The sequence below is a fragment of the Desulfotomaculum sp. genome (assembly GCF_982386235.1).
Genome location: NZ_CEVWQM010000004.1, coordinates 57,672 through 115,342 on the forward strand (window position 1 = coordinate 57,672; position 57,671 = coordinate 115,342).

Below are 57,671 nucleotides of genomic sequence, written 5' to 3' on the forward strand. Positions count from 1 at the left end.
ATCCGAATGTCCCTGAAATCTACCCCCGGCGTTCCACTCTGTCTCCCCGTGACGTACTAGGTAAAGTTTTGTTGCCTCCACAACCCCACCCCTTTCTTTATTGAATCACCCGAGTAATTTAATAAAACCTTACAAACTCCGCATTTTACATTGCTTTATTCTACATAAAACATTATATTTACTAATGATATAACTACTTTCTTTTACTAAGTACTAAAATCCTGCAAATAATAGTATGGTGATGACATGATTAACCGGGTAAAACAATTTTGGTTTGCACTTTTTAGTCGTATGAGACCGGATGATATTAAATTTGTTCAGGAATATCTGGATGAAAAGGAAAGGATATTGTTCTTGCGGATGGATAGACCCACTCAAACCCATTGTGTTAGGGTGGCAAAAACTTGCCTTTTTTTATTGCCTGCTAATGATCATTCTATCAATCAGAGACTCCTTGTTAAGGCTGCCTTGCTCCATGATATCGGCAAACCCGCCAATATGATTCGCACAATTGATCGAGTGCTTATTGTCCTGCTGGGAACTTTAACAGCAAAAAAGCCCGCTGACTTACTTAAACAAATAAATCAGCGGGGACGCTTTGCCCAGGCTCTCTCAGCTCATTTAGAACACGCCCAAAGGGGAGCAAGGCTGGCCCAGGAATTCAATCTCGATCCTGCTATTATTTACCTCATTAAAAATCACCATGGCGAGACAAATGGAATAGCTCCACTAGAATTATCAATTCTAAAAAAAGCCGACGAGCTTAATTAGCGGAACCTGGATTAACGCTGGCCATTGATCACGTCATATCTCCCCTGACCATCTGGCAATGACCTCTTAGGATCGTGGTTATAACTCCCAACCACTTGATTCAGCCTGGATCGTCCATAACTTTTTATAAAGGCCGTTTTTGCTGCTGAGCTGGTCATGGCTGCCCCGCTCAACAACCCTGCCATCTTCCAGCACAACGATCTGGTCCGCACCCTGAATGGTTTTCAGGCGATGGGCAATTACAATAACTGTTCTTCCTGCAATTAACTCACTGATAGCCCTTTGCACCTCAACCTCATTTTCAGGATCAAGGGAGGCGGTGGCCTTACAGTAATATACACAACCACGGGAATCCGCATAAACACTGGGTTCCGTGAAAATAAAAAAGTTCCACCATCACACAAATCGCCACAAACAAGTAGTTTTACATCGTAAAAACGGTTCATGAGGTCTAAGGATAGCTCAACTGTCCCCCAAAATGAACCATTATTGAAGGAGGCGTTTTTGTGAATGATTGCAGAATTATAGCTATGGCCAATCAGAAAGATGGCACTGGAAAAACAACAACATATAACCTTGGAATTTCCCTCGCAGAAAAGGGCAAAAAAGTTTTATTAGTGGATAATGATCCTCAAACCAATCTAACTACAGCTTTCGGAGTTGAAAATCCCGACGAGCTCAAATGGTCGCTGCATGATATCTTGACTATGATTATGGATGAAAAGCCCTTACCCGACCAAAGCGAGTATGTTCTGCATGGTGAAGCCGCTAAGACAGAAATACGACTACATCATTATCGACACGAAGCCATCCCTGGGACTGTTGACTATCAACGCCCTCGCTGCGTGCGACAGCGTTATTATACCGGTAAATCCGCAACCCTGGTCAGCAAACGGACTTGCTGCACTGTTGAATATTATTCTAAAAATACAGAAGAAGTTTAATCCTTCCATTCGCGTTTCAGGAATCCTCATAACTATGACAGATGAAAGAACGAATCTTTATAAAAAGGCTATGGGACTGATTGATGAATATTTCAGAAATAAAATTCGGATATCAGTTCTTTTGATATAGATTCAAAAAAGCTTTTTTAACCCCATTGGCATAGGTAATACCCACGGGAAGCTCTTTTCCGTTTTGCAAAACAACGTGGTGCGAACAAAAGGTGGTAATATGCAATAAGTTCACGATATAGGAGCGGTGTATCCTTAAAAAACTATGGTCCTGTAATTGATTTGCCAACTTTTCCAGATTACCGTTAAATCGGGTTTCTGTGTCTTTGTAATGTACGGTAATAAGGCGCTTTGAAACTTTAATATAGGCAATATCTATTTTAGGTACGGCTATATTGCTATCGCAAACGTTGCAAAGGAGTAACTCCTTTCTTTTTTGCATGGAAAGCTCCACTGCTCTTACAAATACCCTTTCAAACTCCTCCTGAGTTGTTTTCCCTTTGATCAAATACTTGACGGGCCTGACCTCAAATGCTTCATATACATGTTTTTTGCTATTGGTCAGGAATATAAGGGAGGTTTGATAACCGTATAACTGAAGTTGCCGGGCAGTTTCGATTCCGTTCATTCCTTCCAAATGAACATCCATATAAATAATATCTGCCATAAACTTTTTTACGGCATCTAAAAGTGCTTCTCCACTTTGAAAGCACTGAATATCGATTTGAATATTATGTTTTCGCGAAACATTTATCAGTAGCTCTCTGTATTTTCGGGAAGTCATTTTATTGTTTTCACAAATACAAACATAAATCATATCCATCCTCATATTCGCTTTATTTCTTGAAGTTATGTATGTATCAACTTCCATTATTTAAGAAATTGATATCCCGTAATATAACAAATGCAGATTTATTTGCTCGCTGCTTTGTATCTAATTATCATTTTTTTCCCAATAAGCTTGAGAACCCAGAGCAGACGGGACGATAAAAAAAGATGCCGTCGCTGCCATAGCGTGTGTCACGCACGATGTCTTTCGCAGATTCCAACGCCTATTGTTAGTAATTTCGCCCCTTAAGAATCTTTGGTAACTTACGTCAAGCACTCCGACCATACTTTCTAGAGCAGACTTGATTCTATTGTCGTAGCCCTGTTCCGTGGCTTTGACGGACCGTTCATAAGCCTTGGTCAGATTGACATATGAGATTGCCTATAATAACAGGATTGTCACAATCAACAACATGCCTGTGAACAGGGCCAGCTTTCCTCTCATTTGCAGCTTGATATTCTTTGGTTTCACCATTTCGATTTTCCTCCTATGCTTAGTGGAAGTTTTATGCCACTCGATTTCATGAATATACGACAGATTTTACCTATATTTTTGCTTTTATAGATATCGCTTGTATTGAATTAGCATTTTATTGTTCCCAATAAGAGGCTGGAATCGGTTTTCGTCGTCGGATATTGTCAGGTTCTCACAAAAATCAGTATACATCTCCCATAACTTCTTATCTTTTTTGATTGCCTCGTAGTCTATTTCAATCCCATCGAAACCGTCGCGCTCGGCCAGCATCAGAATGGAATCGATGTGTCTACTCATTACTTCTTCCTGTGAGAACAAATCGTACAACACTTTTGTATCCTTTAGAGAGGGGCTTCCGTCCACATTGATTTTATCATTCACTATGGACAGGTAGTGTTTCATACCCGGATTTTCAGCTTTTAATTCACGATAGATACGGGTTATTTCCTCTGGGATCATCAGCTCATTCTGGGCATCAAAATATGTTGCAAAGTGAACCACTCCTTGTAAAACATCCTGAAGTAGATAGGTTTCTTCAAGGGCTGTTTCATTGCTCCAGTAGGTTTCCCATGCAGTCAGGATTGCCGGTCTTTCTCGTCCAGTAGTATTCTTTGGCTTTAAGGTCTCTGATCTTCAGTCTTCCGGTGAGCTCCCCGAATGCCTGCCACAGCGGCCGCACAGCAATAACAGTCCTACGACAAAGAGTAAACAGAATAAAGGGAAACGTCGCTTCATGGATAACTCACCATCAGGTAAGGGGAAAGAAGCTGGAATTTATATGTGTCCAACTGATCTAAAAAATTGTCATAGCGGTCAAAAACATTGATATAGGAAAGGCGGTATCCGTTGCTGCCCAATCCCCAGAAAAAAGAGTCTACCAATGTCTTTAAATCCTTGGGGCTTAAAAATTTTGCATCTTTAAGTTCCAGATTATTGGCGTAGGTGTTCTGGACAAAGTTGTATGTATAGAGATAGCCGTTATGGTAGGTAAAAAATCCTTTTATTTTGGAGTCGGTAACCTTAACTGGAGTACTGTTCCCATTTAAAAGGGTGCTGTAAATATTTCCATCCGAACGCTCGTAGTAGAAGATGGTATTATCTACTATGATGTAACGACTATAAACATTCCCCTGACGCACATCAGAGCCATCCGGGTTGAAGCTGTGTATGCAGCTGAGGAAGTATCACCATAATCAGCCGGAGCAGAGTAAAAGTACAAACATCCCTCGGAAGATACCTGCAAATAATAGTTGCCAGCTCTCATACGAGCATTTTTCAAAACAAAAGTATTTATAGCGTTTTCCTCAATGTCATAGCAACTAACAGAAAGTGCATCTTGAGTCAATAGGAAGATTTGTCCGTCGTAGATTGTCATCGCAGCGTCCAAGCTGGAAAGTGACTCATATGTAACTTGAGGACTACCGCCGTCAAGGTTCATGGATATTAGTTTGTTCCCTGGCCTTACGGTTGAATCGCTATATAGCACATAGAGCTTATCGTCCACTGTCAGGATGTCCCAGATGGTGACTGAATAGTCGCTGCTGGTAGCGGTTCTTGCTGTGTAGAGGTAGCTAAGGTTTGTACCGTCGGTACGAATCCGATACACATCAGCCTGTTTGCTGAAATAAATCCAACCATCCATAAGATTAAGATTTTGGATTTGATAGTCACCAGAAGTATGTATTACCATAAACACCATTCTCGCACTACCACTTTCGCCTGTTTCACAAGACTATATGGTGTTTTTTCAGTGGAAAACATCATGTAATAAAAGTAGTCGCCATCCGTCACAAACATTTTTGATTCAGCGTTGGGATATCGACCATATTTTACTGATTCCGCCGCCTGTACAGGTGCAACGAAAATTGTGAACAGCAGACATGCTAACAATATAGCAATCAGACTTTTTTTCATTTTCAGTTCCTCCAAAAGTAAATAATTATTAGTAGTATCTGTATTCTTGAAAAACACCTCTTGATTCAAACAATAGATAATATATCAGCCTATAAGAATGCCGCTGCAATCTTGTTCCAATGAGGCTTTTTATGTACCCAATTTCTCCTGGTCCACGCCGCTTTATACGGTAATAACAACAGTGAACCGTCCTGAATCAGGTTTCCGGCGTCATCACACCGGAACATGGTCACTTCATTGTTCCGTATGGTAGCAATCAGGCTGTTTCGGTAATATCAGTAGTGCCACTTCACTAATTCGGAACAAAAAAAGGCAAATTAAGCGCATAACAGAACACAGCATCCTTTAGCCACTTTATACTTGTACACGCGAGGGCAAGAATATGCGCTCAATTTATTTCAATAGCTAAAGGAGGGCAACATAATGCAATATACAAACAAACCATCCAAGTTCACGTGGGAGGGGCTCGGAGATATTGGCGCTGGTAGGGAGACTATGGGCCCGGACATGCCGATGCTGGTTTACCGCCTGTTTCAATATTCGTTAAGGGATATCCTGACTCGTGAATATGACGAGGAAACTGCCAGCAACCTGCTTCGGGCAGTCGGATACTTAGCCGGTAAAGAGTTCGCAAAAAATGTACTGGATCTTTCCGGTGACTTTGATTTCTTTATTGCCAACCTGACCAATAAGCTCAAGGAGCTAAAAATCGGCTATCTTCGAGTTGAAAAAGCCGATTTGGATTCGCTATTCTTTACCTTGACGGTTGCGGAGGATCTGGATTGTTCGGGCCTGCCCATTACCGGTCAAACTGTGTGTGATTATGATGAGGGATTTATTGCGGGAATTCTGGAAGTATACAGCGGGCATCCTTTTACGGTCAGAGAGATCGACTGCTGGGCAACTGGTGACAGAATATGCCGATTCTACGCAACGTCTAAGTAGGTTTGATGTTATAGATGTTTTATAAAAATAATTTTGGAGAGGAGGTGGGCAAGGATGGACGATGAAAGTAAAAGAGCACTGGAAGAAATGCAAAATGTATTGGAGAAACTACTATCCGGACAGCAAAAAAACGCCACGGAAGTGCATACTCTCATACCCGAATTGCAGACTCTTGCCGCGCAAATTAATCAATTGATACAGAACCTGAATGAAATGAACCGTCTGGCACTGGACCTCTCGCAGGGTAAGTTGGATGGTCCCATCCCTCCCCGGCATAACTATATGGCCAGCCCACTAAAACAGCTCCACTCTCAACTGTCTACATTTATATGGAGCTTACGTCAACTGCGGTCAGGATATGTTGTCGGCAAACTGGAAGGGCCCGGCGAACTATTTGATATGTTTAACGAGTTGGTCGATCAGGTGGTGGCGGCCTCCACGCGGGAGGCAGGCAGCATCGGCAATTCGAATATACCCATACCCTTTAACAGTTGGCGTTATCATCAGATTTTAAAGACACTTGATTTACTCCATGTCTTAGTATTGGAGGTAGATGGCAGCGGACATGTAGTTTACGCTAACCATTCGGCAAAGGAACTATTTGGTGATATAGACTATATCTCAGAGCAAACGGAAAGCAATACACTGGGGCTTATCGCAAAGAACATTACGATAAGCAAAGAAGAAAATACATTTCCGGTTTCCCGAGAGGTTTATGAGGAACGCAACAACACATGGTACTGGGTCACATCCAACTGCTTTTTACTCCCTACTGGGCAATCATTTTACTTCAATACGATTGAAGACATTAGCGAATGGAAAACCAACGAACATCAATTAAAGATGTCGGCCACGGTGGATGAGATGACTGGTACCTATAACCGTAAATCCGGACTGCGAGAGCTTGAAAAGATACTGGCCCGTTCAGACCCTTCGAAAACTTACTGTATTGCTTTTATTGATATTGATGGCTTGAAAACCATAAACGACAATTACGGTCACAGTGAGGGGGACTATACGATCAAGAGTATTGCAAAGGTGCTTCTCTCTTCCATCCGCGGTTCGGATATGGTCTGCAGGTATGGTGGTGATGAATTCTTGATTATTTTTAGGGACTGTACGGAAGAGGTCGCAAAAACAATTATTACAAGGATGTACGAGAAACTGAACAATCTAGATCGTAAAAATCCCAAGCCCTACACGTTGTCCTTCAGTCATGGAGTAACTCCTTTTTCTAATAATCCAAGACCTGCCTATAGGGTTGCCGACCTGCTGGACTTGGCTGACAAAAAGATGTATCAATGCAAAAACCAAAAAAAGCAGAAAAAAGCAAAAGGTAAACCTCATGATGGTTAATGTACAGCATCATAGTTTACTGAAAGACAGAAAAGTGACTTATCACGATACTAGAAAACCGGCGGAAACACCGGGACGCAAAGCAAGAGGGCCTAATCCTCCAACCAGAGGAATGGCAGCCTGGCCGCCGAATTTGATAAAGCATCAAGGCTTTTTGCCCCAAATAAAGAGAGTGCCGCTTGACTGCAACATGCTCTTTTTATTCTTAGGAAAAACCAAAACTGAACATTCGCTTACCTGGATACCGTTCCTTTGGTTCCTTTGTACCCAACTGGTATTTTTTTGTTCCCAATTAAGGTTGGGATTGAACGACTTTTACATATAAAAGAAGAAAATTATGCCAATAATTATATAAAAGGAAATCTCCATTGAAAGGATATGACCTCGATTGTTTTTGGATTTTTTAAGCGAAAAATGCGATACTTAAGCAATTCCGTACACTCAAAGGGTGATGAGCCATCGAAAAACAGCGATGAACAGGAAAGCAAAATAAAAGAAAAGCTCCAGGATAACCTGGATAGATTGAAAATCATGTTGGGCGACAGCAACGATTTAAAGATGCACCCATTCCGGTTCGGGACAAACAACTCCTTTTCGGGAGCGCTGGTGTTTATAGATGACCTGGTTGACAACCCGACTTTAACCAATGCTATTCTGCGCCCGGTGATGAGCTGACAGCCGGAGAATAAACAGCCTCTGGCTAGACAGGAATTGCTGGAGGCACTCCAACGGAGGTCCTATGCTCCGGTGATATCCGAACTGTCCAGTCGCTGACTACTCTCACCGCGAGCTACCTGTCTGGTGACACAGCGATCCTTATTGACGGATGTACCTCTGCGCTTGTAGTCAGCACCAAGGGCTGGAAAAACGCACTGTTTCCGCACCCCAGTCTGAAACTGTGGTGCGGGGCCAGCGCGAGGGATTTACCGAAAACCTGCGCACAAACACATCACTCATCTGGCGAAAAATCCGCAGTGAGCAGCTACGTGTAGACCACATGACTGTTGACCGCAAGACCCAGACCGATGTGTGCCTGATGTACTTAAGCGGTGTGACCGACCTCAAGGTAATAAAGACAGTTAAGGATCGCGTGAGTCAGCTGGACGTGGACTCTATTTTGGAGTCGGGCTATATTGAGGAATATATCGAGGATGCGCCTTTTTCGCCATTTGCTACCGTAGGCTACAGTGAGAAACCCGATGTGGTCGCGGGTCGCCATCGTGGTCGATGGAACCCCCTTTGTGCTAACTGCGCTGATGCTGTTTATCGAAAGCTTCCAGACTGCCGAAGATTACTATGCCCGCCCACTGTACGCCAGCGTGACATGGATATTGCGTTTCATTGCATCTTTTATAACGGTGTTCGCTCCATCCACATATATTTCGTTGACCGCATTCCATTAAGAACGGATCCCTACTACGCTACTGTTTACGATTGCAAACGCGCGCAAGGGAACGCCATTTCCGGCTTTAATAGAGGCACTGATCATGGTATTTGCATTTGAATTTTTGCGCGAGGCCGGAATCCGGCTACCTCACCCAGTCGGTCAGCCATCAGCATCGTAGGCGCGCTTATTATGGGTGATGCGGCCGTAGCAGCCAGTCTGGTCAGCGCTTCCATGGTGATCACCTCGCTATGACAGCGGTGGCCGACTTTCTGGTACCAAGTTAAAATGACTCCAGCTCTATTCTGAGATTTGTAATGATGGTTCTGACTGGATTTGTAGGCTTTTACGGTGTTGCGATGGGATTCCTGGCGTTGCTGGTCCATCTTTCCACGTTGACATCCTTTGGAGTATCCTATTTCGACGGTTTCGCCGTTAAGAGCAATATGTAAGATTCTTTAGCGCGTATGCCACTCTTGTTCACCACATCCTTACTAGGTCATGGAAACATCCTGGAAGGAACGGCGTTTTTTCTCCATGTCCAATTGGTCTGCAATTTCTTATTTCGTGTCCTGAACATGGTGACGCTACGATGAAGCTTTAGGGATACAGAGCCTTATCCGGAAGATTTTCTTTACCTGGTCTGGCTCAATGAATACCAGGCCACCGAGACCTTCAATCGTCTCAGTTACGATCCGTAAACCAAGGCCATGAAAATCCTTGTCTTCCTTGGTAGTTTCCGGCATGTCGTTCACCATGTTAAGATCACCGTTAAACGAATTGGAAACCTCAATGGTTATCCAATCCTCGTTTGCATCGCTGGTAATCTCAATGTACCGATCCGGGCCGGATAGCTTATTACAGGCGTCGATGGCATTGTCAATTATGTTTGAGAAAACACGGACAATATCCAACTCTTTCATGATGTTTTCAGGGAGATGTGTGACCGCCGAAAAGCGGATGCCTTTTTCTTCACAACTGTTGGCTTCATCCTGCAATATAGCGTCCAAAATAATATTGTCGGAATAAGTTTTATGAACCAGTACATCACGCTGCATGGTATCATGAATTTCGTCCAGCATTCTTGCGGCCTTTTCAAAATCCTGATTGCGCATCAGGATTTTGACTGAAGTCATCAGCTTCACATAATCGTGCCGGAATACTCGAAAGCTCTCCGTATACTTTTGATAAGACTGATAGTGCCGCATTTGACGGGACAGCTGCTCCTGTAATTTACGGGTATGCAGCTCATACTCAAGCGATTCAGTTGCCTTGGATGTATGATTGAAAACAAACATCAGCCACAATTTACCGATGACGCAAGCTCCCAAATATAAGGAAGAAAGCCAGGACTGGCTGATCTCATCGTGATATCGCCCATCGTTTATCAACATCAAGAATACCAATTCGAAAATCAGGTAAATAACAACAAACCTAAGCTGTCCTCTGTTATGAAGCAAGTGCCTGGCTTTTTCGTCCGGAAGGACCACCTTACGGATAAACAGGCTAGTCAGGATGGAAAGGAGCACAGCAAGCGCGAATATCGTTTCATAATAGAGTTCATGTTGGAGAACATCTTTGATACTACTGTGCAGAACCATCGAATAAATCGAAAATATGATTCCTCTACTACTGTATAGTGAAAATATATAGATACTGCCCGCATAAAGGACTTGTATCCTATTCCCGTGAAATAGCAGTTGAAAGGTCAGCATCATAGAGCCCATCATGAGAAATACTGCGAATCGGTGATCCAGGAATAAATAGGATGGTATGGTAACACCCATATTGATGACAACTGCGCCTGCATAATAAAACCAATGGCTTCTTTTTTCCGGAAACATCATTCTGAAATAGTAAAGGATAAAAACATTATAGATAATCAGTGAAACAAACCCTAACAGTTGCATGCTTTTTCTCCCCCTTTATCTTCAATGGCCATGGATATTGGCACGCTTGATATAATCGGAGAATGCTTGCCGAACTTCTTTCATGTAAGTCACACCAATGGGAATGTTCTCGCCCGTCTTCAGAAAAAGGTTATTCTTCTGAAACTTTGAAATATAGGACAAGGATACGATATACGAGCGGTGAATACGGACAAACCCTTTGTCCAGCAACCGGCTCTCTAGTTCTTCCATTGTTGAATAGAAATCGACTGTCTCCGTTTCATTGTAATGGATCGTGACGACACGTTTCCAAATTTCTAAATATGAAATATCCTTGGTCGGGATTACTTTTTGAATATTGCCCGATTCAATGATAAACATGTCCGTCGCTTTTTTTTGAACCAACGCCACAGCCCGGAGAAATACTTGTTCAAATTTTTCTGTAGAGGTTGCTGTTTTTAAAAGATATTGAACAGGCGCGGTGTCAAATGCATCGTAAACGTAGTCCTCGCTGGTAGTAAGAAAAATAATTTCAGACTTGCATTCGATTTCCCTGAGCTTCTTTGCGGTGTCCATCCCATTAAGCTTGCCCATCAGAACGTCGAGATAAATGATATCTGCCTGATCCGGGGAATCGGAAAGATGAAACAGCAATCCTTCTCCGCTGTTGAAAGATGAAATTGAGACCGCTATCTTATTTTTCTTCGATATTATGTTAATCAACCGGGCGTATCTATCAAGTGCTTCCTGATCGTCATCACATATAAATACTGTCACCATAATGATTCACTATCCTTTCTTTCTAATAGCACGCTAATTTAGTAGTGCTAGTAGGTAGCACATTTATCCTCATTTGGGATACCTACAGGGTATCTACCTAAAATGGAAAGGGAGCCAGTAATTTCTACTACTGCTCCCTTTCAAGAACTTCGGTCAGTCCGTCAATTTAAAGGCATTATGTGGGTCAGTAGAGTAAATAAAAAAACCGCAGCAGCGGTTTTACATATCAATTTAAAAATCTTCTAATCTGTTTTGCAGCTCGACAATTCTTCTATTTTGTTGAATCAGGTTTTGAGCATAACGATAATTATTTTTATGAAGCTTTCGATTTTCTTTTTCTAATTTAGATACGAATAAGGACTTATCCTTCTCAATTTTTTCTATCAGATTCATTAAGACCCTTCTGCTTAATCTTAGTTGCTCAACCTTTTCCTCAAGCTCTTTGATGCGATTTTGCAGATACTGAATATCCGCACTACTATTCAAAACACACCACCCCTTAATTACACTTACAGTAGTATATGCATAGGGGTGATTCCATAGACATTTAACTAGTTAGGCTAGAGAAAGAAACTCCTAGCTCTTTCTATGGCCTCCAGTAACACCTCTTCCTTTTGTACCAGGGCTATCCTCACATAACCTTCGCCCAGCTTCCCAAAGGCATTTCCCGGCACCATTAAGATCCCCGTTTTATCTAATAAGTCCAAGCAAAATTCCATAGAGGATGTATGTCCTGGGGGTATCGGGGCCCAAATAAACATGGAAGCCTGTGGTTTTGGCATCTGCCAACCCAATTTGGCAAACCCATCCACCAAGATATCACGACGTTTTTGGTAGGTTGCGGCAGTCTCTGCTACGCAAGCTTGATCGCCCGTTAAAGCCGCAATACCGGCTTCCTGCACAGCAGAAAATACGCCATAGTCGATATTGGATTTAATCTTGCCCAGTGCGGCTAAAATGTCTGCATTACCTAGGGCAAAACCGATCCGACAGCCTGCCATGTTATAGGTTTTGGATAATGAATAAAACTCAATTCCGATATCCTTGGCACCGGCAACCTCCAGAAAACTCATAGGCCTAAAGCCATCAAAGGCTAACTCCGCATAGGCAACATCATGACAAACTACGATATCATATTTCTTGGCAAATTCAACAACCTGTTCAAAAAATTCTTTATTTGCTGAGGCAGCCACTGGATTATTCGGGTAATTTAATGTCATCATCTTAGCCTTTTGGGCTATTTCATCCGGAATACTTTGCAAATCCGGAAGATATTGATTCTCCTCTAATAGGGGCATCGGATATAACTGACCTTCGGCCAATAGAATAGCTGCTGAATAAATGGGGTAACCCGGGTCTGGCACCAAAGCTATATCGCCAGGGTTGATAAAAGCCTGGGCCACGTGTGCTAATCCGTCCTGGGAACCCATTAGGGTTAATATCTCTTTGCTTGGGTCCAGTTCAACATTAAAACGCTGTTTATACCAGTCCGCTAGGGCTTTATGCAGCGCAAGCTTACCACTAATCGGATAAGTATAATTATCCAGTTTCGTTACAGCCTGGGCCAGTGAATGAATAATATGGGGGGCCGGGGGTAAATCTGGGCTGCCAATACTTAAATCGATTACAGAAGTTCCCGTTTTTTCCTTCTCTGCCCTTGCCCGGGCCAATTCTGTAAATATCCCAGGAACTAAGGCATCCATTCTTTTCGCTAGCTTCATCACATCACAACTCCGTTCGGTATGAAAATCTGGTTAATTTTATGCCAATGATTTTTTGAGTAGCCTTATTGATTCATAAGGTGCCACTGCACCGCCAAGAACATTACAGGTATCGTGTCTGGCACCATGATAATCGGAGCCGCCGGTAGGTATTAGATCATACGCTGCAGCTAATTTGGTATAATGATTAACCATTAATGATGTATGATTTCTGTGCCAGACCTCTAATCCCTTTAATCCAGCAGCAATAAATTTTTCTATATAAGAGTCTATTTTAGACAGCCCGGGATGGGCCAAAACAGGAACTCCTCTGGCCTTAATGATTAAACGAATGGCCTCTTCCGGGGTGAGTTTTTCCCTGGGTATAAAGGCTGGTTTGCCAACACCGATATATTTTGTGAAAGCCTCCTGCAAACTAGCTACATAACTACTTTCCATTAAAGCCTGAGCAACGTGGGGCCGTCCGATGGAACCACCTGCAGACAATTCTAAAACCCTGTCTAAATCTATCTGTATATCAAGATCCCTTAGCTTTGCAACCATTTTTTTAATCCTGGTTAATCGATCCTCCTGCAGTTCCATGAGTTTGCTAACAAATTCATCATTATCTGGATCAATCAGATACCCAAGAATATGAATTTCTTTACCATCAACAAAGGTATTTACTTCGACCCCGGAAATAACCTCCAGATTAAACTTCTCTGCTGCCCTCTTGGCCTCATTAACCCCCTCCAGCGTATCATGATCGGAAATAGCAATGGCACAGAGTCCTATTCTCAATGCTTTACCGACAACCTCTGTTGGGGTATCTGTACCATCCGATGCCGTTGTATGAATATGTAAATCTGCATACACTATTTTATCACCGCTTTTTTCTTCAGTATACCCTGCTTTTTTATATACAATAATTGGCCACGGGGGACACAGGGGGACGGTTCTTTTGTGTTCGTCCCCCAAGGGTACAGAGAGGACGAACACAAAAGAACTGTCCCCCTGTGTCCAATGCCTCAAGCGGCATCCGATAGGGGGTTTACCCACACACCTCTTTAAACACCCTTAACCAATTCTCACCTGCTATTTTTTCTATTTGACCCGTGGTAAATCCTCTTTTCATTAAGGCTCTTTGTAAATTAGGAACTGCCTCGCCAGCATGATGCATACCTTCTATGGTAGCATCAATACCATCAAAATCCGAGCCCAGCCCGATGCAGGAAATACCGCCCACTTGGTAAATGTGAGCGATATGGTCAATCACTCTGTCAATGGTTGGTTCCTGTGTATCTACAAACTGTGGAACATAGGTAATACCAATGACACCACCACTCTCTGCGATGGCTTTAATTTGCTTATCCGTAAGGTTTCGGGAATGGTCACAGATAAATTTACTATTTGAATGGGATGCTGTAATCGGGGTCTGTACTTCTGAAATGAGATCCCAAAATGCTGGCTCAGATAAATGAGATACGTCTATCATCATACCTAATTCTACCATTCTTTGCACCACCTGTCTGCCAAAAGTGGTCAAACCAGCAGACTCGGGACCTAAGCCTACTCCATCAGCCAATTCATTCCTGCCGTTCCAGGTTAAAGTCAGCCCCCTAATTCCTTGTTTATAATAATCCTCAAGTTGTTCAATTTTTCCATTCAATGCTTCACCACCCTCAATGGTCAAAACAGCAGAAATTTTTCCTTCATGATGAGCGTTAACAATATCGTGATAGCTGCATGCATGTACCAAAGATGATTGGTTATTTTTAATTTCCTGTTTAAAAAGTTTTATTATTTCATTTGTATATGGCACCGATCGATCATGCTGTTCTGGACCGACAAAAATAGCAAAGAATTGAACATGAATACCACCTTGACGAAGTCTGGGTATATCCAAATGTCCCCTTTGTGAAAATACCCCTAGATTTCTCTTCTGCATTAACAAAACAGTCAAGGTATCACAGTGTGCATCGATTACAGGCAATCTTTGTCCCCCCTTTATGAATTAGTCGATATTAAGCAAGAAACCTGCTTGCTTTTGGCAAACAGGTTGTACCGAACTAACTAAATTATATGTTTATTTAGCGAGGCTCTACAATAAGTTTAATAGCCGTTCTTTCATCTCCATCTATGATAACATCCGTAAAAGCAGGGATACAAATCAAATCGACTCCACTAGGGGCAACAAACCCTCTAGCAATTGCTATGGCTTTCACTGCCTGGTTTAATGCACCTGCACCAATGGCTTGCATCTCGGCACAACCGCGTTCCCTGAGCACACCAGCCAGTGCTCCGGCTACAGAATTTGGATTGGACTTTGCTGAAACTTTTAAAACTTCCATGCTGTAATACCTCCTTAGTTAGTTTGGATGATTGTTCTAATCCCTGTATAGATTTTATTCTTCAGACGCCTAAAAATTCCTTCTATTGCATGAAATTAAAAAACTTTTTAGTACCTTTTTTAACAAATTATTCAAGGTTAAAAACTCTTTGAATGTTCTTTGCAACACCATTTTCAGGGTTTAGATCAATAACCACCGCATTTAACTGATAATCACCATCCGCTACTTCGAAGCGGCGAGGCATTTGACTAATAAATTTTTCTATGACGGCATTTGTACATACCCCGATGACAGAATCCCTTGGCCCGGTCATACCAATATCTGTAATATAGGCGCTGCCCTCCGGCAATATTCTCTCGTCTGCAGTTTGCACATGGGTATGGGTGCCGCATATGGCAGTAACCCGACCATCCAAATACCAACCCATAGCAACCTTTTCAGAGGTTGCTTCAGCATGAAAATCAACAAAAATAATGTTTACCTTGTCTTGTATTTCTAACAAGATTTCATCAATTTTTCGAAAGGGACAGTCCAGCTCCTGCATAAAAATTCTACCGGAGATATTAATCACAGCAAGTTTATAGCCTAATTGTGTTTCAAAAATACTGTAACCAACACCAGGGGTACCTGGTGGGTAATTGGCTGGACGAATAATCCTTTTTTCTTTCTCTATATAAGGTATAATTTCCTTTTTGTTCCAAACATGGTTGCCCATCGTAAATACATCCACACCCGTTGCGAAAAGTTGTTTGGCAATTTCCTTGGTTATCCCGTGTCCCGCGGCAGCATTTTCCCCGTTGGCAATTACAAAATCGAGTTTTAATTCTTTACGAAGTGCCTGAAGATTGTCTAAAAGAGCTTTTCTGCCGGGACGACCCACTATGTCCCCTATCATTAATACGCGCAATTTTTTAGGAAGCCTCCCTATTTGTTGAAAACAAGAACACGTCCTTCATCTCTGAAAGCATATAATCGTTTATCTTCAGATTTTGCCTTAACACTCTCGAGCATATGCTCGATTAATTCTTCTTGAACGACTAAATCCTCATCCACTAGGCTCTCATTGTCATCCGTAACAAGATTATTTTTTATGTAGTGACGAAACAGTTCTACCATTAGAGAAATTTCCTCTTGAACCAGTGTTTCGACATCCCTTTGAATTCCAATCATGGTGATACTATCACTGATATCATAATCAAGTTTTACCATCTTTGGGGTTTTACATTCAAGAGTATTGTACATTTCAATACTACTAAGTATATTACTTTTTAAACCAGCGAATTCCTGATCAGATAAGATACCTAAGTGAATAAAGGTAAAGTTTAAAACTTTTCTTTCCGGGTCATAATTTATCTTTGCCACTTCTGGGTATCGAATAAGAATCGAAATCAACAAACTAACACTATTGGTAAGGTCTTCCTTACCATGATAGCGAAGATCCAACTAAAGTCACCACCTGTTTAACAATCCAAATAAGTAATAATTCTTTTATTAAATATACTTTCCTGCTGGAAATTATTTTTTAGCCAAATTATTTTGTACCATAAATGTAAAAAAATGCGGCATAAACAAAACGACCCGAAGGTCGTTTTATTTTGCGTATTCAACATACCTGGTTTCCCGAATAATAATAACTTTTATTTGTCCAGGGTAATCAAGTTCATTTTCAATCTTTTTAGCAACATCTCGCACCAAGCGAATAGCCGCCATATCATCTATTTTATCAGGCTTAACCATAATGCGAATCTCTCTTCCTGCCTGAATAGCAAAGGATTTTTCAACCCCTTCGAAGGTCCCTGCAATCTCTTCCAACTTCTGTAGCCGTTTGATATAAGATTCGAGGGTTTCCCTTCTAGCTCCCGGACGGGCTGCTGAAATTGCATCTGCAGCTTGTACTAAAACAGCTTCTATGGTTTTTGGTTCTTCATCGCCGTGGTGTGCAGCTATGGCATGAATAACCTCAGGGCTTTCCTTGTATTTTTGGCATAAATTTACACCAATTGCCACGTGTGGTCCTTCCACCTCGTGGTCAACGGCCTTACCAATATCATGCAATAATCCTGCACGTTTAGCCAATTTGACATCTATACCCAATTCCGCTGCCATTAATCCCGCTAAATGACATACCTCTATGGAATGCTTCAAAACATTCTGACCATAGCTGGTACGAAACTTAAGTCTACCCAGCAGTTTTACCAACTCAGGATGCAAGCCATGTACACCTGTCTCAAAGGTGGCTTGTTCACCTGCTTCACGTATTTGTACCTCGACATCTTTCTGGGCTTTTTCAACCATCTCTTCGATCCTAGCAGGGTGAATCCGTCCATCAGAAATAAGTCTCTCCAGGGCCAAACGTGCTACTTCCCTACGAATCGGGTCAAAACCGGATAGAATAACAGCTTCAGGCGTATCGTCAATAATTAAGTCAATACCAGTTAAGGTTTCAAAGGCCCGAATGTTACGACCTTCTCTACCGATTATACGACCCTTCATTTCATCATTAGGCAGTGGAATAACCGCAACCGTTGCTTCTGCCACATGATCTGCAGCGCATCTTTGAATAGCTGACGAAATAATGTCCCTGGCCTTTTTGTCCGCTTCCTCTTTGGCACGGTTTTCAAATTCTTTAATCATTACGGCCATATCATGCTGTAGTTCCTTCTCTACATCATTTAACAAGATCTGACGGGCTTCTTCCGATGAAAGCCCCGATACACGCTCAAGTTCAGCCAACTGGCGACTTAAAACATTTGTTAGTTCAGCCTTGGTATTTTCAATTTCAACTTCCTTACGACTGAAGGATTCCTCTTTCTTTTCCATGGAATCCATCTTTCTGTCTAGAGTCTCCTCTTTTTGCAGAAGTCTTCTTTCTAATCGCTGAAGTTCATTTCTACGGTCACGTATTTCCTTTTCCATTTCGTTCCGCAGTTTTAGAACTTCTTCCTTTGCCATTACAATAGCCTCGCGCTTTTTACCCTCTGCGTCCTTCTCAGCTTCTTCAACTATTTTCTTGGCTTGGCTTTCAGCCGATGCTATTTTGCCTTCGGCAATATTCTTTCGAATAAAAAATCCAATTACTAGTCCGATCAAGGTGGTAATAACCGCCACCAAAACAACTTGTAACTCCACTATTTTCACCTCCTGTCTCATTAAGCATATAAATTCAAGATCATCATAAACAAAAAAAGCCGAGCATTACTCGGTAGAAAATAAATAGATATCTGGGTTTGTCCAAATCCGGTGCAGTATTACAAACAACCAAAGATATGGAGCTTAACTATAAAGCCAAAAATCCCGCTAAGGATAGTGTTTGCGCCTTAAGGAATATATTGGATTTTATATATATTAACTGTTGCCAGATATCAAATTCTATTTTCTCCCAACAGTAATTTTACTAGTTTTTTTAGCCACTGTCAAGATTGCCGTCTGTTAGCCCTAAGCCTTGAGCCGTCAGCTTTTTTAAGCCCTTAGCGGTTAGCCCTGAGCCAGCCTATTGGCCATGGGCCATGGGCTTTTTTTGCATGTATTATTTTAGGGTCCGGGGCACCCTCTTTAGGTAACCCGGCGGCACCAGAAAAGGATGAAAACGGTGTCCTCCTGAGTGACAACGAAGGATCTTGGGACTAACCTTTCAATGGCCGAAAGATCCTTCGCTAGCTCAGGCTGGCATCAATAGAAGGTTTTAAAGCCTATGGCTCATGGCCATTTTTCAAAATAGCTAACGACTAAATGTCATCCTCGTCTCCATCCTCTTGTTCCTCGACAATCCCTTCTACAGAGGGCAGCACACTGCCTAGGGATAGCTTTTCACGAACTTTAGCCTGAATTTCCGCACATAATTCCGGTCTTTCCCTAAATAATTCCTTGGCGTTTTCACGCCCCTGACCCAATCTTTCTTCACCATAGGAATACCATGCGCCACTCTTATTAACAACCTTTAATTCTGTGGCAACATCAAGAATACTACCTTCTTTCGATATGCCTGTGCCATACATAATATCAAACTCTGCTTGTTTAAAGGGAGGAGCTACTTTATTCTTGACGATCTTCACCTTGGTGCGGTTGCCTATTATATCTGTGCCTTGTTTAATATTTTCTTGCTTACGTACATCCATGCGCACGGAGGCATAGAATTTTAAGGCCCTGCCACCCGTGGTTACCTCGGGAGAACCATAAACTACACCGACTTTTTCACGGATTTGGTTGATAAAGACAACAATGGTTTTGGATTTGCTAACAATACCCGTTAATTTTCTTAAAGCCTGGGACATTAACCTTGCCTGCAGTCCCACATGGGTGTCACCCATGTCCCCTTCTATTTCAGCCCGGGGTACTAACGCTGCCACAGAGTCCACAACGACAACATCCAAAGCACCACTACGTACCAACGCCTCACATATTTCCAAAGCCTGTTCGCCTGTATCCGGCTGGGATACCAACAAGTTGGCTGTATCGACACCTAAGCGCTTAGCATAAACTGGGTCCAGGGCGTGTTCAGCGTCGATAAAGGCTGCCATACCATTTTGTTTCTGAGCCTCAGCAATCACATGCAAGGCCACCGTCGTTTTACCAGAAGATTCCGGGCCGTATATTTCTACAACGCGACCCCTGGGAAGTCCGCCAACTCCCAAAGCAATATCCAAGGATAGTGCCCCGGTAGAAACTGCTTCTATGTTTAATTTCGTTGAGTCTCCTAACTTCATAATTGAGCCTTTGCCAAATTGCTTTTCAATACCGGACAAAGCAAGTTCAAGGGCCTTTAATTTATCGGACATAAAATCCCCCTCCAAAACACATGTTCGTTCTTTCATTATAGGGCCAATGAAAGAACTAGTCAATTAGAAAAAACCGACTCGCGCATAATAAAAATCACAGGCCAAGCAATCCACAGCCTAGGTTCTATGTGCATATTGGAAAAAAACATTTTCCAATATGCACATAAACTTGGCTAATATGCCTGCTTAGAATGCCTGTGATTACTACCTTCTAGCCCGGGCCGGTTCAACGAATAATCTTCTGCCTTTAACGTGCTGTCTGTGCAAGCAACTGATAACGCAGTTGGCCCAGTCCTCGGGAACCTCTACAAAGCTAAAGTTCTCATAGATGTTAATGCTGCCTATTTGACTACCAGGAATACCTGATTCATCGGAAACCAGTTTGATAATCTCAGCGGGGCTGGTCCGGTCTTTTCTGCCTAGTGTTAGGAATAGCCGTACCATACCAGGCCTGGCACCTGTATTGCCAAAATTAACGGTATCTAGATTAATCTCATCCACGCTGGGTTCCATATCCATGGAAAGCTTGAGGGCAGCCGCTGCTATATCAATCGGATCAAACTCATCCAGCAGCGGATCGATAATCGAACGATAGTAACCAAGCTTACCCTCTTCGATAATCTGCAGCATTCTTTCCTTAATGGTTTCTTTTTGACGCTCCACCACATCAGCCACCGTAGGGAGGTTCTCCCTTTTAATACGACTCTTGGTTATATTTTCAATTAAGCGAAGTTGGCGATATTCCCGGGGGCTAATGATGGTTATGGCTACACCTGATCTGCCTGCCCTACCTGTCCGCCCAATTCTATGGACATAAAACTCCGGATCTTGGGGTATATCATAATTGACTACATGGGAGACACCCTCAATATCCAATCCCCTGGCAGCCACATCTGTGGCTACCAGAAGTTCTACTTCGCCTGATCTGAATTGCCTCATGACGGCATTTCTTTGCTGTTGGCTAAGGTCACCATGTAAAGCCGCTGCAGCAAAACCCCTGGCCTGTAAACCCGCCACCAATTCGTCCACACCCCTTTTGGTGCGGCAAAAAATGATCCCCTGGGCTATCTCACTTATGTCCAATATGCGACAAAGTGCCTCTAACTTATTTTTTTCCGGTGCCTCATAATAAACTTGCTCAATCTGTGGCACAGTAAGGTTGGCCTTACTAACCGTAACATATTTGGGTTCCTTCATATACTGGTGCGCCAGTCTAATAATTTCCCCAGGCATGGTGGCAGAAAAAAGCAAGGTTTGCCGTTCCGCCGGTGTATGTCGAATAATTTCCTCAATATCTTCGATAAAGCCCATATCCAACATTTCATCCGCTTCATCAAGAATAATCATATCAACCTGATCAACCTTCAAAGTTTGTCGACGCAGGTGATCCAACAAGCGTCCAGGGGTACCAACAATCACTTGCACACCTTGCCGCAGTGATCTTATTTGACGGTCAATGGATTGTCCGCCATATATGGGTAAAACCTTAATTCTGCAGTAGCGTCCTATTTTGGAAATCTCCTCTGCCACCTGAATGGCCAATTCACGGGTTGGTGTTATGATTACTGTTTGAATTTCCCTTTTTCTTGGATTTAACTTTTCGATCATTGGGATGCTAAAGGCTGCTGTTTTACCTGTACCAGTCTGGGCCTGACCAATCATATCATGACCGGCTAAAATTTGTGGCACGGCCAGTTGCTGAATTGGTGTTGGTTCTTCAAATCCCATTTCTTTTAGACCTTCCACGATTCTGTGATCCATTTCAAGATTACCAAAGTTCATAGTCTCTCTTCTACGATTCATTCATTTCCTTCTTTCTAGCTTCTATAAATTACTTTCCTTGTAAAAAGTGCTTAGCCATCTTTAATGCACCATTGACGGTACCATTTCGAATGGCCTTTCTTTCCCCCGGAAATCGATATTCTCTATAACATACACCAGTAGGTGAGGATAAAGCAATATAAACTAACCCAACCGGTTTCCCCTCACTGGAATTAGGACCAGCAACCCCTGTCACAGCCAATCCTATACTACTGCCAAGCCTTCTGCGAACTCCCTCAGCCATGGCAATAGCGGTTTGACGACTGACAGCCCCGTGTTGGGCTAGGGTTTCAGGGGGTACACCAAGTATTCTTTCTTTTACTGGATTCGTATAGGCTACCACGCCACCCACCAGATAGCGAGAGGCACCTGGTATACCAGATAAACGAGCCTCAATGAGACCTCCCGTGCATGATTCTGCCACAGCTATGGTAAGCCCTGCATCGATCAGCATTTCGCCTACCACCTGCTCAACCTTTTCGTCATCCTCCGCAAAAATATATTGAAATAAACGTTTATTTACTTGCTTCGATAGATTTTGGACAAGTGCAGAGGCCTCTTCCAAAGTTGATCCCTGGCCAGTTATCCGAACTTCCACAACACCCGGTTGCACTAAGAAGGATATTTCAGGATTGGCCATACCGCAAAGGTCATCGATTAATTCTTGCACCGTACTTTCCCCAATACCAGTTAGCCTAAATGTCTTAGAGGTGCAGAGAACTCCCCTATGGGGTAGACTATTTAAGTAGGCTACCACGGAGTCTTCAAACATGGTCTCCATTTCCCAGGGTGGTCCCGGCAAAATAATAACCGCTTTTTTATCTACCTCAACAATGGCCCCTGGGGCAGTCCCTCTGGTGTTTGGTAATATCCTGGCACCTTCTGGGAATAATGCCTGTTTGGTGTTATTGGAGGGCATTTCCATGCCTCTTTTATTGAAATAATTCTTTATGGCTGCCAGGGAGGCCTCATCTAATTTCATATCCAGTTCCAATACTTCTGCCACTGTTTCCTTGGTCAGATCATCAATGGTCGGGCCCAAACCACCGGTAATAAAAATAAGCTCTGCCCGCTCCAATGCCTGAAGCAAAACTAAACCCATGCGTCCCCAATAATCGCCTACCGTAGTATGCTGGATAACCTCAATACCCATCTCTGTAAGGCGCCGACCTAAATATTGGGCATGGGAATTTAAGACCTCACCAACCAGTAGCTCTGTACCTGTAAAAATAATCTCCGCTTGCATCTAATCACCTTTTTCACACAGTATCATATACTTATTCTCCGATACTATTTATTTCCCTTCACTAAAATTTTATTATCTGAAACAACAAAGAGACCAAGTAGAATTGGTCTCTTTATTATTTCCAAATATTATCAATTTATGCAGCTGTTTGGCTTTCCAAGAGGCTTCGAAATTCTTCCCCAGAAATTTTTTCCTTCTCCAGTAACACATCCATCGTTGAAGTTAAAAATATTTTATGGGCAATCATGTAAGTCATTACTCTTTGTTCCTGCTCCTGCAAAATTTCGGAAACTAACGTGTGTTTAAGATCTCCCGGTAAATCCTCTAAGCTAACAACACCAACCCTGGACATGCCAGCTTTAATCATTGTTTGGGCAGTATGCAGAGCCTTTTCATAGTCATTCGATGCTCCGGTACTGCGACTGCCGTAAACAACTTCCTCCGCTAAGGCACCCGCTAGCATTACCGCTATTTGATTCTCTAAATAATCCTTGGTATAAAGATAGGTATCATCCTCCGGGTTTTGACGCATATATCCCAGGGCTCCTCCCCTGGAGGTTACCGTTAGGGCAGATACAGAGCCGGGTCTTGCTAATTCACTCACTAAAGCATGACCCGTTTCATGAATAGCTACCCGTTTTAATTCTTCCGAATTTGGCCGCCGATCAAGTTTTTCACCCATTATTACCTTATCAATAGCCTCATGGAAATGTCTGTGCTCAATTTCCTTTAGCCCTTCTCGCATGGCTAAAATGGCTGCTTCATTGGCTAAACTCTCCAGATGTGCGCCGGAAAAACCAAAGGTCTCCCTGGCTATTTGGAGGATGTCAACACTCTGGGCTAAGGGTTTATTCCTGCTATGAAGTTTTAAAATTTCCAATCTTCCTTTTTTATCCGGTAGATCAACTTTAACCTGACGATCAAATCGGCCCGGTCTCAGTAAAGCTGGGTCCATCATATCCACACGGTTGGTAGCGGCCATAATCAACAGTCGCACATGATCATCGATTTTTAAACCATCCATCTCCACCAATAGAGCATTCAGAGTCTGATCATATTCCATATGACTGGAATTTTGTCCCCTTTTAGTGGCCAGTACCTCAATTTCATCGATGAAGATTATGGCGTTCTTCTTCTTTTGTTTAACCGCTGCATCCCTGGCTGTCTGGAATATTTTGCGCACCCTTTGGGCACCCACACCAGCATACATTTCCACAAAGTCAGATCCACTGGCCGAGACAAAAACGGAGTCCGTATAGCTGGCGGCAGCCCGAGCCATCAGGGTTTTACCTGTGCCAGGCGGACCTGTCATAATGATCCCCTTCAGGGGACGAATTCCTAATTGTTTTATTTCATGATGGTTTCTTATAAAATCAAGGGCTTCTTTAAGTTCTTTGATGGCTGAACCTTGTCCACCAATTTCATCAAAGGATATTTCTTGTCGTTTGGGCAAGGTAGAGCTGTTTCCAATACCTGTTTTCACCATACCCTTAGAATAGACCAAAAAATATAGTGCCCCGCCAAAGGCCAATATAAAAATAAAAGGAGTAAGATCATAACCCACTGTTAGTCCAAAAACTAAAAGAGCTGCACCTAGACCTAAACTAATTTCTTTTAGCAATTTGGCCACCCCCTTCCGTGGTAACTACCTTACGAGCATCATGCCTAGGTATTATTTTATATAAATAGTGGCCATCCGGTTTAGTAAGTTGTAAATAGATATTTGTTTCGTCAATAAAAACTTTACCCTCTACTCCCTGTTTCTGTGCTGCTACTTCGACCTTTTGAGAAACCTGTGGGAAATTGCCAATTACCTGAGCCTGGTAAATAACATGGTGGCTTTCATAAAAGACTTGATCAAGTACAGCATCGCTCTGACTAAGGATTTCTATTTGATATCCTTTTTTACCCATAACCTCACTAATTAATTGATTAAGCTCCTGATAGGCCATCATTAGATTACCTGCATCCTTCGATAATTCTACTTTTATAAGGGATTGAGACGAATCCTCTTTAATTGTAAAATCCTTTACCAGCTCTTTGTTTTCTAATAACTTATTTAATGGCTGTTGAAAATTATACTGTTGATAAACCCATTGTCCGCCAAAAACAAGAGCTAGGCCGATTACAAAGGTCAAAAAAATAACCGGAACCTTAAGGCCGTGCCATTGCATAGCCATCATCCTTTCCAGTCTTAGTCTGTATTTTATGCTATATCATTATAACACAATCGTATATACTGTTCTTTAGGAAACAGTTGGAAAGAACAAACTCACCCTAAGGATAACATAGTGTTTCTTAATTCACTTTATTATCCATTCAAGAAAAGCATAATTTTCTAAACAATAAAAAAACCGAGGCAAAAAACTACTCGGTTTGATATGTAGGTAACGATCCCTCCTTACAAACTAAAGCCAAAGTCATCAGCAAAGGCAACGTCGATGATAAACTCATACCTGGCTATTTCCATATCCCCTTGGGCATCCTTAAGTACCAGGTAATATTTCTGATCTTTGGCATATTTGCGATTACGGAAGGTAAACTTCTCTCGGAACTGTCGCTTCTCCGGTGCTGCATTTCTGCGGTCGGCGATAATCAATTCCTCATCGGATATCTTTTCACCGGACTCGGTCTCAAAGTAAACCTTGATTTTACTGGGTCTTAGGGTATCGCTGACATTCTCCGTCTGCATAAAGTCCAGATAGGTTAGCAGGTTGGTAATTTTGCGGCAAAGAGAGGTGAGCACCACCTCCACCTGGCCCACATCCTTTTTGTATCGCTCAGTTTTAACTTTAAGCAGGGGCACCACGATCTCTTGCAGCGAGGCCCCACCATGCACATAGTTCTGTCCTCCACCGGGGACTTTGAAAATATCTGCCCCCCGGGGAACAGTGACATAAATATCCTTACTTTGGGTTCCCAAATAATCCAGGGAGTAGCCCAGGGTTCCCTCAATGGTTAAGGGTGCCTGGGACAGGATAAACCGCTTATTAAGATAAGCCCCGTCCCGTTGGTGCAGGCTCACCTTATCACTTTCGTCCAGCTTATCCCTCTTATAAATAAAGCCATGATCCGACGTAATGATATAGTTGGTAATGGACTTGTCCACCGTAAGCTTCTGCATCAATTTCATGATCTCATCCATGGCCTCCTGGACTGCAACAAATACCTCATCTTCCGTTGCTGCATCGTCTCCCCTGGCATCTACCTGGTTGTGATAAATATAGATTAGTTCTGCCTCGCCAATCAGCCTTTGCACGGCCTCTCTGTTCATAGATATCACTCGATCATAGGTGGTGGCCACCGCCTGGGGATGGTGTTCCTTTAGTATCTTCTCCCTTTGCTCGGTGGTAACACAGGACTTGCCATCCACTAAAACAGCATATTCATCTGTCAGTGTGATGGCATGATGGGGCAACAGTCCGGCCATGCCCAAACGGGTATAGGAAGGTAGCACCCCCAACATATGCTGCAATTCTGAATGGGTATTGACCTTCTCTTTAAACCTCTGATGCAGTTCTAAGCCGCATTCATAGCGGAAGCCATCGGAAATGATTACCGCCGTACGCTTTTTGGCTACGGCCGGAGCCACCACCAGTTGATAAAAATCAGATTGCCTAAGCCCTGTCAATTGACCGTAGGATACCTCCTTAGCCAGCTTTTCTGCCCACAGGATGGATAGTTTCATGAGATAGCCGTTGGTGTAAATATTCTCCACCAGGTTTCTTAGCTCATGCAAAGTGTCATGGTACTGGATTTGGTCGTAGGACAGATAGAAATTGCGGTAGAGTTGATCGATCCGCACCCAATGAGATGTATAAAGGCCAATAATTTCATTGGCATCCTTGGCCGTGGCTTGATGAAACTTCTTCAATTCCGCCATGAGCTGATTGGCTTGGTGGATGGCCCGATAATAGCAAAGATACTTGGCCGCAAAATGTTTTTTGCTACTACGCTTCTCAATGACCTCTTGAAAATGGGCTGCCAGCGGTGCAGCATGGGCAACCAATAGCGCTGCCAAATGGCTGATAATATTAACATCGAAGACTTCAAAGGTATCGCACTCCAGATAATTTTCTACAGGAATATTGTCAAAATAATCTTGGGTACGGAGCTTCACAGCCATCTGTGCCGCAATACGGTCATACTGATCCTTGTGCAGCATATTGTTCATAAGATTGGAAACAAAGACTGCAATATCGTTCTTCTTATAGGAAAGGAAGGTCTGCCAGGCCTTGGGTACATCCCCCTGCAAATGATGGGCTGTATAGGTAACGAGCAGTGTTACCATCAGCTTTTCCAGGGTAGGTTTTTCCCCTTGATAGCCATAATACTTCTTACATAGTTGCCAGAAGCAATCCAACAGGCCCATCTTGGTAAAGGCAGTGACATATTTATTTTCAGCATATTCCCCACCGATGATGACAGTCTTGAGAACTTCTTCGAAGCTAGGTATCTTAACCCCGGCCAACACCGCCAACATGCCAATCTCAATGGTCTCGACATTATAGCTTTCCAGGCCCAGGGCAGCAAATTTCTCTATTCTTTCATTAGCCCGCCAAAACTTGGGATACTGGGCCAACTGCTCTTTATATTTCTCAGGGATCTGTAGATCCGCACACAGCAAAGAAACCCGATCCGCATAAAACACCATTGAGTAGTGAATCATATCTGACAGATGATTATCACCATCTGCAGGCTTGGCAAAGGGAGCATAAACAAGATAACTGTTCTCTATATCCCCGCACTCCAAAAAGTACTTGGTATACAGGGCGTTATCCCCGGTCAACTTATGCAGTCTAGCATTTTCTAATTGTAACGAATCAATTTCCTCAGCAAACTCAGCGTTATCATCATACCAAAAGATCAACCTCCGCCCACCAAAGCGAAATTCTTGATTTAACTTGTCCTGTATGGTTTGTAGGTTCATTCCAACAACCCTTCTTTATGAATGTAGGATGTAAAATGTAGAATTTTTAAATCTTTTCATTTTACATCCTACATTTATTTAATCTTTCCCAGCAGGTCTATCTTCACTGGCTTTTTGCCCTCGCTGGCTACTACCAAGCCTTGGAATTTGGCGTAATTTACTAAAACTCCATCATCCAGGTCCAGGGGAATGCGTTGATGGGCAACGTGGGCGATGGCTTGGTCGTAAATTCTGGTTTCCGCCAGTTGTTTAACCAGTTTTTCTCTCTTCTTTACTGTCTTGGCTTTTTCAGGGGCTGGGACATTGCTCTCTAATACTAGGTCACAGTGGGAGATGGCACTTTCTATGACTGTCTGGATTTTGTGCAGATAATCCGCCCGTACACGTCCCACTGTGTCTTGGTTGTAGCGGTGCAGATAAATCAGAGCCTTAAAGCCGTTTTCCTTGCCGCTGTCGAAAAGCCAATAGATGGGGCGTTTTTGGTAGGTCTTCACATGGTCTTTGTAGAAGTCCTTTAGAAAGTAATTGCGGATGATTTCCCGGGAAGTGCTGCCTCTGTTGCCCAGAGCCTGGGCAATGAAGTCTAGGTTTTCTTCCAGTGTATCTTCCCCATAGACCACTTTAACGAAGGTAATAAAACGACCAACAATATCATCGTCGAAATACTCTTCATCAGTGATGGGGATGACGTTGTCTTTATCAGGGATAAAGGTTTCATATTTGCTGTCGTCCCAGTCACCACCGGCATAGACTAGGCCTTCCACATCCAGGGAGTAGCGGCCGAACATGCAGCCTATTGCGTAGGAGACAAAGCTGCGGATGTCTCGTTGGAAGTCGGCTTTGCGGATGGTGATGTCTTTGTCCTCTACTTCTGGAGTTAGCTCATCTTGTAGACCGTAGATTTCGATGAAGATACGGTTAAGTTCTTCTTCGTTAGCTTTGAGTTGCCTGAATTGCTGCCCGGTAAACTGTTGCCACTCAACAAAGTGATCAGATACCTTTATTTTTTTCTGAACCAGTGGATGTTTTATAAAATTCCAACTTGTTTCGAAACTATTCCAATCATTTTTGGAAATAGATATATTCTGTTGGACTAGAGTGAATACCTCAACGTTATAATGTGCTACATTATAGGGCAAGCAAAGCGTATCATTAACATTTTGATTCATTGTTGGATTAAATAATTTTATTAGATAATTTGTTACCTTTGTATTTAAAAAGCCTAATACGCATAAATCGCAACAATATTCATTATTAAAAATTGTTGGTGAGGCAGAACTAAATATAAACTCAGCCTCTTTAATTTTAAAACCATTACTTCCAGAAGTTATCGCACCCCATGTAATGCCTTCTTTATTCCAATAATTTTTATTGCATAATCCACCATGCATTTCATAAAACATTTTTGCTTCCTGTGACCAGTCCACTAGCTCAATATGATTACCATACCATTTTTTAAATTCTCCCCCATTAGCGTAAGCAGTCCAGCGATTTCTATCTACAATTTCCCACCATCTTCGTACATACTTTTGATTATTATGTGTTTTATTTCTTCCTCCAGAAAATAGTTGATTCGATAGTAATGGAAAATCAAATATTTCTAAGTTTGACACCCAATAAGCAATTGGCTTTCCGGGTATTTTACAAAAACTTTCTTTTTGTGCAATCTGTATCCCAGCACTTGTATGTTTTTTTTCTAGGAAAGCTTCCTTTTTCGCTTTTTCACCTTTATAATCAACCAACCGCATAAAAGTAGACCTATAATTTTCTACACCTTGATTTCTAAAAACAAATGCTGTTGTTTGAACAACTTCCCCACTAATTTCATCAAAGGCCCTAGCCCCTAGATGAACCATATTTATGAGCTCTTCTGTCATTAAACTCGTCCTTAGATTTTCATAACTAGACAAAAACATCCATGAATGCATAGTTATCAATGCAATAAAACCACTTGTTTTAGACATTTGTAGGACTTTCTCAATAAAAACTGCAAACATATCAGTTTTGCTATTTGGAAAGTTTTCTTTTACAAAGGCTGAAAGTTTTAGGGACATATCCGGCCCTGAAAAATATGGCGGATTGGTGATAACAACATCATACTTCTTCACCATTATCATGGCTTGTCGAATTAAAACCAGCATGATTAAGGAAATATTATTTAGCCATATGGACATAAACAAATCGTCTACATCCTTATGCTGCAGTTCTTCTATATATCCATAAAGCCCATTATAATCCTTTTCTTCAATATTCAGAATAGAACCATATTCCTTAGCATCCCTAAAAACACTCACTAAATAGTTGGCCGTTTCCCTATGTAAACTATCAAACTCTAATTGCCCTACCCCTTGTTCAAAGCTGGTTAAACCATTACTTTCCTGAATCGCACAAAGATTAGGAATAATACTTTTATTTAAAAACCTTCTGTCATATTTTCTCCCTTTCATCATAACTGCAAAATAGGCAAGCTGGTAGGCTCGATCATCTATATCCAGTCCATACAGGTTTTTTTCTATAATCAACTTTGCAGCATCCCTTTGGGAATAACCACAAGATTCATAAATCTGCATCAAAACATCAAATGCATAAACTAAAATGTGGCCACTGCCCATAGCCGGGTCTAAAACTTTTATCTCCTCTGGGTTGTCTTTCATATTTTGGGTCCTAATTTTTTCAAGCTTCTGCACAACATCAGGTTCTTGCTCTGCTTCATCCAAATAATATTCCCAATTAGACTGTAGTATAGTGTTCGGATGCCCCTCCAACCAAATTCGGCCAAGGGAATTTTCCACCATATATCGTACAATCCAGTCAGGCGTAAATAATTGTGTCTTTGCTGGAACATCTTCCTTAGGAACTTTTTTCTTTCCCACATATGCATCCACAACAGCCTTTGGCTCGGTGTTGTAATACTGATACATCCAGCCAATGATCTCCACCGCTTCAAGAAAATCCTCTTCCTCAATCTTTAGCAAATCTCGGATTACGCCGTCTTCATGGGTAAATGAAATATCCAGCAAAATCTCTGTATAGTCTTTGTCATCCCTGGAGGTATTCTCAAACAACTCCGGAAGTATCTCACCCAGTTCATTACACTGCTTGATAAACAGTAGACGAAAGAGTTTATCAAGTTCATTCTTTTCTTTAAGGGTCAGTATCTCATCTACTTCCTGCTGGAATAAATTCAGATCAATTTTAGGGGCCTGGGTCACCAGATCTGGCTCGAACTTGCCTTTGGTTTCACTGGAAAGCACCCGAGTACGGGAGGGTAGGTAGTCGTTAACCTCCATAAAACGGACGGCGATAATGCGGTTGAACCAGGTGTAGGCTACTTCCTCCATGACGGGTTCGTAGCCCTTTTCTTTGATGCGCTTAACCAAATTCTCTCGTTGTTTCAGTTCTTTACCCGCCAGGGTCACTTCTACACCAATGTGGGTGGAGAAAATGGCGAAATCATGGCCCTGCTGGCTGGGTTGGCTGATGTTGTCTGTGGTGATGCCGATGCGGCCTGCTTTATCTTTGACAGATGCAATTAATTTTCTCCTTGCTTCAATAGCAAAGTTTTTAATTGCCGTCTTGTTCATGGTGTTCCTCCCTTGCTACATCAATAAGGTAATGACGGTATCTTTGTTTTCCTCCAGTTCTTCGATAAGTCTTGCTTTTAATGATTTTAAAAATTCATCAATATCCTGTTCCCTTTCGATGGTCACTGTTTTATTAACTGTGATATTTCTTAAGCTGATATTTTTTATCTTCTTGGGTACAAAGGTTGCCGGGTTTTCTTGACCCAGTGTATCATCCTTCTTCCTCTTTGGTTTAACCTTATATATCTCCGCCTGTTTCCTCTCATATTCAGCAATTTCATTAAGACAACGGATTTTTAATGCTTCGCTTTCATGGCGGGTATTTTTCACCGCTGCCACTTCATTGGATTCCTCCAGTTTGATTTTCAGTTCGTCAAAAAGCTGGAGAAACGCATCTTTAAAATCCGATCCAAAGGACTTCTGGTCCAGGACATCCATCACTTGCTGTCGGTCAAATTGCACCTCCGCACGGATAGGTTTTGCCTCCTTCTCCAGCAGAGAGGTGTGCAGGACAGCAAACTGGTCCAGCAAGGAGGGCAGTTTATAGATATCACCATAGGGTGTGGGCTTCACAGCAATGGTCTTGATGCTTTCCACCAGGTTGATAAGCTCTTTATCCACCACATAGGTTTTGCTGTTCTGAAAGATATCGTTGTATTGCCAGGCCTTGGCAAAGATGGTCCTTTGCTCACCGGCAAAGAAAGTGAAGATGGGGCTAATGCCTTCAGCTAGATCCAGCAAATCGTCCCGATGGCTATCCACATATTGGAAGAACTCTGCGGGGTTGCTCATCTCTATAATCTCTGTCAACATTTCTTTGGCCTTGATTAGCACAGACCTGCCGGGGAAACGGCTTTCCCAGCGATATTCAATTAGGAGTTTGTCGATCTCGTACATTTTGTCCCCTGCTTTGGTCTTAAATATTTTCATTAAAGTATCTTCTTCATCGTTAATGGTGGGCAGGGAGAATAAGTCCTTCATGACCTCTTTAACAGATTTTATCTGTTTGTCGGTGGGACGCTCTCGCTTTTCAACGAGCAGTTTATCGGCATATTCCCGCTTGCTAACGTATTTAACCAGGTCGCTTGCTTTGGTATCCACGGGGGAAATGTTTTTGCTATTGATGGTAAAGCTGATCTTCGCTTGTTTAAATAACATGGCCGCCAGCCACTGCACATCTAATTCTACAAAACCGTAGGGGGCTGCGGAGAAACGGTCCAGCAGATTCTTAAGGGATGTTTTGGTCAGTCGGGCAGAGTTTAACTCAATGAAGCCCAACACATCATCCAGGGCGAGTTTATTGGCTGCCTTATTGTCGAAACTACCCAGTGCCATTTGGTTATCCGTGCGGAAAATGGCATCAATATCAGCTAGGGTGGGTGCTGTTTCCATGTAGGATAGTTTGTTGTAGCGGGTATGCACCAGTTTGCCCAGGGCCTCATTGATTCTGCTGGCTGGGTCTTTGGCACTAATATTGGCCTTATCTCCATTGACATAGATATCGGCATTTTTGATGGCCTCTTCAATGAATATCCGTGTGCGGCCCTTTTTCTCGTTCAGTTCATCTTGCTTGGCCCGCTTGATGCTTTGGAAAGTTTTGGCTAAGGAGGCACCTTGCTTGGTGATGAATTTGCCAATCTTCAAAGCCTCGATAATTTCCTCTATGAAGGTGGCGTCGTTGGGTAAGTGTACCAGCACGTTATTTTCCTGGGACGAGAGCATGCGTAGCATTTCCGGTTTGGAATCATCTTCGCTATAGGGAGTAATGATGCGCACCCCCAGATCGGCAGACTGGTTATTTTTGAAATAACGATCATCCACCATTTGGTTATAGGCAAAATTGTAGCGGGCGTTGTAACGATATTTGGGTTCTTTAATCAGTTCTTGGAAGACAATGCTAGATACCTCGTTAATGACTTCGCCCATTTCCACATCTTCGTTTTGAATGGCTTTGTTAATGTCCTGCTCCTCGTTGGTCAGGAACATATAGTGTTCGCCATTCTTTTGCACCAAAGTTTGCTTAATCAGGCGGGCTAGGGACTCCTCCACCTGTTTTCTCAAGGCGATGCGGTCTTCATCGATGCGGGAAACCATTAAGGTGGTTAGGTTTTCCACATTGGCCTTGATTTCTTTGACATACTTTATCATAAACAGCACTTTGAGCAGTTCCACGTCAAAGTGCTGCAGTTTACTGTTTTCTTCAGCATGTTTAATTACAATGCGGTGGGTATGGTCGATAAATTTATCCAGGGCATTGTAGAAAATATTAAAGGGCACGATGATTCCCTCGGTATCTTCCATGAAATGCATGGCAGATTCTTTAAACAAGGCAATCATGGACCGCTCACCTTCGGCCAGGTGTTTTCCCGAAGCACCATGGGTTCTGATGGCGGTTAAAACATGGCCCAACAGGTTGAATTGGTAGGGGATAAAGGGATAAACCGCAGCAAATTCTTCTCTATTTTTGTATAACTTCTTTTCCACTTCATCTATAAAGGTGATGAGGTTTTTGATGATTGCTTCCTTTTGATCGTAAAGTAAGCATAGGGTGTCCCTGGCTGTTTCGGTTTTAGACAGGATTCTTTTACGAATGACTTCATCCACGTTGGCACTGGAGAGAGAAAGTCTGGTATCAAAGCGGCCTTGAATTTTGGAGAAGTCGTTACCCTTGACGGACACCACAGAATCGATATCCTGCTGACTGGTGACGATGACCCAGGCTTTACCACCGCAGGCAGTTCCAAGGTCTTCGGTGACTGTTTGCAGGTTGAGCATCAGGCGTGTGTCGCCAGCAATGTACTGACCAATCTCGTCCACCAGGAAAACCACATGATGGTTTTCCCCTTTGCTTTCACAGTATTTGCACACCATACTGGCAAATTTCTCAATAGAAAGGGTATAGTTATCCACCGCCTTTTCACACCAGATGCGGGCGGCCTCTTCACTCATGATATTTAGCCCAGACAGCACCTGCACAATCTCGTCTTGAATAAAATAAAAATCTTCCCTGGTGCTTTCCCAAATACTGCCAGACACCTGGAAAAACTTAGCCTTAAAGCCTTCGAAATTACCATCTTCGGACAGTTTACGCTCCAAATCGGCCAAAAAAGGCAAAGAACCACAGAAGCCTTGCATTTCGTTGAACACCTTGAGAAAGACATCCAGAATGGCATCTTTGTTGGACTTGGCATCGGCTTCGCTTTTGGAATCTATATTAAATAAAATAACATCGGTGGAAAAGCTACCAGAGAGCTTGATATCAGAAATGACCATGGGGTCATCCAGCTTGTGTCCATCGGTGAAAAATTCAATGGCTTGCCTGCCATTTACTTCTTTATTCTGTAGTAGGTAGGATAATATTTTCAGGAAGTGAGATTTACCACTGCCAAAGAAGCCGGAAATCCAGACACCCATTTTGTCTGTCTGTCTGTTGATGCCCTTTTTATAGCTGTCGAAGAAATCCCGGAAGTGCTTGGCCAGTTCTTTGGTCACCACATACTCGTCCAGTTCTTGCAAGATATTTTCCCCATCATCCTGGCCCACTTTAATAACGCCTTTGATATCCCGATCAATTGGTTTGCTAAACATATCCGCAATACGCATCTTTTTCCCTCCAAAACCTTACAAGATTAAACCAGTTTAAAGGCCGGTAATAGTTATCATCTTTAATGATGCCAAATGGCGTTTAGGTTGTCCTACTGAACCAAAACAAACATGAAACCATTCCGGCACTATATTCCATAGGGATCCCCCATAATTATACAATCTTTGTTGTCACTAGAAGAGATTGTGTTCATTTGTAAATCTCCACTATTCCTCTACAGCATGACAATATTCGATAATATCACTTACAGAACAATTAAAAAGACTGCACAACTTATCCAAAGTGTCGTAAGTAGGGTTTGCTGAACCAACCTAGTTTTAGTAAAAACACTATAATATTGGTTCACAAAAAACCTGATTATACCGAAATATGTGTCGCAGAAAAATGGGCAAAAGAACACGGAGCTTATGCTCCAAGTTCATCACTAGGAACTGCAGGCAGATCACGCTTTCGGCGGTCTCTTTTAGGCGTGCCATAATACGCGCTAAGCCATAGCGACGCTTCCCTTCGCCGAATTTTCCCTCAACAGCGTTGCGTTCGCTGGCATCTTACCGTTCTAGGCGTTTTTGCATATTCTGTTTCGCTTTATTAACCAGTGGCCGTCCCAGCCGTGGCCCACTGAGCCGTATGTTATATCTATCGCAGTAACGTAGGTTCTCTCTATTGCGGTAGATCTTATCGGCTAGAACGACCTTAGGGTAGTGCCCGTACTTTTGGTGGTAATGTTCCACCGATTCTATTAGGGTTATCCCTTCATTAAATGCGTCCCAACTCAGGGTTTCCACATAGGCATAACCGTCTACAATACCGATAGCGATCTTGGCCCCGAATTCAGTATTGGCTGTGGCTTTACCCCGGACTGGGGCGCACATGGGGCTGGCTAATGCTAACAATGCGATCATTTATCTTATGGGTACGGTGGGTATACATGTGAAGTTGTTGCCCATACACCATACGTATGGTGCGCAGTGTTTCCCGATGTTTCCGACTTAGGCCATGATCATCACCGGCGGTAGCCATCAGGTTGTCTATAGCACGCAGGTTACGCCTAACATAACGTAGTTGCTTACCAATGGCCTTGCGGACAGCCTTACTGCCAGGTTTCCTGTTGTGAACAATGCTGAGATAAGCCTTGCGGGCTATTTTACGATAAGTGCGCGGTCTTTTACCGGGCTTACCGAGGTTCTTGTGTATGTCGTCGATTATGTTGTCTAATCTTTCTCTAGCTTCATTAAGCAAGGATAAATCGGTTGGGTAGCGTATATCCGCCGGGGCGCAGGTGGCATCCAGGATAAGTTTGCCTTTATTAGACGGGTAAACCTCAAAAGAAGTAGGCTTCATTTCTGGTTTAGCGGATTCTTCCACTGCCTTTTTATTGCTACCTGAGGGTGGGGGTGGTTCGTTCTTGTTGTCATCGTCATCCTTTTGCTCTTTTGTTTGCCTATCGGCACTGCAGATTTTTTCATTGATATCTCTTAGGGCTTCAGCCCCAAAACGTTTACGAAAATGAACCATTAGGGAAGGGTCAAATCGTGGCTAGTCCTGGCATTCCCTAAGGCCAATGAAGGTGAGTAGCCCAGGGGAGTTTCACCCCCAGGCCCTCTCAGAACCGGACATGAACCTCTCGGCTCATCCGGCTCCCATCATCATCCCGCAATTTCCCAGTGAGCAAAGAGCGTGAGGTTCCATTTAGCATAGTTATGAAGCCATCTAATTGATTGCCTCTTTTTATGCTTCATTTTACGATACTTTCTCCTTGCCCATAAGGTCAATGCTCGATTTATCATCAGCATGACTGAGTATAGTGTGCTTTTCTGGTATTTGCCATAATAGTTGATCCAACCACGAACAATCGGATTCATCCATGTTGCAAGATCCTTTAGCTCAACGTGACACCTGTTGTGCAGTTTCCATGATCGAATCGTGTTCCGCAAGTCTTTCGTTGCTTTCGCACTAGCACCGGGTCCAAAACCGAGAAATATTTTCCCTTTCTGGCTTCTAACCCATCGGGGCCGGAACGTGTAGCCAAGAAAATCGAAGCTTGTAGTTTCATACTCTCCTTTGCGGTTGTAATCCTTGCAATAGATGATTCTACTTTTATCAGGATGTATCTCCAGTCGGCATTCTTCCATGCGTTTCTTAAGACTCTCCATGATTTCCATTGCTTCTTGATGTGTCCTGCAATGGACCAACCCATCATCTGCATACCGGGCCCAACTGAGTTGGGGATATTCTCTTTTCATCCACCAGTCAAACGCATAGTGCATAAAGAGATTTGCAATAACTGGACTGATGACCCCTCCTTGAGGGGTTCCGGAAGTCCTCTTGATGATCTCTCCATTGGGCATAATCATAGGTGTTTTAAGCCATCTGGCAATATAAAGAAGTACCCATGGATTATCAGTGTGCTTCGTCACAGCCCTCATTATTAACTCATGGTCCAGATTATCAAATAGTCCTTTGATGTCAAATTCCACTACCCAGTCTATTTTCCAGCACCTTTCTCGGGTTCTGTGTATGGCATCCAAAGCAGATTTGTTTGGTCTGTAGCCATAAGAGTCTTCGCAGAAGATTGGTTCTACCATTGGCTCGAAGTATAATCGGGCAGTCATTTGGGCTACACGGTCTTCCACTGTGGGAATCCCCAGTAGTCTTATCCCGCCGTTCTTTTTCGGAATCTCTACGCCTAGTACCGGTTTTGGCATATAACTGCCTGATGACATCCGGTTCCAAAGCTTGTACAAGTTGTTCCCAAGATTCTGCTCATATTCCTCAATGGTGATCCCATCAATTCCTGCTGCTCCTCTATTTGCTTTAACTTTACGAAAGGCTAGGAGTACTGCTTTTTGTGATATCGCATTCGGTTTCCTTCTGTTCAAAATGTTCCTCCCAAACTAATGGTTGACATTCCCAGAATTCAATGATCCTGCCCCTTCGCTCCACATCCATTACAGTTGCTTCCTTACTACTACGAGCAGGTCCGCCCCTTATCATGTCATTCGTATTCACCCTTATGCTTTAAACATTTGAGTTTTCCGTTGGCATCCATGATAAGGTTCTCACGTTCCCCATGAAAGCCTAAATCATGTTCTCGCCGCATTTACGCCGATTGCCGCCTGGTCAGTAAACAGGTTTCTTCCAGGCTCTTCCCTGGGCCCAATACCTGCCCGGTTTTGACAATGCTAAATACCCTATTACGACGCGTCGTCTGCGGTTCGCTTTCGCTCGACTTCATGATTCTCACTTGACCGTTTTGTACGGCCTTTTCTTCAACGCTCAGCACCACAGCTTTTGACTACAGCACCTTGAAGTAGTTTGGCACCCCTTCCTGTAAAACGATGCCAGGGGGCCCACCCCCATCTTTCATAGAGCATGACAATGAAATGCTAGTGTTGCCACCATCTTTTCATGTCTTCGTGACACACGTATTGCAGATAGGGGTTTTCGGTGATTTGTTCCACCGTTTCACGATCACTTAGGCCTAATTTCTCCTTGATGATTAGGGCACCTAGAGCCATACGAATGGGTTTGGCCACCTGTCCACGATTCTTGGTAAAGAGAGTGGCATAGCGTTCTTCAATGCTATCCCAAGGAATAAGTTTAGCTAATTTTACCCAGCGATTATCAGCCCTTAATTTGCCTTCAAAAGGCAGCATGAATTCCTCAAAATAAGTTTGGTTTTCACCTGTCGGAACATATTTTTAACCTCCAAGTGCATGGTTTTTGCGGGGGTTATCTCATTTTCCATGTATTTTATTTCGACAAATATGTTCCTAAATCCTTGATTTTATTGGGTTTTTCTATCGTTCAGCAAGCCCTAATTAATGCGTTGGGTCTTGTCATGATACAGACTGGCAATGGTACTGCGAGAAAACCCGGTTTTTTCGTAAATATCCTGTATGTTGTAGCGTTTTATGCCTATTAAAATGGATAATCTGCTTCTAATAGCCATCGCCCGCCTCACCTCGGTGCAATAATTCATTTTGTAACAGATAATGGCATATATATCCATCACTATATAGTGTATACAATTTATTTTGCGCCTTATACCTGATAATTACTGATAAAAAGGTTAACTATCAGAGTCTATTGTTTATCTTAATTTTAAAGAAGGGGTTATTATAAAACACCATCCCCAAGGAGATGGTGATTCGATTTGAGCCCGTCATTGTCCTAACCAACTAAATTTAGTTCCACCCATGTATATTACAAGAGAGTTGCTAGGACTAATGCCTTATCCCTCATACACTACCTTGCCTCTGCGAATTATTTCATCATACAAAAAATCTCCTTGATTCGCAGATTGATACTGCTGGACAGAATATGGGCGAGGCGAGATATCCAAATCGATGTCCCTGGTTAATCTTCGTAGTAGTAAGGCTTCATCGAGGCGGTTTTGACCAAAATTATCAGCAATAATAGCCAAGTCAATGTCACTATCCTTGTCCGGTACACCGTTAACATGGGAGCCATAGAGTATTGCCATTTTAACAGCAACCTTATTAACCCTTAATTGATTAATGTATTCCTTTATAACGACATCAATTTGTTTTTTAGCCATGTGTAAACCAACTCCGTCTGCTCATATTTATTTTCTACAAAGGCTTTGTTACAGTTTCTGCTCAGCGCTTCTCTATCATCGGAGTACCGGGATTCAAGGTAAAACTCGGATAACGTATCTAGTAACTCCTTAACAGTATCAGTAAGTTCATGAAAAACTTTCGCATCTTCGGCTATGGAAACTAGGTTATGTTTTCGTGGTGGGGTGGTTTCAAACTTTTCAAAATATATAGCCTTTAATATCTTTTCAACGGCCTGCTGGCAGAAAAATAAGCAGTGGAGGTATCTCTTTGATTTTAAAAGCTCACCCGCTATCTCAAAATCTTCTTCAGCTGTAATTAACCAATTCTTGGTTTTAGTTCTTAGTTGCTTCCCCAGAGGTCTCACCCCTAACAATTATCATACTAATAATTTGCTTACGCGTCCTCTACCTCAATCTTAATTTTTAATTTCTTGCCTTCAGGGAAAACCTCATCAGGGTAAAGTCGATAGCAATTATTCTCACTCAAATGTTCCCATTCTTCAGGTTCTCTACCAGTTATCTTAACAAAATTTTCGTAGTCAACTTGAAATACAAAGCCATCTCCATCACCCCAGGAAACAGCAATAAATTCAAATTTCCTTTTATCATCTTCCACCCATAACTCCCCCTAACTGCAGGGTATTTAAGCCTTGATATATCGCTTGACCTTTTCATAAAAATTCTCGAAGGTTCCAAAATAGACAATATAAAAATGATTATCTAAAAGCTGAATCCAGTAACAAATGCGGAGTCCGACTCCTTTATAGGTGAAGTCCCAAGAATAACAATCCGCTAAATCTCCGCTTAATAATTTGCCCGCCAAAGAATCTTCTTGTATTTTGCTTTCTTCTTCGTGATATTTATCGACAAGAGCTTGCTGGCGCTTTTCAAGCTTTTTTAGCAGCTTCTCCATTTTCGGGCTCAGCAGAAAACGTCTAGGCCATTAAAAGAATCATCCACGTCTGTTGCTGCTAAATCTGCTTCAAACCCTTTCATTCCGTAAGCAATTAAGTCATCATACTGCTTTAAGCGGTATGTTATTTCCTTGGCTAATTCCTCGCCTTGTATACCTTCGGAAATCGCCTTCCTAATAATGGTTTCTCTATCGTCTTCTCGCACAGTAGTTTTCACCTAGGCACGATTGGGCTTCATGACAATAAGCCCACCATAAACCTGAGCGGTGAGAGTTACTTCATCGCCTAAAGACAGGATATCGTAAAAACTTTTAGGAATCGTGATCTGGCGTTTTGAGGTGCTTTTGACTAGACGAGTTTCGATTGGTTCACTGCTTATTAATTCCATAGCTTTATCACCTTCCCTACGGTGTAAGGATATTATACCGTATATCGGGTTATTTAAAACAAGCCGTCTTGAATAAAATACAAATCTTCCCTAGTGCTTTCCCAATGGCTGCCCGAAACCTCCAGAAACCTTGCATTTCGTTAAACACCTTGAGGAAGACATCTAAAATGGCATCTTTGTTGGTCTTGGCATCGGCTTCGCTTTTGGAATCTTTTTCCCTCCACAATCTTACAAGATTAAACCAGTTTAAAAGCCCGGTAGTAGTTATCATCTTTAATAGTGCCAAACAGTTGTAATTCTTGCCCGGAGTATTGGCCAGGGAAGAACATCACCACTGGCACACGGTCTAACACCTGGTGCAGGTTATTAAGTACATTATGGGATCTTACAAAGGGAAAGCACTTGCCCACACCTGTTATAAAAACCACTGCTTTCTCCGGTGTATGATTGACGATATGGTTAACCAGCAGGTTAGCCTTGTTAGACATACGTAGGGTTTTGGTAATGGCGGCATAGGTATAGTACAAGCCTTTGGCCTTCTCAAGGTCGAAGCACTTTTCTAAATAGCCCCGATCCTTTAAGATGTCTACTACCAGATTATATAAATCGAATTCGACAATTTGGAAACCCAGGTTGGATTTATTAATTTTCTCTTTGAGATAGGCGATATGGTTTCTGACATCTAGCTCATCCCGGGGAGAATAGTCAAAGATGTAGTACCCCACTTCATTGCCCATACCTTTATTTTTGATAAAATCCTTTTCCGTAATCTTCTCCTCTATTCTAGCCAACCTTTGGTCGATATTTATCATGGTTACACTTCTCCTGTAATGGCGTTTAGGTACATCTGTAGATGGTTTTCCTCCAGCAATCTTTGTATTTGGTAATCCACTGGGGGTATAATGATGTGCCTTTCACCTTTGGTGTGACTGAGCACCCCTGCTTCAAATAGTATTTTGTTGTAGCATTGCTTTAATCTGGTGATTGTATTTTCAGACCACCTGCCAACTACTTCACTCTGCTCCCTCTTGTTGGCAAAGAAAGTATGGATGGCGCGATCTGTATTTTTCTGTTCGCCTAGTAAAATAGCTTGCCTATGTACTTGGTGAACAAACTCATAAAACAGCAAATCGGTCTTCATGATGCTAAGTAAAACCAACAGCTTGGCAGTTCCAATATCTGCTTTGCTGATTTGGTGCACCAACTGATGGGGTAAACTCTCCAAGCGCCTTAGCACAGCACCAAAGATGTCCCTGGCCCGATCTGCCCCCCTCACCTGATAAAGATTGTCCTTGATGACCAATTCCTTAATCTGTTCTTTAGCCAAGCCGTTCACCAGCAACTCCGCAGTTATTCTCGTCTCACTGAGCCAAAATAAACACGAAACCATTCCAGCACTATATTCCATAGGGATCCTCCCATAATTATACAACCTTTGTTGTCACTAGAAGAGATTGTATTCATTTGTAAATCTCCACTATTCCTCTACAGCATGACAATATTCGATAATATCACCTACGGAACAATTAAAGAGCCTGCACAACTTATCCAAGGTGTCGTAATCAATGCGTTGGGTCTTGTCATGATACAGACTGGCAATGGTACTGCGGGCAAGCCCGGTTTTTTCGTAAACATCCTGTATGTTGTAACGTTTTATGCCCATTAAAATGGATAATCTGCTTCTAATAGCCATCGCCCACCTCACCTCTGTGCCAATAATTCATTTTGTAACAAATAATAGCATATATATCCATTATTATATAGTGTGTACAATTTATTTTGCACCTTATACCTGATAATTCCTAATGAAAAGTCCAATCTACTGTTTGTCTTGACTTGTAAAAAGAGAGAACAAAGAAAAAAACAATTGAACATACTTCGCTCAACATATGTAAAAAAGACAAAAAACCGAGGCAATAAATGACTCGGTTCGATATGTAGGTAACGGTCTTGACCGTTCCGTTACAGTATGCTTTATTATTCATCTTTTTTTAGCAGATGCCAACCCTTGGACATGTAGTCAAAACCAGACCAAAGGGTAAAGAAAACTGCCACCGCCATCGCAATTTTCCCAAAGTCAAATCCCAAAAACTGAAAAGTCACATTGTGTAAGAACATCGCCACAATGGCAATGATTTGAGTAACAGTTTTCCATTTGCCAAGCTTACTTGCAGCAATTACTACCCCCTCTGCGGCGGCAATTGCCCTGAGACCGGTTACCATAAACTCACGGCCGATAATAATTACAGCCACCCAGGCCGATAAGATATCCAGCTCAACCAAAACGATAAGAGCCGCTGATACTAACAGCTTATCTGCCAATGGGTCCATAAATTTTCCTAGGGTAGTTACTTGTTTGTTTTTTCTGGCGATATATCCATCGAGGCCATCTGTACTAGCCGCCAACACAAAAACGCCCGCAGCTATGATATCACCGTATTTAACTCGCAAAGTTACTACCGCTAAAAATATAGGAATTAAAAATATCCTTGCCAGAGTTAACCGGTTTGGTAAATTCATTGGGCCAGCTCTCCCATCAAATCATACTCTAAAGCCCTGTTAATTCTCACCCTAACAAAATCCCCAACACGTAAAGACAAGGGACTGGTAAACTCCACCGTACCATCAATCTCCGGTGCATCATAGGAGGAACGTCCAATATAAACCCTTTTGTTTTCATCAACTAATTCTTCAACCACAACTTCCATTTCTTGACCAATGCGTTGTTGGTTTTGCTTAAGGGATATTTCCCTTTGTAATTTCATGGCCCGATGGTAACGTTCTTGTTTAATTTTACCATGAACTTGATTTGTCATCTCGGCTGCGGGCGTCCCTTCTTCCTGGGAATAGGAAAAAACTCCGGCCCTGTCAAATTTAACCTCAGCCATAAAATCCAACAACTCTTCAAAATGTTCTTCCGTTTCACCGGGAAAACCAACAATAAGGGATGTTCGAATAACAATACCAGGTATCTCAGATCTTAATTTTTGCATAAGTTCCCTTGCCTGCTGTTTTGTAACCGGCCGTTTCATAGCACGTAAAATTTCGTCTGCTGCATGCTGCAGCGGCAAATCAATGTATTTACAAACCTTTGGGGTCTCTGCTATGGCCTTAATTAATTTATCTGTAAAACGATTGGGATAACAATACAACAAGCGAATCCATTTGAGGTCATCAATGGTTCCCAGCCTTCTAATTAATTTATCTAGAGAATATTCACCATATATATCAAAACCGTATCGGGTGGTGTCTTGGGCTATTAAAATAACTTCTTTGACACCACTTGCCACGAGAGCCTTGACTTCTGTTTCAATTGACTCCAGTGACCTGCTGCGGAATTTACCCCTAATATCAGGAATAGCACAATAGGCACAACGGTTATCACACCCCTCGGAAATTTTTACATAAGCAGTATAGGAGGGGGTGCTTAGCAGTCGTGGCGAATGTTCGTCATAGATATAAAGTGGGTCATTGACCTGGCAGTGTCTGACCTTATCCTTAAGGGATTGGTTTACAACCTGAACGATTTCATTAATATGCCCCGGACCAACAATGGCATCAATTTCAGGAATTTCTTCCATCAGTTCCTTTGAATATCGCTGGGCTAAGCAACCGGTAACAATAAGTGCCTTGCAGTGACCAGTTTCTTTATGTTGAGATAATTCGAAAATATGCCTGATGGATTCTTCCTTAGCAGATTCAATAAAGCCACAGGTGTTGACAATCAAGACATCTGCATCTGATTCATTGTTCGTTATGGTGTATTGTGCACTTTGCAGGAGGCCTAGCATAACCTCTGAATCCACCAGGTTTTTTGGGCAACCCAAGCTTAATAATCCAATGGAGGGCATCATAATTCCTTTCTTGCTGCAAATATTTTTCGTAAATAGTATAAATCAGTGTGGCTAAGCTGTCAAAGGAAACTAGAAAGTTCTATAATTTGTAAACTCCACGGGTATATCCAGTTCCATCCCTTTCACTACGTTGATTGCTGACTGCAGGTCATCCCGATTTTTCCCAGTTACCCGAACCTGGTCGCCTTGTACAGAGGCTTGTACTTTTATTTTACTATCCTTGATCGCTTTGACAATCTTTTTTGCAATATCCTGTTCTATCCCTTGAACCAATTTTACTGGTTGGCGTACGGTGTCCCCTGCGGCAGATTCGATTTTGCCATAACGTAATGCCTTGAGGTTAACACTTCTCTTTATTAGTTTACCTTCTAATATGTCAATTACGTTGCGAAGTTTAAAATCATCATCGCTGATTAAGGTAATCTCAGGTTTACCCTCGAAAATAATTTTGCTTTTACTTCCCCTAAAATCAAAACGAGTTTCTATTTCCTTTAATGATTGATGCACGGCATTTTGTACCTCTTGCATGTCCACCCGACTTACAATATCAAAACTGTTTTCCTTTGCCATTACTACTACCTCCTAGACCATTTTACCTAAAAATTATATCACAATGGATAATGTTGTCAAAAACTGAATCCACTTTATTGCTATAATAATTCTGGAGGGATGATTAAATGTACCAATGCTTCGGTGTTTTTCCTGAAAACAAGGAAATAATTGCTATTATCGGTCCTCGAAGACCGTCAAAGGGCAGTTCTCCTGAGGCAATACGACAGCACCAACGGGACTGTGAGATGGCTTACTTTCTGGCCCATCGGGCAGCAAGTAAAAATATCGTAGTTCTCTCAGGTTTAGCCACAGGTATTGACACCGCGGCCCATTTAGGCTGCCTCGCCGGAGGGGGTATTACCATAGCTGTTGTTCCCTTTGGCTTAGCCGCCCCAATATTTCCACCGGAAAATCATCATTTATATCAGCGAATTGTTTCCGAGGGTGGCTGTATTGTAAGCCAATTTAAACCTGATCAACCAGCGGTAAAATGGACCTTTATTGCCCGGGATAAAACCCAAGCACTTCTTTCGGAAAAAATATTGGTGGTTGGTACCTTTCCCCCTTCTGGAATGATTACTGGTGGAACAAAACATTGCGCCAGGTGGGCGAAAAAGATCGGCAAATCACTCTTTCATTATCGGGAATACCAAGGTAAATATAAAATTTATACAAATGATGAAGTAATAATAGAAGAGAAATAAGCAATAAACCTACTGTGAAATCCAGTAGGTTTATTTATTTAGTTTTAGCAAACATTAATAAAATCCTACTTTATTAATAATAATATTGAATTATTTAATAAAATTAAATATTATTATTGAAATCTTATAAAGGGGTGGTCGGGTGATAGAAGTAAGAAGACTTTCTTTAGAAGAAATCATCGATCTTGAGTGGCTAACCGTATTAATCGATCAGATATTAGAATATAACAACTTTATAGCTCCACTGGAAGAAAAACATATTAAAATGATACAATTAGCCGTTAACGGTTCCTTAGACACCGAAACCATTGCTAGTTATGTTGTGGATTACCTATCACCAGAGGCCATTGATTTTAATTACACCTATAAACCTACTGAATTTGACCAGGAAGAAGTGATTTAGACAAACATATTGGCCAATGGGCATTAGTATGGTATACTTTATGCCAAATGGTACAAGGTGGTAGTATAATTGGGAAAAAAATTTGATTGGAAGCTTGTCTTAAGTGGCATTGGTTTTTTATTAATTGGAGCTAGTATGTTTTTCCCTAATCAGTCTTGGTTAATTATTACCGGTGCAATTTTATTTATCATTGGCATGGTAAAAAAACCAAAAGGACGCAAAGGCAATACTCGACGCTGATCGTCGAGTATTTTTATTTTTTATGGCCAAAATAATAAGAGTAAAAACAAAGGTATTAAGGAAAAATAACAGAAAATCATTTGGAGGTGCTTATTTTATGATGCGTGACAATACTTGGCGCTATCCTAATTTCGGATTCTGGGCCGTTCATGTGGCATCCCTTGCGGCGATTGGTTATTTAGCTTACAAGGCGATGGACTGTGATTGTGAAGGAAATAATCCAGAAAACCAGGCTTTTTCCAATAGGATGCCCCAAAACCAAGAACCACAAATGGACCAATTCTAATTTAGCATATTGCAACGAAAAAACCCGACTCCAGCGAAACACTGATAGCTTTGGCTGCTAAGAACTATCAAGTGACCTTTTCCTGGTCGGGTTTTTTTTAGTACAATATAGATAAAAGAATTGTTGGTGGGTGGTAATGTTGCATCTTATCTGGTTGTTGTTAGGACTCTTGGGAGCAATATGGGTATTTTGGGATACAAGAAAACAAGGTTATGCGATTAACGCTTCGTTCCGCTGGGCTCTGGGCACTCTTCTTGTTCCAGCCGTTGTGTTTCCTTTTTACCTTATGCAATCTAATTTCAAAAAGCCAAACAAGGCTAGGCAACATCAGGCACCCCGGGATATTACAGCAAACAGCTTTACAAGGTGTGCCCATTGTGGTAATTATTATCAAGGGAATCCAGATAGTTGTCCCCATTGTAAAGCAAAACTAAAAGAAGGATAGGGCTTTGCTCCTATCCTTCTTTTGAATTTGGTTCCTCTTCAGAAGTAAAGGGTATTTTTACAACCTTACCATTTTCCCCCAAGCGACCTAAATTCTTACCATTTACATTTACCTCAACTGCGCCGGCATTGCCGACATGTAAATAAATTTTTTGTTTGGCTTTAAAATCTTTCATTTCCCCTGGGCCTACCAAGCCACTAAAAACGGTATTGCCATCGGCCTCAACCTGCATCCAACTCTGTTGTTCATCGTTAACTTTCAGAACCACCCTGACACCTTGATCTTTTTCATTGTTTGTGGCCTGGCCCGGAGTGTTTAAATTTTCAGGGGGCGGACCTTGGGTATTGGGTTGCTCTTGGGCAGTATTTTTTGGTATTTCCGGTTTATTGTCTTGATTCTGTCCATTATTATAGAGGGAATTAAAAGCAAATAAAGATACGATGGCCAAACCAGCCACTAGGTATTTCCATTTTTTAGCTATGATGGTAGTTGCTTCTGGGTCAAATGGTTTTGTTTCTTCTGTCTGCGGTTGAGTATCGTTATTCTTACTAAGTCCATTGTACTCAGCCATTATTTCTTCCGTATCTAATTCAAGGTATTTTGCATAGGTTCTTAAAAAGGCCTTTGCGTAGACAGGTCCTGGAAGAATATCAAAATTCTCATTTTCCAGTGCCTCCAGGTATTTTGCCCTAATTTTAGTAGCTTCTTCTAAATACTTTAGTGAATAACCTTTTTCATTCCTCGCATTCCTTAACGCTTCCCCTATTTGCACGGTCATCACCTCCGTCTTCCACCGGCTTGCCATATTCCGGCAACTGACTTATCCAATTAGCAATTTTGCTGGTTGCTTCATCAAGTTCATCGCAGTCTACCGTTAAATCATAATCATTGCTGGATGAATCAGGATATTTGTAGAGAGGATCATAGTAATTCCTCAGAAGAAACAGGATAACTTCCGAAAATTTTCTTTCTTCTATCTTTTGATTAAGTTCATTAACAGCTTTGTTGCCCAAAGATTTTCTTAATAAAGAAGTACTATACTGTAACCCCTTTATATTGTTATCCGGACCATTTGTATATTCCTTCGTAATTCTTTGCACCCGTGCCTCCATGGAAGCATACATTAAAACCCGATAACCTTTGGCCATGGCATTTAATACGGAGGTAGGCACAATTAGTTTACCCACTCTACGACTTTCACACTCAACCACAATAACCCCAAAGTTTTCAGCGTTCTTTAGGTTATGCACGATACCTGATTCAAAATCCTTTTGGGACGGTGATTCAGGTAAGCCAATCTTCCCGTAGGCTGAACCGCGATGAAGGGCTAGGCCCTCCAAGTCTAAGGTGGATATACCCATTGCCTCTAGTTTTTGCAAAACAATTGTTTTACCAACTCCGGTTAGACCATGTAAAACAATACATTTATGTGGTATGGCAGCTTGATCTAAATAATCATGAACGTGCCTCCGATAGGCCTTATAGCCCCCTATAATACGATGCACATCCATACCGAAAGAGCCTAAAATAGAGGAAATATATTTGCTGCGCATGCCGCCGCGCCAACAATAAAGGAAGACCTTTTTGTTTTTACTTAAATTCAATATTTGATCATATAGCACGGGCAATTTAGGGCTGGCAAACTTGATCCCTAGCCTTTTGGCTTCCTCTGTGCCAATTTGTTTGTAAACCGTGCCAACCTTGGCCCTTTCTTCATTTGTAAACAAGGGTATATTAATGGCATTTGGTATCGAACCTTCAGCAAATTCTCCTTCTGAACGAACATCAATAAAACATGCATTATTTTCTTTTAGAGCTTCATCTATTGAAAAATCTTTCATCATTTGCCTTACTTCCTCGCAGCTAAGTAAAACTCCTAATATGGATTAGCTAAGATAAATAATAACTATTATCTCTGCTTTAAGAGTCAATTATTTATTTCGCATGGTATTCTCAAATTAACCTGCCCCTAAAAAACAAAGGTAGTGTATAGCATGTACACTCATGGTGGTCAACTTTTTAACGATGCAATTTAAGTATAACATAAAAGATTAATTATTTTTATTTTCGGTAAAGGTTTGCAAATATTGTTCCATTGTCATCAGGATAGCCCGGGGTTTACTTCCTTCATAGCCTCCTACTATCCCTCTTTTTTCCATTATATCAATTAACCTAGCCGCCCGTGCATAGCCAATGTGCAACCGACGTTGTAACATCGATATTGAGGCATGACCTGTTTCAATTAAAATTCGCACAGCCTCCGGCAGCAGATCGTCTTCAACCTCAGACTCCTCTCTTCCTTTTGCTTCATCCTGAGAAACAGTATCATCATACACAGGTTCAGACTGCTTTTTCAAAAAGGATACAACATCTTCAACCTCTTTGTCGGACAGATATGCCCCTTGTACCCGGATGGGTTTAGAGGCCCCAACCGGAAAGTAAAGCATATCACCTTTACCGAGTAATTTTTCTGCCCCCGCCATATCTAAAATGGTTCTGGAATCAACCTGAGATGAAACTGCAAAGGAAATCCTAGACGGGATATTAGCCTTAATCAAACCTGTAATAACATCCACAGAGGGTCGTTGTGTTGCTACAACCAGATGAATACCGGCTGCCCTAGCCATTTGTGCCAGACGGCAAATGGCATCTTCAACATCGGCCGGAGCAACCATCATTAAATCTGCCAACTCATCAATAATAACCACCATTAATGGTAAACGATTTTGACCAACACTGGGTTCAGACTCACTAAACATGTTGTTATACATCGTTATGTTGCGGACCCCTGCCTTGGCAAATAGCTCATAACGTTTCTCCATTTCACGCACTGCCCAGCGAAGTGTCGTGGCGGCTTTCTTGGGGTTTGTTACCACTGGAGAAACCAAATGCGGGATACCATTATACGTGGCTAATTCAACCATTTTGGGATCGATCATCAAAAACTTAACTTCGTCCGGCGTAGCCTTAAATAAAATACTAGAAATTAGCGTATTAATGCATACGCTTTTACCAGCCCCGGTGGCACCAGCAATTAACAGGTGAGGCATCTTCGTTAAATCCGCCATAATCGGTGTCCCGGCAATATCCTTTCCCAGTGCTACTGTTAAGTGGGATTCAGAGGTGGTAAATTCTTTTGTTTCTAACAAATCCCTAATATGAACCATCGAAATTTCTTTATTGGGAACCTCAATTCCCACTGCCGCCTTACCTGGAATGGGTGCTTCTATACGAACATCCGGCGCGGCCATCGATAAGGCAATATCATCTGCTAAACCAACAATTCGGCTTACTTTTACCCCAGCAGGTGGTTGTATTTCATAGCGTGTTATAGCGGGACCACGGGATACCTGGGTAACTTTAGCCTTAATACTAAAGTTTTCCAAGGTTTCTTCCAATTTTGCGATATTATCTGTAATATCCTTGGCACTGGAAATGGTTTTATTCCCTTTCATGGGCCGGGATAAAAGATTTAAAGGAGGCAATTTGAAAGAACTAAGATCATTCAATGATAATTGGCCATATGTAATATTGACCTTTTCATGTTCCTTTTCGTTACTAGAAATCACTGTTTTTTCAACTTTAGGTTTCTCTTTTATGACAAAATTAAGCGGCCCTGTTTTTTGATTATCCATATCTTGAAGATTTACTTTGGGTTGTTCCGAATTAGAAAAATCAAGATCATCCTGGGAACTGGTGATGATGATGGGTTTGTGATCATTTGCCTCATCAACTTCAGTAAATAAAAATGCACCTAATCTTCTTCCGGTACCGGTGGCACATTCTTTAGCCCTTGTGGTGAATTTCTGAGCAATAACTGCCATCGAAACATTGGTCATTAATAAAATAGATACCATTAACCCGGTTGTTAACAAGATATAGGTGCCAGCTTTACCAAAGGACTGTATCAATAGAAAAACGATGATTGAACCAATCAGTCCCCCACCCTTGCCAGCTGAAGTCTCATTGGTAATCTGCATTAAAACTTCCATCAGGGTAGCTTTAACTGGCAGCATCAGACTTAATAGAGCAAGTATAATCAAAAATAGCAATATCGCACCGTAAACCTTAATATTTACACCGGTTCTCTTCCGTTCAATGATTAATTTCATGCCAAATATCCCTAGGAACAGCATTAACACAACGCCACCAAAGGAGCCAAAAAGTCCCTTGAGCACACGTCCCACGAAGCCCCCTACAGCCCCTAAGGGCGTATTGGCAAAACTAATTAGCCCCAATACAGAAATAGAGATCAACCCTATGCCAAAAATTTCATATTTTAAATCGTCTTTTATTTTTTTTAATACATCCAAGCTCGGCACCTCCAACTAATATATACTACAGAAATTTCCAAAACCCTTTAATGAGCTATTAAAGTGGTCCTGGTTGCATAAAGTTTGGGTTGACTAAACATATTAACATATGATAGGGTCTAAATTCAAATTTTGAAGGGAGGGTAACCCAAATGATGGGACAAAGAACAGCCCGCGAATTATTAGATTTAGAAGGTCATTTAATGCTGGAAACAAACCTTGTTGGCCAATTTAATCATTTTGCCCAGGAGTGTACCAATCCTCAGTTACAGCAACTTTGCCACAGTATTTCACGTAGTCGAAAGGATTGTTTTCAGAGACTTGCACAGCACATAAACGTTGGGTTTATGTAATAATAAAAGAGGAGGTGCTTTAATGCAAGGGGACCAAGTAACAGACAAAAATCTTTGCTTATCCATGCTTAACGAATTAAAGTTTAGTGCCACTTGTTTGACATCTAGAATTTTGGAGTGCGCCGACCAACAGCTTCGCCAGGATTACATGCATGCCCTTAACCAAACCTTTGATGAGCAAATGCAGGTTTATAATCTTGCTCACCAACAGGGCTGGTATAAACCCATGCAGGCTGAACAAAACATGATCAGCCAAGTGCAAAATAGTGCCCAAAAGATGATGACGGAACAACAGCAAAGTATGATGACGCAACACCATCAAGCACAATATCAAACCACCCAAGCACCTTACCAGCAAAATATCGTGAATCCAAACACCGGCATCTTTCAAAACTATAATCAACCCAATCAGTACAATTACAGTAGTATGCAGGGTGGTATGCAGCAATATTACCCCCGTTAAAAAGAAATCCCTTCCGAACATCGGAAGGGGTTTCTTTTTAGCGGTTAGCTTGTTACTAAACCAGGATAAACGTCTCGACTTAGGTAATGGGCTGGATTGGAGCTATTAATCCTGACCACTCTTTTCTGACCGGTTTCCGTCTTTTCTAGTAACACGGGTATTCCTGCCACTTCACCAGCTTCATAATCAATATAGGTATTGTTGTCAAAACCATCTAAAACCTGTTCGGCTGGCAGTGGAGTCCATAGAATCATTGTAAAGGACACCTCTCCTTCTGCTCCTCGATCAGTTGCTTTAGCTTGCACATGGCCTGTCCAATACCACCAACTTCATTGATTAAACCGCTCTCCACAGCATCTTTACCAATTACCACCGTTCCTATATCTCTGGCTAATTCTCCTGTTTTAAACATTAACTCTCTAAATTTCTCCTCTGTTACCTTGGAATGTTCAGTAACAAAACGTATTACCCTATCTTGCATTTTATCAAGATAATCATAGGTTTGGGGAACTCCGATCACTAAGCCGTTTAGCCGGATGGGATGAATGGTCATAGAAGCAGTTGGTGCAATAAAGCTATGTCTGCCGGATACTGCGATGGGTACACCAATACTATGACCACCTCCCAATACCAGGGTTACCGTGGGTTTGGTCATGGTGGCCACGACCTCTGCAATGGCAAGGCCTGCCTCTACATCTCCACCAACGGTATTAAGGACTAATAATACCCCTTCTACACTATCATCCTGTTCGATTCCTACCAACTGCGGTATAATGTGCTCATATTTTGTCGTTTTATTTTGGGAAGGAAGCATAATATGCCCTTCAATTTGTCCTACGATGGTTACACAATGAATATTGCTTTTTACGGTATCCGGTATTGTCGGGGTACCCATTTCTTTTATATTTTCTAAAGTACCCTTTGCCTGCCCCATTACACGCTTAGGTCCCCCAGGAACTCCAGGATTCCCCGTTTCGGGATTTGGCTGAGGTATATTGGGTATACCAGGTGGCTGCATCGGATTCGGAAAATTGGGATTAAAGGGCACTTGCCCAGGGGTGTCACCGCTAGAACGTGGTTTCATTAACATAAAAAGAGTCACTCCTCTGGATATTCTAAATTCACTGATACTAGTATGCTTGGATGTTAATGACAAAATGTATGAAAAATAAAAAAAGAAAAAAACCCCGATCAAAAATATTGATCAGGGGTTTTTCCTATACTTCCATAATAATTGGTAAGATCATAGGCCTTCTCCTAGTTTTTTCGTATAAAAACTTTCCTAAATCATCTCTTATTTGGGATTTAATAGCCGCCCATTCGGAAATACCACGGGTACAACACTTATCCAAGGCCAATTTTACCTTATGCTTCGCATCCTCCATCAGAACTTCGGATTCGCGAACATAGACAAAACCCCTTGAAACAATATCTGGCCCGGCTAGGACTTGATTTTTATGTTTATCCATGGTTACCACCACGATTAGAATACCATCCTGTGACAATTGCCTTCTGTCACGTAAAACAATGTTGCCAACATCCCCTACACCAAGCCCATCCACCAGCACTTTACCAGATGTCACCCTGCCTGCTATTCTGCCATGCCTTCGGGTAAACTCAAAAACCTGGCCGTTTTCACCAATAAAAATATTCTCCGCAGGGATGCCTAATTCTCTGGCTAGGTCAGCATGCTTTTTCAACATTCGGTACTCACCGTGTACGGGAATAAAAAACTTGGGACGAACTAAATTAAGCATTAACTTTAATTCTTCTTGACTGGGGTGGCCAGAAACATGGATACCGGAAACAGCCTCATAGATTACCTTGGCCCCTAATTTAAAAAGCTGGTCAATGATACGGGTAACTAATTTCTCATTGCCTGGTATCGGGGTAGCAGAGATAATCACGGTATCCCCGGGCATGATATCCACTTGGCGGTGATCATTCATAGCAATTCTGGTTAAGGCAGACATCGGTTCACCCTGACTACCTGTGGTAAGCAGCACAACCTTATTATGGGGTAGTCTGGCCACCTCATCCAACTCAATTAAAGTGCCTTCCGGTATGTGAAGATATCCCAATTCACTTGCAACTTGCACTACGTTTGCCATGCTGCGCCCCACCACCGCTACGTGACGATCATGTTTATGGGCAACAGAGATTGCCTGCTGTAGTCGATGCACGTTCGAGGCAAAGGTTGCAATAATAATTCGTTCTTGGGCCTGTCTGAAGGTTTCATCAAAGGTATTGCCAACTACCCTCTCAGACATGGTATAGCCCGGCCGCTCAACATTGGTACTGTCTGACATCATGAGCAGTACACCTTTTTCTCCCAAAGCCGCAAACCTGGGCAGATCAATAACCTCTCCATCAACAGGGGTTTGATCGATTTTAAAATCTCCCGTATGCAGCAAGGTACCTACAGGTGTATGAATTGCTATGGCCATAGCATCGGGTATACTATGAGATACTTTGATAAATTCAATTTTAAAGGGACCGATTTGAAAGGTATCTCTTGGTTTTACCGTCTGCAATTTCACCTGATCTAACAAATTGTGTTCCTTCAGTTTCCCTTGCACAAGTCCTAGGGTCAGTTTAGAACCGTACACCGGAACATTGATTTGTCTTAGAACATAGGGTAATGCACCGATGTGGTCTTCATGACCATGTGTGAGCAAAATACCCAAAATCTCTTCTTTATGCTCCAATAGGTAAGTAATATCCGGGATGACAATATCTATTCCCAGCATCTCTTCTTCTGGAAATATTAAACCACAATCAATAATTACAATATTTTCCCCAAATCTCACCGCAGTCATGTTTTTACCGACCTCGCCTAATCCCCCAAGGGGAATTACAGCTAATTTTTGCTCTTTTGCCAAAACCGCACCTCCTATAATCAAAACAAGGGTAATGAGAGTTACATCATTTAAGTAATCTGTGCTTGGTGAGAAACTAGGAGAAGGCGGGGAAAATATGAAATTTTATTGAGTGGCAAACCGTTCCTTAACCTACCAATAAATTATAACCAAATTAATCCCTAACGGCAATATAATTACCCGGAAGTGCCAAAATAATACAAAAGGATACACTTAAAAGTGCATCCTTCGCTTAACTACAGTAATTCGAGGTTATTCATTACTTTTTTAACACTTTCAATTTCATTGGCTGTGGCCTCAACCAGGGGTAATCTTACGCCTCCTACGGCCAAACCCTTGAGAATTAAAGCAGCCTTCACCGGGACTGGATTTGATGTGATAAATAAACCCTTAAATAATGGATATAGTTTCTTATGCAAATTGGCTGCCAGGGTTGTATTGCCTGAGGTAAAAGCATCAATCATCTCTTGAATTTGTTTTCCTGCCACATGGGCTGCTACACTTATAATCCCTTGGCATCCCAGGGCTAACATCGGAAGGGTCATGGAATCATCTCCACTATAAATGGCAAAATCCTCCGGTAAGACACTACGTAATTCAGAGGCTTGATCAATGCTGCCGGCGGCTTCTTTAATGGCAACAATATTAGGGACATCCTCTGCTAACCTTGCCACCGTGGACGGTAAAACATTAATTCCTGTACGACCCGGGATATTGTAAAGGATTACCGGTAAGCTGGTGCTTTCAGCGATAGTACGAAAATGTCTGTAGAGACCTTCCTGGGATGGTTTGTTGTAATAGGGAGCCACCAACATTACCCCATCACAACCAACCTTTTCTGCCTCTTTGGTTAGGGTAATACTTCCAGCCGTGTCATAACTTCCAGTACCAGCAATAACAGTTGCTTTGCCACCAACCTCCTCCACAACTGCCTTAAATAATTCTAGCTTTTCTTCCTTGGTTAAGGTAGGAGATTCTCCCGTTGTACCGCTAACAACCAAACCATCCGAACCATTTTCCACTAGATATCGCGCAAGTTTTTTTGCTTGGTTGTAATTCACTGACAAATCAGGGTTAAAGGGTGATACCATCGCTGTTAATACCCTACCAAAATCCCTCACTGTCATTTTCTTTCACCATCCTTCATTATTCTTTATTGTTTTGTCCTAAATTAAATTTTCGGTGCAGTGCCTTGATTGCTTTCTTCATATTGTTCTTCTCAACTAAAACCCAAATCGTGGTATGTGAATCAGAGGATTGCAATATATCAACACCCTCCTCCGTTAAGGCTTGAACAATACTAGCCATTACACCGGGAACTCCTGTCATACCAGCACCAACCGTGGCTACCTTCGCACAATTTGGTTTGACCACGGGTTGAATACCTAGGTTTTCTAATACGTCTAATGCCTTTTTAGCAACCTCATCCTTAACGGTCAACATAATTAATTCAGGGCTAACATTAATAAAATCGATACTGATATCAGCCAAGGCCAGTGAGCGAAATATTCGCAAGGTAGGCTCTTCCACCATCACGTTCTTTAAGTCTATCTTAAGTTGGGTAACCCCAGACTTGTGAGTAACCCCACTGGCTACTCGATCTCTGGTAATATCGATGGTTCCATAAACCCCATGATGACTGGTCACTAATGTCCCAGGGGCATTGGAAAAGGTAGAGCGGACACGCAGAGGAATATTCTTTTGCATAGCAATTTCCACTGCCCTTGGGTGAATAACCTTTGCCCCTTCGTGGGCGAGCTGACAAATTTCATTATAGGTTACCGTGTCAAGAATTCGAGCATCTTCAACAATTCGTGGATCTGCTGTCATGATACCTTCTACGTCTGTGTAAATATCAATACATTCTGCATTCAGGGCCACACCCAAAGCAGAGGCAGTGGTATCGCTACCCCCACGGCCCAGAGTCGTTATTTCCCCGTTTTCTGTTACTCCCTGAAAGCCTGTTACAATCACTATTTTACCTTGTTC

61 protein-coding genes, 5 pseudogenes and 1 riboswitch (2 of these 67 cut by a window edge) are annotated in these 57,671 nt (G+C 42.1%); of the genes and pseudogenes, 16 read left to right on the plus strand and 50 right to left on the minus strand.

What is annotated here, in order from left to right; all coding sequences use genetic code 11:
• On the minus strand, positions 1-81 hold the 5' end (the start) of the coding sequence (gene cobC, locus AC1U9Z_RS03350; protein ID WP_479955706.1) for an alpha-ribazole phosphatase. It extends 534 nt beyond the left edge of the window; the window shows 81 of its 615 coding nt (coding positions 1-81); it begins with the start codon at positions 79-81; the stop codon falls past the left edge of the window.
• Between the two features lie 165 nt (positions 82-246).
• Between cobC and AC1U9Z_RS03355 the strand changes: the two genes are divergently transcribed.
• The gene (locus AC1U9Z_RS03355) at positions 247-771 is read left to right on the plus strand and encodes an HDIG domain-containing metalloprotein (RefSeq protein ID WP_479955707.1); all 525 of its coding nucleotides are present in this window, start codon (positions 247-249) and stop codon (positions 769-771) included.
• 78 nt (positions 772-849) lie between these two features.
• Here the strand turns inward: AC1U9Z_RS03355 and AC1U9Z_RS03360 are convergent.
• A pseudogene (locus AC1U9Z_RS03360) lies at positions 850-1,098 on the minus strand (ABC transporter ATP-binding protein); the annotation flags it as partial.
• Positions 1,099-1,301: 203 nt separating this feature from the next.
• Here AC1U9Z_RS03360 and AC1U9Z_RS03365 point away from each other — a divergent pair.
• Positions 1,302-1,442: pseudogene (locus AC1U9Z_RS03365) on the plus strand (ParA family protein); the annotation flags it as partial.
• An 85-nt stretch (positions 1,443-1,527) separates the two neighbouring features.
• The gene (locus AC1U9Z_RS03370; RefSeq protein ID WP_479955708.1) at positions 1,528-1,845 is read left to right on the plus strand and encodes a ParA family protein; all 318 of its coding nucleotides are present in this window, start codon (positions 1,528-1,530) and stop codon (positions 1,843-1,845) included.
• On the opposite strand, the gene AC1U9Z_RS03375 is transcribed toward AC1U9Z_RS03370, so the two are convergent.
• The 5 genes from AC1U9Z_RS03375 to AC1U9Z_RS03395 form a co-directional block, all read right to left on the minus strand.
• Positions 1,828-2,541: a LytR/AlgR family response regulator transcription factor gene (locus AC1U9Z_RS03375; RefSeq protein ID WP_479955709.1), complete on the minus strand. Its 714-nt coding sequence runs from the start codon at positions 2,539-2,541 to the stop codon at positions 1,828-1,830. The two genes, AC1U9Z_RS03370 and AC1U9Z_RS03375, sit on opposite strands and share 18 nt — an antisense overlap.
• Before the next feature lie 570 nt (positions 2,542-3,111).
• Positions 3,112-3,528 (minus strand): hypothetical protein, encoded by a 417-nt coding sequence (locus AC1U9Z_RS03380; protein WP_479955710.1) that lies wholly within the window; start codon positions 3,526-3,528, stop codon positions 3,112-3,114.
• A 230-nt stretch (positions 3,529-3,758) separates the two neighbouring features.
• Positions 3,759-4,166, minus strand: coding sequence for a hypothetical protein (locus AC1U9Z_RS03385; RefSeq protein ID WP_479955711.1), 408 nt, complete (start codon positions 4,164-4,166; stop codon positions 3,759-3,761).
• On the minus strand, positions 4,130-4,726 hold the full coding sequence (locus AC1U9Z_RS03390) for a hypothetical protein (RefSeq protein WP_479955712.1): 597 nt from the start codon (positions 4,724-4,726) through the stop codon (positions 4,130-4,132). The genes AC1U9Z_RS03385 and AC1U9Z_RS03390 overlap by 37 nt, the downstream gene beginning before the upstream one ends.
• Positions 4,711-4,941 (minus strand): hypothetical protein, encoded by a 231-nt coding sequence (locus AC1U9Z_RS03395; RefSeq protein ID WP_479955713.1) that lies wholly within the window; start codon positions 4,939-4,941, stop codon positions 4,711-4,713. Before AC1U9Z_RS03395 ends, AC1U9Z_RS03390 begins: the two co-directional genes overlap by 16 nt.
• 423 nt (positions 4,942-5,364) lie before the next feature.
• Between AC1U9Z_RS03395 and AC1U9Z_RS03400 the strand changes: the two genes are divergently transcribed.
• The 6 genes and pseudogenes from AC1U9Z_RS03400 (at position 5,365) to AC1U9Z_RS03425 (ending at position 9,078) form a co-directional block, all read left to right on the plus strand.
• Positions 5,365-5,886 (plus strand): V4R domain-containing protein, encoded by a 522-nt coding sequence (locus AC1U9Z_RS03400; protein WP_479955714.1) that lies wholly within the window; start codon positions 5,365-5,367, stop codon positions 5,884-5,886.
• Positions 5,887-5,940: 54 nt separating this feature from the next.
• Entirely contained in the window at positions 5,941-7,242 is a 1,302-nt protein-coding gene (locus tag AC1U9Z_RS03405; RefSeq protein ID WP_479955715.1) for a sensor domain-containing diguanylate cyclase, read from the plus strand.
• A gap of 42 nt (positions 7,243-7,284) precedes the next feature.
• Positions 7,285-7,374: riboswitch (cyclic di-GMP riboswitch) on the plus strand.
• Between the two features lie 282 nt (positions 7,375-7,656).
• Positions 7,657-7,917: a hypothetical protein gene (locus AC1U9Z_RS03410; RefSeq protein ID WP_479955716.1), complete on the plus strand. Its 261-nt coding sequence runs from the start codon at positions 7,657-7,659 to the stop codon at positions 7,915-7,917.
• A gap of 151 nt (positions 7,918-8,068) precedes the next feature.
• Positions 8,069-8,746: a spore germination protein gene (locus AC1U9Z_RS03415; RefSeq protein ID WP_479955717.1), complete on the plus strand. Its 678-nt coding sequence runs from the start codon at positions 8,069-8,071 to the stop codon at positions 8,744-8,746.
• A pseudogene (locus AC1U9Z_RS03420) lies at positions 8,676-8,881 on the plus strand (spore germination protein). The gene AC1U9Z_RS03415 and the pseudogene AC1U9Z_RS03420 overlap by 71 nt, the downstream one beginning before the upstream one ends.
• Positions 8,882-8,931: 50 nt before the next feature.
• Positions 8,932-9,078 carry a spore germination protein gene (locus AC1U9Z_RS03425; RefSeq protein WP_479955805.1) on the plus strand — a complete coding sequence of 49 codons (147 nt, stop codon included), beginning with the start codon at positions 8,932-8,934 and terminating at the stop codon, positions 9,076-9,078.
• 135 nt (positions 9,079-9,213) lie between these two features.
• Here AC1U9Z_RS03425 and AC1U9Z_RS03430 read toward each other — a convergent pair whose 3' ends face one another.
• The 35 genes and pseudogenes from AC1U9Z_RS03430 to AC1U9Z_RS03600 all read right to left on the minus strand — a co-directional run bounded on the left by AC1U9Z_RS03430 (position 9,214) and on the right by AC1U9Z_RS03600 (position 45,614).
• Positions 9,214-10,536 (minus strand): sensor histidine kinase, encoded by a 1,323-nt coding sequence (locus AC1U9Z_RS03430; protein WP_479955718.1) that lies wholly within the window; start codon positions 10,534-10,536, stop codon positions 9,214-9,216.
• Positions 10,537-10,557: 21 nt separating this feature from the next.
• Positions 10,558-11,295 carry a LytR/AlgR family response regulator transcription factor gene (locus tag AC1U9Z_RS03435; protein ID WP_333532185.1) on the minus strand — a complete coding sequence of 246 codons (738 nt, stop codon included), beginning with the start codon at positions 11,293-11,295 and terminating at the stop codon, positions 10,558-10,560.
• A 231-nt stretch (positions 11,296-11,526) separates the two neighbouring features.
• Positions 11,527-11,781, minus strand: coding sequence for a translation initiation factor 2 (locus tag AC1U9Z_RS03440; RefSeq protein WP_479955719.1), 255 nt, complete (start codon positions 11,779-11,781; stop codon positions 11,527-11,529).
• Positions 11,782-11,855: 74 nt separating this feature from the next.
• Positions 11,856-13,016 carry an LL-diaminopimelate aminotransferase gene (locus AC1U9Z_RS03445; RefSeq protein WP_479955720.1) on the minus strand — a complete coding sequence of 387 codons (1,161 nt, stop codon included), beginning with the start codon at positions 13,014-13,016 and terminating at the stop codon, positions 11,856-11,858.
• 39 nt (positions 13,017-13,055) lie between these two features.
• Positions 13,056-13,871, minus strand: a complete 816-nt coding sequence (locus tag AC1U9Z_RS03450; protein ID WP_479955721.1) for a PHP domain-containing protein — start codon at positions 13,869-13,871, stop codon at positions 13,056-13,058.
• Between the two features lie 175 nt (positions 13,872-14,046).
• Positions 14,047-14,988, minus strand: a complete 942-nt coding sequence (locus AC1U9Z_RS03455; protein WP_479955722.1) for a dipeptidase — start codon at positions 14,986-14,988, stop codon at positions 14,047-14,049.
• A 97-nt stretch (positions 14,989-15,085) separates the two neighbouring features.
• A complete protein-coding gene (locus AC1U9Z_RS03460) occupies positions 15,086-15,346 on the minus strand; it encodes a stage V sporulation protein S (RefSeq protein ID WP_008413380.1) in 261 nt (86 codons plus the stop codon).
• A gap of 127 nt (positions 15,347-15,473) precedes the next feature.
• Positions 15,474-16,253, minus strand: coding sequence for a TIGR00282 family metallophosphoesterase (locus tag AC1U9Z_RS03465; protein ID WP_333532178.1), 780 nt, complete (start codon positions 16,251-16,253; stop codon positions 15,474-15,476).
• Between the two features lie 17 nt (positions 16,254-16,270).
• Positions 16,271-16,789, minus strand: a complete 519-nt coding sequence (locus AC1U9Z_RS03470) for a hypothetical protein (RefSeq protein WP_333532177.1) — start codon at positions 16,787-16,789, stop codon at positions 16,271-16,273.
• Positions 16,790-16,936: 147 nt separating this feature from the next.
• Positions 16,937-18,496 (minus strand): ribonuclease Y, encoded by a 1,560-nt coding sequence (gene rny / locus AC1U9Z_RS03475; protein WP_479955723.1) that lies wholly within the window; start codon positions 18,494-18,496, stop codon positions 16,937-16,939.
• A 575-nt stretch (positions 18,497-19,071) separates the two neighbouring features.
• Positions 19,072-20,121 (minus strand): recombinase RecA, encoded by a 1,050-nt coding sequence (gene recA, locus AC1U9Z_RS03480; RefSeq protein WP_479955724.1) that lies wholly within the window; start codon positions 20,119-20,121, stop codon positions 19,072-19,074.
• A gap of 204 nt (positions 20,122-20,325) precedes the next feature.
• Entirely contained in the window at positions 20,326-21,924 is a 1,599-nt protein-coding gene (locus AC1U9Z_RS03485) for a DEAD/DEAH box helicase (protein ID WP_479955725.1), read from the minus strand.
• Positions 21,925-21,952: 28 nt separating this feature from the next.
• Complete coding sequence (locus AC1U9Z_RS03490) at positions 21,953-23,188, minus strand: competence/damage-inducible protein A (protein WP_479955726.1); 1,236 nt, start codon at positions 23,186-23,188, stop codon at positions 21,953-21,955.
• A gap of 136 nt (positions 23,189-23,324) precedes the next feature.
• Positions 23,325-24,809, minus strand: coding sequence for an AAA family ATPase (locus AC1U9Z_RS03495; protein ID WP_479955727.1), 1,485 nt, complete (start codon positions 24,807-24,809; stop codon positions 23,325-23,327).
• Entirely contained in the window at positions 24,793-25,362 is a 570-nt protein-coding gene (locus tag AC1U9Z_RS03500) for a hypothetical protein (RefSeq protein ID WP_479955728.1), read from the minus strand. Before AC1U9Z_RS03500 ends, AC1U9Z_RS03495 begins: the two co-directional genes overlap by 17 nt.
• 227 nt (positions 25,363-25,589) lie before the next feature.
• Entirely contained in the window at positions 25,590-28,118 is a 2,529-nt protein-coding gene (gene pglZ, locus AC1U9Z_RS03505; RefSeq protein ID WP_479955729.1) for a BREX-1 system phosphatase PglZ type A, read from the minus strand.
• 74 nt (positions 28,119-28,192) lie between these two features.
• On the minus strand, positions 28,193-31,702 hold the full coding sequence (gene pglX, locus AC1U9Z_RS03510; protein WP_479955730.1) for a BREX-1 system adenine-specific DNA-methyltransferase PglX: 3,510 nt from the start codon (positions 31,700-31,702) through the stop codon (positions 28,193-28,195).
• Between the two features lie 15 nt (positions 31,703-31,717).
• The gene (brxC, locus tag AC1U9Z_RS03515) at positions 31,718-35,305 is read right to left on the minus strand and encodes a BREX system P-loop protein BrxC (RefSeq protein WP_479955731.1); all 3,588 of its coding nucleotides are present in this window, start codon (positions 35,303-35,305) and stop codon (positions 31,718-31,720) included.
• Positions 35,306-35,512: 207 nt separating this feature from the next.
• Positions 35,513-35,596 (minus strand): annotated as a pseudogene (locus tag AC1U9Z_RS03520) (helix-turn-helix domain-containing protein); the annotation flags it as partial.
• 39 nt (positions 35,597-35,635) lie between these two features.
• Positions 35,636-36,614: pseudogene (locus AC1U9Z_RS03525) on the minus strand (transposase); the annotation flags it as partial.
• Between the two features lie 338 nt (positions 36,615-36,952).
• A complete protein-coding gene (ltrA, locus tag AC1U9Z_RS03530) occupies positions 36,953-38,185 on the minus strand; it encodes a group II intron reverse transcriptase/maturase (RefSeq protein WP_479955732.1) in 1,233 nt (410 codons plus the stop codon).
• A 507-nt stretch (positions 38,186-38,692) separates the two neighbouring features.
• The gene (locus tag AC1U9Z_RS03535) at positions 38,693-38,962 is read right to left on the minus strand and encodes a transposase (protein WP_479955733.1); all 270 of its coding nucleotides are present in this window, start codon (positions 38,960-38,962) and stop codon (positions 38,693-38,695) included.
• A gap of 161 nt (positions 38,963-39,123) precedes the next feature.
• The gene (locus AC1U9Z_RS03540; RefSeq protein WP_479955734.1) at positions 39,124-39,258 is read right to left on the minus strand and encodes a helix-turn-helix domain-containing protein; all 135 of its coding nucleotides are present in this window, start codon (positions 39,256-39,258) and stop codon (positions 39,124-39,126) included.
• A 282-nt stretch (positions 39,259-39,540) separates the two neighbouring features.
• Positions 39,541-39,867, minus strand: a complete 327-nt coding sequence (locus AC1U9Z_RS03545; protein ID WP_479955735.1) for a nucleotidyltransferase domain-containing protein — start codon at positions 39,865-39,867, stop codon at positions 39,541-39,543.
• On the minus strand, positions 39,837-40,253 hold the full coding sequence (locus AC1U9Z_RS03550) for a HEPN domain-containing protein (RefSeq protein WP_479955807.1): 417 nt from the start codon (positions 40,251-40,253) through the stop codon (positions 39,837-39,839). The genes AC1U9Z_RS03545 and AC1U9Z_RS03550 overlap by 31 nt, the downstream gene beginning before the upstream one ends.
• A gap of 29 nt (positions 40,254-40,282) precedes the next feature.
• Positions 40,283-40,504 carry a hypothetical protein gene (locus tag AC1U9Z_RS03555; protein ID WP_479955736.1) on the minus strand — a complete coding sequence of 74 codons (222 nt, stop codon included), beginning with the start codon at positions 40,502-40,504 and terminating at the stop codon, positions 40,283-40,285.
• Positions 40,505-40,531: 27 nt separating this feature from the next.
• Positions 40,532-40,801 (minus strand): type II toxin-antitoxin system RelE/ParE family toxin, encoded by a 270-nt coding sequence (locus tag AC1U9Z_RS03560; RefSeq protein ID WP_479955737.1) that lies wholly within the window; start codon positions 40,799-40,801, stop codon positions 40,532-40,534.
• Positions 40,802-40,809: 8 nt separating this feature from the next.
• Positions 40,810-41,007 carry a hypothetical protein gene (locus AC1U9Z_RS03565; RefSeq protein WP_479955738.1) on the minus strand — a complete coding sequence of 66 codons (198 nt, stop codon included), beginning with the start codon at positions 41,005-41,007 and terminating at the stop codon, positions 40,810-40,812.
• A gap of 12 nt (positions 41,008-41,019) precedes the next feature.
• A complete protein-coding gene (locus tag AC1U9Z_RS03570) occupies positions 41,020-41,190 on the minus strand; it encodes an AbrB/MazE/SpoVT family DNA-binding domain-containing protein (protein WP_479955739.1) in 171 nt (56 codons plus the stop codon).
• Positions 41,191-41,426: 236 nt separating this feature from the next.
• Positions 41,427-42,002: a DUF1788 domain-containing protein gene (locus tag AC1U9Z_RS03575; protein ID WP_479955740.1), complete on the minus strand. Its 576-nt coding sequence runs from the start codon at positions 42,000-42,002 to the stop codon at positions 41,427-41,429.
• Between the two features lie 2 nt (positions 42,003-42,004).
• Positions 42,005-42,598: a DUF1819 family protein gene (locus AC1U9Z_RS03580; RefSeq protein ID WP_479955741.1), complete on the minus strand. Its 594-nt coding sequence runs from the start codon at positions 42,596-42,598 to the stop codon at positions 42,005-42,007.
• Positions 42,599-42,667: 69 nt separating this feature from the next.
• Positions 42,668-42,883 carry a helix-turn-helix domain-containing protein gene (locus AC1U9Z_RS03585; RefSeq protein ID WP_479955742.1) on the minus strand — a complete coding sequence of 72 codons (216 nt, stop codon included), beginning with the start codon at positions 42,881-42,883 and terminating at the stop codon, positions 42,668-42,670.
• A gap of 284 nt (positions 42,884-43,167) precedes the next feature.
• Complete coding sequence (gene pgsA, locus AC1U9Z_RS03590; RefSeq protein WP_333530461.1) at positions 43,168-43,710, minus strand: CDP-diacylglycerol--glycerol-3-phosphate 3-phosphatidyltransferase; 543 nt, start codon at positions 43,708-43,710, stop codon at positions 43,168-43,170.
• Positions 43,707-45,044 carry a 30S ribosomal protein S12 methylthiotransferase RimO gene (gene rimO, locus AC1U9Z_RS03595; RefSeq protein ID WP_479955743.1) on the minus strand — a complete coding sequence of 446 codons (1,338 nt, stop codon included), beginning with the start codon at positions 45,042-45,044 and terminating at the stop codon, positions 43,707-43,709. The genes pgsA and rimO overlap by 4 nt, the downstream gene beginning before the upstream one ends.
• A 69-nt stretch (positions 45,045-45,113) precedes the next feature.
• Positions 45,114-45,614, minus strand: a complete 501-nt coding sequence (locus AC1U9Z_RS03600) for a YajQ family cyclic di-GMP-binding protein (RefSeq protein ID WP_479955744.1) — start codon at positions 45,612-45,614, stop codon at positions 45,114-45,116.
• A 107-nt stretch (positions 45,615-45,721) separates the two neighbouring features.
• Between AC1U9Z_RS03600 and AC1U9Z_RS03605 the strand changes: the two genes are divergently transcribed.
• The 5 genes from AC1U9Z_RS03605 to AC1U9Z_RS03625 all read left to right on the plus strand — a co-directional run bounded on the left by AC1U9Z_RS03605 (position 45,722) and on the right by AC1U9Z_RS03625 (position 47,674).
• Positions 45,722-46,300: a DNA-processing protein DprA gene (locus AC1U9Z_RS03605; protein WP_479955745.1), complete on the plus strand. Its 579-nt coding sequence runs from the start codon at positions 45,722-45,724 to the stop codon at positions 46,298-46,300.
• A gap of 142 nt (positions 46,301-46,442) precedes the next feature.
• On the plus strand, positions 46,443-46,703 hold the full coding sequence (locus AC1U9Z_RS03610; protein ID WP_479955746.1) for a hypothetical protein: 261 nt from the start codon (positions 46,443-46,445) through the stop codon (positions 46,701-46,703).
• Between the two features lie 69 nt (positions 46,704-46,772).
• Entirely contained in the window at positions 46,773-46,943 is a 171-nt protein-coding gene (locus AC1U9Z_RS03615) for a hypothetical protein (RefSeq protein WP_333530456.1), read from the plus strand.
• 97 nt (positions 46,944-47,040) lie between these two features.
• Positions 47,041-47,229, plus strand: coding sequence for a hypothetical protein (locus tag AC1U9Z_RS03620; protein WP_333530455.1), 189 nt, complete (start codon positions 47,041-47,043; stop codon positions 47,227-47,229).
• 136 nt (positions 47,230-47,365) lie between these two features.
• The gene (locus AC1U9Z_RS03625; RefSeq protein WP_479955747.1) at positions 47,366-47,674 is read left to right on the plus strand and encodes a hypothetical protein; all 309 of its coding nucleotides are present in this window, start codon (positions 47,366-47,368) and stop codon (positions 47,672-47,674) included.
• A 10-nt stretch (positions 47,675-47,684) separates the two neighbouring features.
• Here the strand turns inward: AC1U9Z_RS03625 and AC1U9Z_RS03630 are convergent, their stop codons facing one another.
• From AC1U9Z_RS03630 to AC1U9Z_RS03640, 3 genes are all read right to left on the minus strand, one after another.
• On the minus strand, positions 47,685-48,446 hold the full coding sequence (locus tag AC1U9Z_RS03630; protein ID WP_479955748.1) for a helix-turn-helix domain-containing protein: 762 nt from the start codon (positions 48,444-48,446) through the stop codon (positions 47,685-47,687).
• Positions 48,409-49,518, minus strand: coding sequence for a tRNA 2-selenouridine(34) synthase MnmH (gene mnmH / locus AC1U9Z_RS03635; RefSeq protein ID WP_479955749.1), 1,110 nt, complete (start codon positions 49,516-49,518; stop codon positions 48,409-48,411). Before mnmH ends, AC1U9Z_RS03630 begins: the two co-directional genes overlap by 38 nt.
• 207 nt (positions 49,519-49,725) lie before the next feature.
• Entirely contained in the window at positions 49,726-51,987 is a 2,262-nt protein-coding gene (locus tag AC1U9Z_RS03640) for an FtsK/SpoIIIE family DNA translocase (RefSeq protein WP_479955750.1), read from the minus strand.
• A gap of 152 nt (positions 51,988-52,139) precedes the next feature.
• On the opposite strand from AC1U9Z_RS03640, the gene AC1U9Z_RS03645 reads away from it, so the two are divergent.
• Both AC1U9Z_RS03645 and AC1U9Z_RS03650 read left to right on the plus strand, forming a co-directional pair.
• The gene (locus tag AC1U9Z_RS03645; RefSeq protein WP_333530451.1) at positions 52,140-52,340 is read left to right on the plus strand and encodes a hypothetical protein; all 201 of its coding nucleotides are present in this window, start codon (positions 52,140-52,142) and stop codon (positions 52,338-52,340) included.
• Positions 52,341-52,362: 22 nt separating this feature from the next.
• Entirely contained in the window at positions 52,363-52,803 is a 441-nt protein-coding gene (locus AC1U9Z_RS03650) for a spore coat protein (protein ID WP_479955751.1), read from the plus strand.
• A 44-nt stretch (positions 52,804-52,847) separates the two neighbouring features.
• On the opposite strand, the gene AC1U9Z_RS03655 is transcribed toward AC1U9Z_RS03650, so the two are convergent.
• From AC1U9Z_RS03655 to dapG, 5 genes are all read right to left on the minus strand, one after another.
• A complete protein-coding gene (locus tag AC1U9Z_RS03655) occupies positions 52,848-53,057 on the minus strand; it encodes a YlzJ-like family protein (RefSeq protein WP_333530449.1) in 210 nt (69 codons plus the stop codon).
• A complete protein-coding gene (locus tag AC1U9Z_RS03660; protein ID WP_479955809.1) occupies positions 53,054-53,887 on the minus strand; it encodes a ClpP family protease in 834 nt (277 codons plus the stop codon). Before AC1U9Z_RS03660 ends, AC1U9Z_RS03655 begins: the two co-directional genes overlap by 4 nt.
• Before the next feature lie 133 nt (positions 53,888-54,020).
• The gene (locus AC1U9Z_RS03665; protein WP_479955752.1) at positions 54,021-55,685 is read right to left on the minus strand and encodes a ribonuclease J; all 1,665 of its coding nucleotides are present in this window, start codon (positions 55,683-55,685) and stop codon (positions 54,021-54,023) included.
• A 233-nt stretch (positions 55,686-55,918) separates the two neighbouring features.
• Positions 55,919-56,809 carry a 4-hydroxy-tetrahydrodipicolinate synthase gene (gene dapA, locus AC1U9Z_RS03670; protein ID WP_479955753.1) on the minus strand — a complete coding sequence of 297 codons (891 nt, stop codon included), beginning with the start codon at positions 56,807-56,809 and terminating at the stop codon, positions 55,919-55,921.
• Between the two features lie 19 nt (positions 56,810-56,828).
• Positions 56,829-57,671: the 3' portion of an aspartate kinase gene (gene dapG, locus AC1U9Z_RS03675; protein WP_479955754.1), read on the minus strand. 390 nt of this gene lie beyond the right edge of the window; only the last 843 of its 1,233 coding nucleotides appear in the window; the start codon falls outside the window, past its right edge; the stop codon is at positions 56,829-56,831.

Bases quoted from the DNA above. Each gene is read 5' to 3' on its own strand.
- AC1U9Z_RS03355 (WP_479955707.1), top strand. From the start codon at position 247: ATGATTAACCGGGTAAAACAATTTTGGTTTGCACTTTTTAGTCGTATG.
- AC1U9Z_RS03370 (WP_479955708.1), top strand. From the start codon at position 1,528: ATGGTGAAGCCGCTAAGACAGAAATACGACTACATCATTATCGACACG.
- AC1U9Z_RS03375 (WP_479955709.1), bottom strand. From the start codon at position 2,541: ATGATTTATGTTTGTATTTGTGAAAACAATAAAATGACTTCCCGAAAA.
- AC1U9Z_RS03390 (WP_479955712.1), bottom strand. From the start codon at position 4,726: ATGGTGTTTATGGTAATACATACTTCTGGTGACTATCAAATCCAAAAT.
- AC1U9Z_RS03395 (WP_479955713.1), bottom strand. From the start codon at position 4,941: ATGAAAAAAAGTCTGATTGCTATATTGTTAGCATGTCTGCTGTTCACA.
- AC1U9Z_RS03400 (WP_479955714.1), top strand. From the start codon at position 5,365: ATGCAATATACAAACAAACCATCCAAGTTCACGTGGGAGGGGCTCGGA.
- AC1U9Z_RS03405 (WP_479955715.1), top strand. From the start codon at position 5,941: ATGGACGATGAAAGTAAAAGAGCACTGGAAGAAATGCAAAATGTATTG.
- AC1U9Z_RS03410 (WP_479955716.1), top strand. From the start codon at position 7,657: ATGCGATACTTAAGCAATTCCGTACACTCAAAGGGTGATGAGCCATCG.
- AC1U9Z_RS03415 (WP_479955717.1), top strand. From the start codon at position 8,069: ATGTACCTCTGCGCTTGTAGTCAGCACCAAGGGCTGGAAAAACGCACT.
- AC1U9Z_RS03430 (WP_479955718.1), bottom strand. From the start codon at position 10,536: ATGCAACTGTTAGGGTTTGTTTCACTGATTATCTATAATGTTTTTATC.
- AC1U9Z_RS03435 (WP_333532185.1), bottom strand. From the start codon at position 11,295: ATGGTGACAGTATTTATATGTGATGACGATCAGGAAGCACTTGATAGA.
- AC1U9Z_RS03445 (WP_479955720.1), bottom strand. From the start codon at position 13,016: ATGAAGCTAGCGAAAAGAATGGATGCCTTAGTTCCTGGGATATTTACA.
- AC1U9Z_RS03460 (WP_008413380.1), bottom strand. From the start codon at position 15,346: ATGGAAGTTTTAAAAGTTTCAGCAAAGTCCAATCCAAATTCTGTAGCC.
- rny (WP_479955723.1), bottom strand. From the start codon at position 18,496: ATGAGACAGGAGGTGAAAATAGTGGAGTTACAAGTTGTTTTGGTGGCG.
- recA (WP_479955724.1), bottom strand. From the start codon at position 20,121: ATGTCCGATAAATTAAAGGCCCTTGAACTTGCTTTGTCCGGTATTGAA.
- AC1U9Z_RS03485 (WP_479955725.1), bottom strand. From the start codon at position 21,924: ATGAATCGTAGAAGAGAGACTATGAACTTTGGTAATCTTGAAATGGAT.
- AC1U9Z_RS03490 (WP_479955726.1), bottom strand. From the start codon at position 23,188: ATGCAAGCGGAGATTATTTTTACAGGTACAGAGCTACTGGTTGGTGAG.
- AC1U9Z_RS03500 (WP_479955728.1), bottom strand. From the start codon at position 25,362: ATGCAATGGCACGGCCTTAAGGTTCCGGTTATTTTTTTGACCTTTGTA.
- pglZ (WP_479955729.1), bottom strand. From the start codon at position 28,118: ATGAACCTACAAACCATACAGGACAAGTTAAATCAAGAATTTCGCTTT.
- pglX (WP_479955730.1), bottom strand. From the start codon at position 31,702: ATGAACAAGACGGCAATTAAAAACTTTGCTATTGAAGCAAGGAGAAAA.
- brxC (WP_479955731.1), bottom strand. From the start codon at position 35,305: ATGCGTATTGCGGATATGTTTAGCAAACCAATTGATCGGGATATCAAA.
- AC1U9Z_RS03535 (WP_479955733.1), bottom strand. From the start codon at position 38,962: ATGCTGCCTTTTGAAGGCAAATTAAGGGCTGATAATCGCTGGGTAAAA.
- AC1U9Z_RS03540 (WP_479955734.1), bottom strand. From the start codon at position 39,258: ATGGCTATTAGAAGCAGATTATCCATTTTAATAGGCATAAAACGCTAC.
- AC1U9Z_RS03545 (WP_479955735.1), bottom strand. From the start codon at position 39,867: ATGGCTAAAAAACAAATTGATGTCGTTATAAAGGAATACATTAATCAA.
- AC1U9Z_RS03560 (WP_479955737.1), bottom strand. From the start codon at position 40,801: ATGGAGAAGCTGCTAAAAAAGCTTGAAAAGCGCCAGCAAGCTCTTGTC.
- AC1U9Z_RS03570 (WP_479955739.1), bottom strand. From the start codon at position 41,190: ATGGAATTAATAAGCAGTGAACCAATCGAAACTCGTCTAGTCAAAAGC.
- AC1U9Z_RS03575 (WP_479955740.1), bottom strand. From the start codon at position 42,002: ATGATAAATATCGACCAAAGGTTGGCTAGAATAGAGGAGAAGATTACG.
- AC1U9Z_RS03580 (WP_479955741.1), bottom strand. From the start codon at position 42,598: ATGGAATATAGTGCTGGAATGGTTTCGTGTTTATTTTGGCTCAGTGAG.
- AC1U9Z_RS03585 (WP_479955742.1), bottom strand. From the start codon at position 42,883: ATGGCTATTAGAAGCAGATTATCCATTTTAATGGGCATAAAACGTTAC.
- pgsA (WP_333530461.1), bottom strand. From the start codon at position 43,710: ATGAATTTACCAAACCGGTTAACTCTGGCAAGGATATTTTTAATTCCT.
- rimO (WP_479955743.1), bottom strand. From the start codon at position 45,044: ATGATGCCCTCCATTGGATTATTAAGCTTGGGTTGCCCAAAAAACCTG.
- AC1U9Z_RS03600 (WP_479955744.1), bottom strand. From the start codon at position 45,614: ATGGCAAAGGAAAACAGTTTTGATATTGTAAGTCGGGTGGACATGCAA.
- AC1U9Z_RS03605 (WP_479955745.1), top strand. From the start codon at position 45,722: ATGTACCAATGCTTCGGTGTTTTTCCTGAAAACAAGGAAATAATTGCT.
- AC1U9Z_RS03620 (WP_333530455.1), top strand. From the start codon at position 47,041: ATGATGCGTGACAATACTTGGCGCTATCCTAATTTCGGATTCTGGGCC.
- AC1U9Z_RS03625 (WP_479955747.1), top strand. From the start codon at position 47,366: ATGTTGCATCTTATCTGGTTGTTGTTAGGACTCTTGGGAGCAATATGG.
- mnmH (WP_479955749.1), bottom strand. From the start codon at position 49,518: ATGATGAAAGATTTTTCAATAGATGAAGCTCTAAAAGAAAATAATGCA.
- AC1U9Z_RS03645 (WP_333530451.1), top strand. From the start codon at position 52,140: ATGATGGGACAAAGAACAGCCCGCGAATTATTAGATTTAGAAGGTCAT.
- AC1U9Z_RS03650 (WP_479955751.1), top strand. From the start codon at position 52,363: ATGCAAGGGGACCAAGTAACAGACAAAAATCTTTGCTTATCCATGCTT.
- AC1U9Z_RS03655 (WP_333530449.1), bottom strand. From the start codon at position 53,057: ATGATTCTATGGACTCCACTGCCAGCCGAACAGGTTTTAGATGGTTTT.
- AC1U9Z_RS03660 (WP_479955809.1), bottom strand. From the start codon at position 53,887: ATGAAACCACGTTCTAGCGGTGACACCCCTGGGCAAGTGCCCTTTAAT.
- dapA (WP_479955753.1), bottom strand. From the start codon at position 56,809: ATGACAGTGAGGGATTTTGGTAGGGTATTAACAGCGATGGTATCACCC.